57 protein-coding genes (1 of these 57 cut by a window edge) are annotated in these 56,104 nt (G+C 61.3%); 25 read left to right on the forward strand and 32 right to left on the reverse strand.

Features of this window, described 5'->3' with window-relative positions; all coding sequences use genetic code 11:
* A protein-coding gene (locus HZC36_02795; GenBank protein ID MBI5705899.1) for a PEP-CTERM sorting domain-containing protein crosses the window boundary here: on the forward strand, positions 1-444 show its 3' portion. 120 nt of this gene lie to the left of the window's left edge; only the last 444 of its 564 coding nucleotides appear in the window; the start codon falls outside the window, past its left edge; its stop codon occupies positions 442-444.
* Positions 445-706: 262 nt separating this feature from the next.
* On the opposite strand, the gene HZC36_02800 is transcribed toward HZC36_02795, so the two are convergent.
* The 3 genes from HZC36_02800 to ispG are packed head-to-tail and all read right to left on the reverse strand — an operon-like array spanning position 707 to position 3,240.
* Entirely contained in the window at positions 707-1,345 is a 639-nt protein-coding gene (locus HZC36_02800) for a haloacid dehalogenase (protein MBI5705900.1), read from the reverse strand.
* Positions 1,342-2,019: a DNA repair protein RadC gene (gene radC, locus HZC36_02805; protein ID MBI5705901.1), complete on the reverse strand. Its 678-nt coding sequence runs from the start codon at positions 2,017-2,019 to the stop codon at positions 1,342-1,344. Before radC ends, HZC36_02800 begins: the two co-directional genes overlap by 4 nt.
* 3 nt (positions 2,020-2,022) lie before the next feature.
* Positions 2,023-3,240, reverse strand: a complete 1,218-nt coding sequence (gene ispG / locus HZC36_02810; GenBank protein ID MBI5705902.1) for a (E)-4-hydroxy-3-methylbut-2-enyl-diphosphate synthase — start codon at positions 3,238-3,240, stop codon at positions 2,023-2,025.
* A 93-nt stretch (positions 3,241-3,333) separates the two neighbouring features.
* Between ispG and HZC36_02815 the strand changes: the two genes are divergently transcribed.
* Positions 3,334-4,137: a hypothetical protein gene (locus HZC36_02815; GenBank protein MBI5705903.1), complete on the forward strand. Its 804-nt coding sequence runs from the start codon at positions 3,334-3,336 to the stop codon at positions 4,135-4,137.
* Positions 4,106-6,181 carry an elongation factor G gene (locus tag HZC36_02820; protein ID MBI5705904.1) on the forward strand — a complete coding sequence of 692 codons (2,076 nt, stop codon included), beginning with the start codon at positions 4,106-4,108 and terminating at the stop codon, positions 6,179-6,181. The genes HZC36_02815 and HZC36_02820 overlap by 32 nt, the downstream gene beginning before the upstream one ends.
* A 165-nt stretch (positions 6,182-6,346) precedes the next feature.
* Here HZC36_02820 and HZC36_02825 read toward each other — a convergent pair whose 3' ends face one another.
* On the reverse strand, positions 6,347-6,574 hold the full coding sequence (locus tag HZC36_02825; protein MBI5705905.1) for a hypothetical protein: 228 nt from the start codon (positions 6,572-6,574) through the stop codon (positions 6,347-6,349).
* A gap of 9 nt (positions 6,575-6,583) precedes the next feature.
* The gene (locus HZC36_02830; GenBank protein MBI5705906.1) at positions 6,584-6,967 is read right to left on the reverse strand and encodes a hypothetical protein; all 384 of its coding nucleotides are present in this window, start codon (positions 6,965-6,967) and stop codon (positions 6,584-6,586) included.
* Positions 6,968-7,468: 501 nt separating this feature from the next.
* On the opposite strand from HZC36_02830, the gene HZC36_02835 reads away from it, so the two are divergent.
* The 3 genes from HZC36_02835 to HZC36_02845 are packed head-to-tail and all read left to right on the forward strand — an operon-like array spanning position 7,469 to position 10,325.
* Positions 7,469-8,587 carry a Re/Si-specific NAD(P)(+) transhydrogenase subunit alpha gene (locus tag HZC36_02835; protein ID MBI5705907.1) on the forward strand — a complete coding sequence of 373 codons (1,119 nt, stop codon included), beginning with the start codon at positions 7,469-7,471 and terminating at the stop codon, positions 8,585-8,587.
* Complete coding sequence (locus HZC36_02840; protein ID MBI5705908.1) at positions 8,584-8,922, forward strand: NAD(P) transhydrogenase subunit alpha; 339 nt, start codon at positions 8,584-8,586, stop codon at positions 8,920-8,922. The genes HZC36_02835 and HZC36_02840 overlap by 4 nt, the downstream gene beginning before the upstream one ends.
* Positions 8,919-10,325 carry an NAD(P)(+) transhydrogenase (Re/Si-specific) subunit beta gene (locus HZC36_02845; GenBank protein MBI5705909.1) on the forward strand — a complete coding sequence of 469 codons (1,407 nt, stop codon included), beginning with the start codon at positions 8,919-8,921 and terminating at the stop codon, positions 10,323-10,325. Before HZC36_02840 ends, HZC36_02845 begins: the two co-directional genes overlap by 4 nt.
* Before the next feature lie 77 nt (positions 10,326-10,402).
* Here HZC36_02845 and HZC36_02850 read toward each other — a convergent pair whose 3' ends face one another.
* Positions 10,403-10,804 carry a helix-turn-helix transcriptional regulator gene (locus HZC36_02850; protein MBI5705910.1) on the reverse strand — a complete coding sequence of 134 codons (402 nt, stop codon included), beginning with the start codon at positions 10,802-10,804 and terminating at the stop codon, positions 10,403-10,405.
* Positions 10,801-11,796 carry a J domain-containing protein gene (locus HZC36_02855; GenBank protein MBI5705911.1) on the reverse strand — a complete coding sequence of 332 codons (996 nt, stop codon included), beginning with the start codon at positions 11,794-11,796 and terminating at the stop codon, positions 10,801-10,803. Before HZC36_02855 ends, HZC36_02850 begins: the two co-directional genes overlap by 4 nt.
* Positions 11,797-11,943: 147 nt before the next feature.
* Here HZC36_02855 and HZC36_02860 point away from each other — a divergent pair, with 147 nt between their 5' ends.
* The 5 genes from HZC36_02860 (at position 11,944) to HZC36_02880 (ending at position 17,196) form a co-directional block, all read left to right on the forward strand.
* A complete protein-coding gene (locus tag HZC36_02860) occupies positions 11,944-12,804 on the forward strand; it encodes an HDOD domain-containing protein (protein ID MBI5705912.1) in 861 nt (286 codons plus the stop codon).
* A gap of 23 nt (positions 12,805-12,827) precedes the next feature.
* Positions 12,828-14,276 (forward strand): tryptophanase, encoded by a 1,449-nt coding sequence (locus tag HZC36_02865; GenBank protein ID MBI5705913.1) that lies wholly within the window; start codon positions 12,828-12,830, stop codon positions 14,274-14,276.
* 47 nt (positions 14,277-14,323) lie between these two features.
* Positions 14,324-14,746, forward strand: coding sequence for a hypothetical protein (locus HZC36_02870; protein ID MBI5705914.1), 423 nt, complete (start codon positions 14,324-14,326; stop codon positions 14,744-14,746).
* 21 nt (positions 14,747-14,767) lie between these two features.
* Positions 14,768-16,252, forward strand: a complete 1,485-nt coding sequence (gene trpE, locus HZC36_02875; protein MBI5705915.1) for an anthranilate synthase component I — start codon at positions 14,768-14,770, stop codon at positions 16,250-16,252.
* Positions 16,253-16,410: 158 nt separating this feature from the next.
* The gene (locus HZC36_02880) at positions 16,411-17,196 is read left to right on the forward strand and encodes a class I SAM-dependent methyltransferase (GenBank protein ID MBI5705916.1); all 786 of its coding nucleotides are present in this window, start codon (positions 16,411-16,413) and stop codon (positions 17,194-17,196) included.
* On the opposite strand, the gene HZC36_02885 is transcribed toward HZC36_02880, so the two are convergent.
* From HZC36_02885 to HZC36_02900, 4 genes are all read right to left on the reverse strand, one after another.
* Positions 17,165-18,256 carry an aminoglycoside phosphotransferase family protein gene (locus HZC36_02885; protein ID MBI5705917.1) on the reverse strand — a complete coding sequence of 364 codons (1,092 nt, stop codon included), beginning with the start codon at positions 18,254-18,256 and terminating at the stop codon, positions 17,165-17,167. The genes HZC36_02880 and HZC36_02885 overlap by 32 nt on opposite strands.
* Complete coding sequence (locus HZC36_02890; protein MBI5705918.1) at positions 18,247-19,152, reverse strand: NTP transferase domain-containing protein; 906 nt, start codon at positions 19,150-19,152, stop codon at positions 18,247-18,249. Before HZC36_02890 ends, HZC36_02885 begins: the two co-directional genes overlap by 10 nt.
* Positions 19,153-19,241: 89 nt before the next feature.
* Positions 19,242-20,072: a zinc metalloprotease gene (locus HZC36_02895; GenBank protein ID MBI5705919.1), complete on the reverse strand. Its 831-nt coding sequence runs from the start codon at positions 20,070-20,072 to the stop codon at positions 19,242-19,244.
* Positions 20,073-20,342: 270 nt separating this feature from the next.
* Positions 20,343-21,206: a zinc metalloprotease gene (locus HZC36_02900; GenBank protein ID MBI5705920.1), complete on the reverse strand. Its 864-nt coding sequence runs from the start codon at positions 21,204-21,206 to the stop codon at positions 20,343-20,345.
* Between the two features lie 172 nt (positions 21,207-21,378).
* Between HZC36_02900 and HZC36_02905 the strand changes: the two genes are divergently transcribed.
* Positions 21,379-22,614, forward strand: coding sequence for a hypothetical protein (locus tag HZC36_02905; GenBank protein MBI5705921.1), 1,236 nt, complete (start codon positions 21,379-21,381; stop codon positions 22,612-22,614).
* 42 nt (positions 22,615-22,656) lie between these two features.
* Here the strand turns inward: HZC36_02905 and HZC36_02910 are convergent, their stop codons facing one another.
* From HZC36_02910 to HZC36_02960, 11 genes are all read right to left on the reverse strand, one after another.
* The gene (locus HZC36_02910) at positions 22,657-23,862 is read right to left on the reverse strand and encodes a hypothetical protein (GenBank protein ID MBI5705922.1); all 1,206 of its coding nucleotides are present in this window, start codon (positions 23,860-23,862) and stop codon (positions 22,657-22,659) included.
* Between the two features lie 52 nt (positions 23,863-23,914).
* Positions 23,915-24,157, reverse strand: coding sequence for a hypothetical protein (locus HZC36_02915; protein MBI5705923.1), 243 nt, complete (start codon positions 24,155-24,157; stop codon positions 23,915-23,917).
* Between the two features lie 298 nt (positions 24,158-24,455).
* Positions 24,456-25,664, reverse strand: a complete 1,209-nt coding sequence (locus HZC36_02920) for a hypothetical protein (protein MBI5705924.1) — start codon at positions 25,662-25,664, stop codon at positions 24,456-24,458.
* Positions 25,665-25,880: 216 nt separating this feature from the next.
* Entirely contained in the window at positions 25,881-26,483 is a 603-nt protein-coding gene (locus tag HZC36_02925) for a redoxin domain-containing protein (protein MBI5705925.1), read from the reverse strand.
* Positions 26,484-26,517: 34 nt separating this feature from the next.
* Complete coding sequence (locus HZC36_02930; protein MBI5705926.1) at positions 26,518-27,372, reverse strand: hypothetical protein; 855 nt, start codon at positions 27,370-27,372, stop codon at positions 26,518-26,520.
* Complete coding sequence (locus HZC36_02935; protein ID MBI5705927.1) at positions 27,369-29,738, reverse strand: insulinase family protein; 2,370 nt, start codon at positions 29,736-29,738, stop codon at positions 27,369-27,371. The genes HZC36_02930 and HZC36_02935 overlap by 4 nt, the downstream gene beginning before the upstream one ends.
* A 32-nt stretch (positions 29,739-29,770) precedes the next feature.
* Entirely contained in the window at positions 29,771-30,094 is a 324-nt protein-coding gene (locus tag HZC36_02940) for an FKBP-type peptidyl-prolyl cis-trans isomerase (protein ID MBI5705928.1), read from the reverse strand.
* 35 nt (positions 30,095-30,129) lie between these two features.
* Positions 30,130-30,510 (reverse strand): hypothetical protein, encoded by a 381-nt coding sequence (locus tag HZC36_02945; protein MBI5705929.1) that lies wholly within the window; start codon positions 30,508-30,510, stop codon positions 30,130-30,132.
* Positions 30,511-30,619: 109 nt separating this feature from the next.
* Positions 30,620-31,372 carry a GNAT family N-acetyltransferase gene (locus HZC36_02950; protein ID MBI5705930.1) on the reverse strand — a complete coding sequence of 251 codons (753 nt, stop codon included), beginning with the start codon at positions 31,370-31,372 and terminating at the stop codon, positions 30,620-30,622.
* 17 nt (positions 31,373-31,389) lie between these two features.
* Positions 31,390-32,361: a hypothetical protein gene (locus HZC36_02955; GenBank protein MBI5705931.1), complete on the reverse strand. Its 972-nt coding sequence runs from the start codon at positions 32,359-32,361 to the stop codon at positions 31,390-31,392.
* Positions 32,342-33,190: a TIGR00159 family protein gene (locus HZC36_02960; GenBank protein MBI5705932.1), complete on the reverse strand. Its 849-nt coding sequence runs from the start codon at positions 33,188-33,190 to the stop codon at positions 32,342-32,344. The genes HZC36_02955 and HZC36_02960 overlap by 20 nt, the downstream gene beginning before the upstream one ends.
* A gap of 94 nt (positions 33,191-33,284) precedes the next feature.
* Between HZC36_02960 and pheA the strand changes: the two genes are divergently transcribed.
* Positions 33,285-34,391 carry a prephenate dehydratase gene (pheA, locus tag HZC36_02965; GenBank protein MBI5705933.1) on the forward strand — a complete coding sequence of 369 codons (1,107 nt, stop codon included), beginning with the start codon at positions 33,285-33,287 and terminating at the stop codon, positions 34,389-34,391.
* Between the two features lie 194 nt (positions 34,392-34,585).
* Positions 34,586-34,939, forward strand: a complete 354-nt coding sequence (locus HZC36_02970; protein ID MBI5705934.1) for a hypothetical protein — start codon at positions 34,586-34,588, stop codon at positions 34,937-34,939.
* 249 nt (positions 34,940-35,188) lie between these two features.
* Here HZC36_02970 and HZC36_02975 read toward each other — a convergent pair whose 3' ends face one another.
* Positions 35,189-36,601, reverse strand: coding sequence for an aminopeptidase P N-terminal domain-containing protein (locus tag HZC36_02975; protein ID MBI5705935.1), 1,413 nt, complete (start codon positions 36,599-36,601; stop codon positions 35,189-35,191).
* Between the two features lie 196 nt (positions 36,602-36,797).
* On the opposite strand from HZC36_02975, the gene HZC36_02980 reads away from it, so the two are divergent.
* From HZC36_02980 to HZC36_03010, 7 genes are all read left to right on the forward strand, one after another.
* Positions 36,798-37,352 carry a GNAT family N-acetyltransferase gene (locus HZC36_02980; protein ID MBI5705936.1) on the forward strand — a complete coding sequence of 185 codons (555 nt, stop codon included), beginning with the start codon at positions 36,798-36,800 and terminating at the stop codon, positions 37,350-37,352.
* A gap of 290 nt (positions 37,353-37,642) precedes the next feature.
* Entirely contained in the window at positions 37,643-38,707 is a 1,065-nt protein-coding gene (gene nusA, locus HZC36_02985) for a transcription termination/antitermination protein NusA (GenBank protein MBI5705937.1), read from the forward strand.
* On the forward strand, positions 38,649-38,966 hold the full coding sequence (locus HZC36_02990; GenBank protein ID MBI5705938.1) for a DUF448 domain-containing protein: 318 nt from the start codon (positions 38,649-38,651) through the stop codon (positions 38,964-38,966). The genes nusA and HZC36_02990 overlap by 59 nt, the downstream gene beginning before the upstream one ends.
* Positions 38,967-38,977: 11 nt before the next feature.
* Entirely contained in the window at positions 38,978-40,909 is a 1,932-nt protein-coding gene (gene infB, locus HZC36_02995; GenBank protein ID MBI5705939.1) for a translation initiation factor IF-2, read from the forward strand.
* A gap of 395 nt (positions 40,910-41,304) precedes the next feature.
* On the forward strand, positions 41,305-41,751 hold the full coding sequence (gene tnpA / locus HZC36_03000; protein MBI5705940.1) for an IS200/IS605 family transposase: 447 nt from the start codon (positions 41,305-41,307) through the stop codon (positions 41,749-41,751).
* Positions 41,752-42,060: 309 nt separating this feature from the next.
* Positions 42,061-43,566, forward strand: coding sequence for a carboxypeptidase M32 (locus HZC36_03005; GenBank protein MBI5705941.1), 1,506 nt, complete (start codon positions 42,061-42,063; stop codon positions 43,564-43,566).
* Positions 43,567-43,631: 65 nt separating this feature from the next.
* Positions 43,632-45,053 carry an L-fucose/L-arabinose isomerase family protein gene (locus tag HZC36_03010; protein ID MBI5705942.1) on the forward strand — a complete coding sequence of 474 codons (1,422 nt, stop codon included), beginning with the start codon at positions 43,632-43,634 and terminating at the stop codon, positions 45,051-45,053.
* A gap of 103 nt (positions 45,054-45,156) precedes the next feature.
* Here HZC36_03010 and HZC36_03015 read toward each other — a convergent pair whose 3' ends face one another.
* From HZC36_03015 to HZC36_03030, 4 genes are read right to left on the reverse strand one after another with little or no spacing between them, the layout of a single operon-like run.
* Complete coding sequence (locus HZC36_03015) at positions 45,157-45,987, reverse strand: carbohydrate ABC transporter permease (GenBank protein MBI5705943.1); 831 nt, start codon at positions 45,985-45,987, stop codon at positions 45,157-45,159.
* Positions 45,984-46,880, reverse strand: coding sequence for a sugar ABC transporter permease (locus tag HZC36_03020; protein ID MBI5705944.1), 897 nt, complete (start codon positions 46,878-46,880; stop codon positions 45,984-45,986). Before HZC36_03020 ends, HZC36_03015 begins: the two co-directional genes overlap by 4 nt.
* Entirely contained in the window at positions 46,877-47,020 is a 144-nt protein-coding gene (locus HZC36_03025; protein ID MBI5705945.1) for a hypothetical protein, read from the reverse strand. The genes HZC36_03020 and HZC36_03025 overlap by 4 nt, the downstream gene beginning before the upstream one ends.
* A 16-nt stretch (positions 47,021-47,036) precedes the next feature.
* On the reverse strand, positions 47,037-47,216 hold the full coding sequence (locus HZC36_03030) for a hypothetical protein (protein ID MBI5705946.1): 180 nt from the start codon (positions 47,214-47,216) through the stop codon (positions 47,037-47,039).
* A gap of 199 nt (positions 47,217-47,415) precedes the next feature.
* Between HZC36_03030 and HZC36_03035 the strand changes: the two genes are divergently transcribed.
* A complete protein-coding gene (locus HZC36_03035) occupies positions 47,416-47,835 on the forward strand; it encodes a transposase (protein MBI5705947.1) in 420 nt (139 codons plus the stop codon).
* 41 nt (positions 47,836-47,876) lie between these two features.
* Positions 47,877-48,095: a hypothetical protein gene (locus HZC36_03040; protein MBI5705948.1), complete on the forward strand. Its 219-nt coding sequence runs from the start codon at positions 47,877-47,879 to the stop codon at positions 48,093-48,095.
* Between the two features lie 5 nt (positions 48,096-48,100).
* Here HZC36_03040 and HZC36_03045 read toward each other — a convergent pair whose 3' ends face one another.
* The gene (locus HZC36_03045) at positions 48,101-48,382 is read right to left on the reverse strand and encodes a hypothetical protein (protein ID MBI5705949.1); all 282 of its coding nucleotides are present in this window, start codon (positions 48,380-48,382) and stop codon (positions 48,101-48,103) included.
* 318 nt (positions 48,383-48,700) lie between these two features.
* On the opposite strand from HZC36_03045, the gene HZC36_03050 reads away from it, so the two are divergent.
* Together HZC36_03050 and HZC36_03055 are read left to right on the forward strand one after the other, a co-directional pair.
* Entirely contained in the window at positions 48,701-50,314 is a 1,614-nt protein-coding gene (locus tag HZC36_03050; protein ID MBI5705950.1) for an aldehyde dehydrogenase family protein, read from the forward strand.
* Between the two features lie 130 nt (positions 50,315-50,444).
* Positions 50,445-51,482, forward strand: coding sequence for a hypothetical protein (locus HZC36_03055; protein MBI5705951.1), 1,038 nt, complete (start codon positions 50,445-50,447; stop codon positions 51,480-51,482).
* A gap of 7 nt (positions 51,483-51,489) precedes the next feature.
* Here HZC36_03055 and HZC36_03060 read toward each other — a convergent pair whose 3' ends face one another.
* Genes HZC36_03060 through HZC36_03075 form a run of 4 tightly spaced genes read right to left on the reverse strand, consistent with a single transcriptional unit; the run spans position 51,490 to position 55,967 of the window.
* Positions 51,490-52,731, reverse strand: coding sequence for an alpha-L-fucosidase (locus HZC36_03060; GenBank protein MBI5705952.1), 1,242 nt, complete (start codon positions 52,729-52,731; stop codon positions 51,490-51,492).
* Positions 52,732-52,745: 14 nt separating this feature from the next.
* Positions 52,746-53,234 carry a GNAT family N-acetyltransferase gene (locus HZC36_03065; GenBank protein MBI5705953.1) on the reverse strand — a complete coding sequence of 163 codons (489 nt, stop codon included), beginning with the start codon at positions 53,232-53,234 and terminating at the stop codon, positions 52,746-52,748.
* A gap of 5 nt (positions 53,235-53,239) precedes the next feature.
* Positions 53,240-54,940, reverse strand: a complete 1,701-nt coding sequence (locus HZC36_03070; GenBank protein MBI5705954.1) for a hypothetical protein — start codon at positions 54,938-54,940, stop codon at positions 53,240-53,242.
* A gap of 10 nt (positions 54,941-54,950) precedes the next feature.
* Positions 54,951-55,967, reverse strand: a complete 1,017-nt coding sequence (locus HZC36_03075) for a tyrosine recombinase XerC (protein ID MBI5705955.1) — start codon at positions 55,965-55,967, stop codon at positions 54,951-54,953.
* Positions 55,968-56,104: the final 137 nt, after the last annotated feature.

Consider the following 56,104-nt stretch of genomic DNA (forward strand, 5'->3'; position numbering starts at 1 on the left):
GGTTCTACCGCTGGATGGGAAACGACCGGATACGATGACTCAGCTTGGTTCACGGGAAACGCCGTGTTCTCAAACTCGACCGGCATCGATTCCAACCCCACGCAAACCGCCTGGGACGCGGACTACGATCCCAAGCTAAGGCACACGTTCACGATGGGAAGCTCGATGGGGCCGCTGTTCGCCCACGTGGCTATTGACAACGGCTTCGATATGTACATCGATGGCGTTTGGGTGTGGTCGGCAAACGCTGAAGGCTATACCAGCTATTGGGAATACACCAAGAACATAGGTTCTTTGGGCGCCGGGACGCACACGATTGCGTTCCAGCTTGAGGATCACGGCGGATTGACCGCGTTTGACTTCCAACTGGACACGGTGCCGGAACCCGCCAGCCTGGCCGTGCTTGGCCTAGGCGCCGTCGCCCTCATCCGCCGGCGTCGATAGGCACATTGCCCAGAGGCCAAGAAGCAAAGCCTCCTCACCTTATGCCTGCATTCCACCTCGCCCCCCACGGGGAGAGGTCGGTGAACGCAGTGAACCGGGTGAGGGGGCACATTCCACCTCGCCCCCCACGGGGAGAGGTCGGTGAACGCAGTGAACCGGGTGAGGGGGCACATTCCACCTCGCCCCCCACGGGGAGAGGTCGGTGAACGCAGAGAACCGGGTGAGGGGGTGCCCACACCCTCTCGCACGAACCCCGGAGCGCTTAGCGCTCCAGGCTCTCTCTCGTCGCCCGCAGCTCCCGGACCAGCTCCATCTGGCTGGCGGTCGTCGTCAAATCGCTACGCGTGCGCTCAAGGACCGCGCGAAGCGCGTCGCACGTTCGCCGAAGGCCGCAGGTCATCGCGTCGGAGTAATCGAACGTGATCAACTCCTCGTAGATCGCCTCCATGTGCCCCAGGATGCGCTCAGCCTCTTCGGGTCTTCCCTGCCGGATTTCGTCGAGAACGAATCGGCGGCACTCGCTGGAGGCCTCGCCCATGCCGTTCAGGTAGCTCATCGGGAATGCGCCCAAGTCCTCGGGTGTCGGATATGGCTCTTTCTGCACGATCGCCATCACTGCAGCTGCCTCGACCATCTCCTTCTCGGCGTCGTGCAGGAACCCGGCGTGCAGGATCTCGGGATAGGGCTCCAGCGCCACACGAGCCTGCTTCGAGAGCGCCTTGGCGTCTTCGAGCAGGGCCCTGGCTTGCGTCCATTGTCGCCGATGGATATGGCGGATGCACTTCGCGCTGGTCTGCGTCAGACTCCTGGAGAGCGAAAGCCCCGCCTCCCGCGCCGCGTGCATAGACTGCGCCGTGCTTCGCACGCCTTCGACGATGGTCTCCCACGTGTTCTCGCTCATGATAGGAACCCTGCCTCGCGAAGGCTCCTGTGCTGGCCCTCTCCGATGATGATGTGGTCCAGCACCGGGATGTCCAGCGCGCGCCCCAATTCTACAAGCTTCTTGGTGAGCTCGATGTCCTCCGGGCTGGGGGTAGGGTCGCCGCTGGGGTGGTTGTGCGCCACGATCAAGCTCGAGGCCCCTTCCCTAATAGCCTCCCGGAAGACCTCTCTGGGCCCCACGATCGAACTCGTCAGGGTTCCGATGTGGATCGTCGAAACCTTGAGGATGACATTCTGGGAGTCGAGCAGGACGGCGAGGAAATGCTCTCTCTTTTCAAAGCGCAGCCAGGAGAGCGCCTCCGCGACGACGTCCGCACAGCTCACCTGGGTCAATGGGCCTTTGAGCGCATAATTCAGTCTTCGGCCGAGCTCGATGAGCGCCATGCAGCGGGCTGCTGCAAAGTCGCTGACTCCAGTTGCGGCAAGCTGGTTGGCCGAAAGGTCGCCGACGCCGCGCAGCTTCTGGAGCGATGGCGCCAAGGTGCGGGCAACCTGTTCGGTCCGGTCTTGGTCGGATTCAGATTCGGCAAGGCCAAGGGCGAGCAGGTCAAGCAGCGACATCCCGGCTGGCCCCAGCGTCTTGAGCCTGGAATAGGGGGTCTCGGTTAGAAATCGCTCACGGTTGTCAGCCATGGGTCACACCGTCCTAAGCGCCTGCCGCTGAGCCGCCCCTTCCGGCGCCTCCACCCACACCCCGTCTTCCTTCAAAAGTGCGATCAGCTCAGAGACGCCCTGCTCCTGGGGGATGCCGTGCTTCACCGGCTCCTTCTTCCTGTACAGCGTGATCTTCCCTCCCGCCGCCCCCACGTACCCGTAATCCGCATCCGCCATCTCGCCAGGACCGTTTACGATGCACCCCATCACAGCGATATCGAGCCCAACCAGGTGTCTGGTGGCCTCGCGGACCTCGTGCAGCACCGTCGGCAGGTTGAACTTGGTCCTTCCGCAGCTCGGACAGGCGATGTATTCCACCTGCGTTTTCCTCAGTCCCACCGCCTGCAGAATTTCGTAGCAGACCGGAATCTCGTTCGCGGGGTCTTCAGCCAAAGAAACGCGAATCGTGTCGCCAATTCCCTCGTTCAGCAGGGTCGCGATGCCTGCCGTCGACTTCAGACGGGCGTAAGCCCCGTCCCCTGCCTCCGTGACGCCGAGGTGGATCGGATAGTCCATACCCTCGGTTTCCAGCCGCATCGCGAGGAGCCTGTTCGCCGCGAGCATGATCGGCACGCGGCTGGCCTTCATCGAGATCACGATGTTCTGGAAGCCGTGCTTCTCGCAGAGCCGCAGATATTCCAGCGCGCTCTCCACCATCCCTTCGGGCGAGTCGCCATAGGTGACCAGTAGCCGTTCGGCCAGAGAGCCATGGTTCACACCGATGCGCAGCGCGGTCTTATGGGCCGTGCAAGCCTCCAGCACCGGCACCAGCTGCTCCTCGATCTCGGCGCGCTGGTCGGCGTGGTCCTGCTCCGCAAACTCCGACCTCCCGGTGGGCTTCTTGAATACGAACAGCCCCGGGTTAATCCTCACCTTGTCGGCGTGCTTGGCGGCCTCTGCGGCGATCCCCGCGCCCTGGTGATGGACGTCGGCGACCATTGGCACAGGACCATAGTCCTTCCGAACACGTCCCGCAATTTCGCCAAATGCGTCGGCTTCGCGGAGTGTCGGCGTCGTGATTCGAACGATCTCTGCGCCTGCCTTGTGCAAAGCAATGACCTGCTCGACGCACGCCTGGACGTTGAACGTCTCTTCGGTGATCATCGTCTGCACCACGACGTGCTGCCCGCCACCGATGGTGACGTTCCCAACCCGCACGGCCCGGGTGTTTCGGCGAGGATAGGAGGTCTGGAGGTTCATAGGCGTCGGATCTTAGTCGATGAAGCCTCTCCATGATGCCACATGGCAAGAGCTTGTGCCGCGAGCGTTTTGCTTCTATACTGACTGCTGGGCATGGGGGCAAACGAACGAAATGAGCCGGGGTTGGAGCGAATTGGCGAGCCCCATAAATCGGAGTTTCTTTGGCTGGCGAAGGGCTGTTTCGTGGATTGCTATGCTTCGAACGACCACGTGCTCAAGGTCTTTGTCCCATCCCAAACGGTAGCGCGGCGCTACGCCGACATGGGGATCCACCTCGGAAGAGTGTCCTGGTCCTTGGCGCCAGGCAACCCGCTGAAAGCGGCGCACCTGCACCGAAAGAGGGCCCTCGGCAGCGCTGAACGGTGCTGCCGCGAGTTTCCTGAATTGGCGGCGATTGTGGATTGGAACACCGACGAGGCCGCGACAGTGCCCTTCGCGACCGGCCCTAAACGATCTGTGAAGACGGGCCCTTGGGTGCTCCAGAGGAGGGCGCGGACGTACCGGGAGATCCTCCGGGAGCGGCCAGAGAGCGAGGCACTGGCCTCGCTGAGGCGGGTCGTTGAGCTCGCCAAGGAGCTTGAGGCGCATAAGGCTTCGGCCCGCGTCTGTAATTTCCTCGATAATTGGGGCGAGGTGGGCGGAGAGCCGCGCTTCCTGGACATCGGCGACTTCGACTTCGATCTTGAAGCCGGGCTCGCCGGGGAGACCCTGGAACGGCTGCGAGGGCAAGATTCCTTTCGCGAGCTGAAGTGGTCGCACCCGGCCTTGGCCGCGCACCTGGAGTCCTTGATCGACGACGCCACCCACCACTCACCTCAAGGCCCAAACCCGTGCTATGCTCAAGCCCTCACTGCGGAGGAATTGAGTGAAAGCCTATTCGCCAGACAAGATTCGTAATATCGCCATCGTGGGTCACGGCGGCGCCGGCAAGACCATGCTCGTCGAGCATCTTCTCTACACCGCCGGCGCAACCGACCGCGTAGGCGCCGTCGATGCCGGCACCAGCGCAAGCGACTTTGACCCCCTTGAGGTCAAGCGCAAGATATCGATCAGCGCCAGCGTGCTGCCGCTCGAATGGCACGGCCACAAGATCAACATCATCGACGTTCCGGGCTACCCCGACTTCATCGGCGACCTTCATGCCGTTGCCCGAGTCGTCGAATCGATGGTCATCGTCTGCGAGGCCAAGGCCGATCTGGACGTTGGATTCGACAACGCCTGGGAGATCGCCGAGGAATATGGCCTCGCCAAATGCATTTTCGTCAACAAGCTGGAACGCGACAACGCCGACTTCGACGGCCTCATGACGACTTTGAGGGGCCGATTCAAGCAGCGGGTCGTTCAGGTTCAAATTCCCATGGGCAAGCAGGCCAACTTCAGCGGCGTGCTCGACCTGCTCTCCATGAAGGTCTACAAAGGCAAAGACCGCGGAGAGGAGATCGGCGAGGTCCCGGCCGAGTTTGCGGCCGAAGCCGAGAAGCTGCGCGAGATGATGATGGACGCAGCGGCTGAAGGCGACGACGACCTCGCCATGAAATACCTCGAGGGCGAGTCGTTGACTGAAGACGAGATCGAGCACGGTCTGCTCGTCGGCGTCGAGACCGGCAAGGTGGTTCCCGTCCTCTTGGGCTCTGCAGCCACCGGCGTCGGCACGGCAAACCTACTAGAACGCATCATTCACGAGCTTCCGTCACCCGTCGACGTGCCCAAGAAGATCGGCGACAAGGAGTTCAAGGGCGATCCCGCTGCCCCCTTAGCGGCCTACGTCTTCAAGTCTACGGCTGACCCCTATGTGGGCAAGATCAACTACGTTCGCGTGTTCAATGGCATGCTCAAAGCCGATGACCACGTCTACAATGTGACCCACGAGCGCGACGAGCGCCTTCACAACATTTACTTCCCGCACGGGAAGAACCAAGAAGCTGCGCCCCAGGTGCTCGCCGGCGACATCTGCGTCCTGGCGAAGCTCCAAGACACCCATACGGGCGACTCGCTGAGCACCCAGAAGGACAAAGTCAGCATTCCGCCGGTCGAGTTCCCTGAGCCAATCTACCGAATCGCCATCCATCCCGTGAGCAAGGCGGACGAGGACAAACTGGGCCCGGCTCTGACCAAGCTCTTGGAGGAAGACCCGACGCTCCGATATTCCCGCGATCCAAACCTGCACCAGGAGATCTTGGAGGGTATGGGCGACATCCACCTCGACACTGCGATCGAAAAGCTCAAGACGCGCTTTGGCGTGAACGTCACGACCGAAGACGCAAAGGTGCCCTACAAGGAGACCATCAAGGCCGCGAGCAAGGCACAGGGCAAGCACAAACGGCAGACCGGCGGCCGCGGCCAATATGGCGACTGTTGGGTGGAGCTTCAGCCCGTCTCACGCGGGGAGGGCTTCAGCTTCGAGAACAAGGTCGTGGGCGGTTCCGTCCCGAAGAACTACATTCCTGCCATCGAAAAGGGCTTGCGCGAAGCCCTCGAACAGGGCTTCCTCGCCGGCTACCAGGTGGTGGACGTGAAGGCGACCGTCTATGACGGAAGCTACCACGAGGTGGACTCCAGCGAAATGGCGTTCAAGATCGCCGGCGCGCTCGCGTTCCGCAACGCCGCCGAAAAGGCTCAGCCGACGATCTTGGAGCCTGTGCTGAACCTGGATGTGGACGTCCCCGACGAGTGCGTGGGCGACGTGGTCGGCGACCTGAATGGGCGCCGTGGGCGCCTGCAGGGCATGGACCCTATCGCTCCCGGAAAAACCAGGGTGCGCGCTCAGGTCCCGATGGCGACGATGATGCGCTACGCGCTCGATCTTCGCTCGATCACCAAGGGCCGCGGAAGGTTCAAGCAGACGGTCTCGCATTACGACGAGCTGCCGCATCTTGAGCAGCAAGCGCTGATCTCCGAGTACGCCAAGCTCAAAGCGGCGATGTCGGACGCGGACCACTAGCCATCAAACAGAAACGCCCTCCCTTTGCTTCAGCGAGGGAGGGCGTTCTTCTTTGAGGCCGGGGGTGGCACGGGCTACTCGTTTCCAACGTACTCATTAGCAACTCCCCGGGACCCCAGAAACCCAGTGCACGTGCAGCGCGTAGCTCGTGCCGGCGAAGGCCTCTCAGCCCTGTCGTCGACGCACAGTGGCCCTTAGGGTCGCAAGGAACCCAAGGAAGCATCCCACGGCAATGACGATGCCCCAGCCACGATTCCAGAGGTTGTCTGCTCGGACCACGCTAAATCTGCCGATGTAGGTGTCAGGCTTCCAGGCCATGAGGATTCCGATGACGCAACCCATGAGGGTCATGACGGCAAGATAGACGCCGTACCCAGGGGTTTCTTGATGCACGGGAGATGCCTAAGCCACAGCCATCGCCGGCATCGGCGCTCGCCTCGAAACCTCGATCGAGGGCCCATCCGGATCCACCCATCGCAGCTTCATCCGCCAAGGGTCGACTTCTTCGAGCCTGAGAACCCAAGGCTGATCGTCCTTGGCTTCCAGAACGATATAGGAGTGCCCTTCGATGGCCACGATCGTGTAGCGCCCTTCGAGGTTCATGCCCGAGTCCATGAAGCGGAAGTGAAAGCCACCGTCGGAGTCAAAGCGCATTTCGGAGTGCGACTGCTCGGGCAGCACGCCCCACTTCCCGGTCAGTGCACGGCGCAACGGCGCATAGGTCCTGTTCCATAGAGTCTTGTATCGATCGCGCTCATTCAAGATGACGGACATCAATTCGTTCATGGCCTTCTCCAGTTTGTTCAATGGTTGAAACGCTTCTGCGATCCAAAAACTCACAGGGGCGGGTCCTTGGTCCCAATCTTTGTTTCCGCTCCTAAGCAGGAACTCATGGCCTCCAAGGTCGAGTACGCGCTGGCCGTCCAGTCTGGCACGCCGCCTGGAACCAGACCTAAGAGAACTGCCGGCTTTCGCCAAGCCTTCTGGATCATCGGGCTTTCTGGCACGGGTCTTGAATCCCCTCATTTCCGTACCAGTTCCCTCCCCAAAAAGACAGAACGACACTTTCATGGATCCTGTCCATGAATTTAGGCTCCGAAGGCAACTTCGGGGCCACTTTTTTTGCCTTGTCCTTCTGAAGAGGCGTCGGAATCTGAAGGCGCTCAGCAGGCCAAGAATCCTGACATAAACTTCCACTATAGCCCCGGGCAAGTATCTCTTCTTTATTGAAAGGTATCTTCTACCCGTGAATCAAGGAGGCGGCGTGCTTTGATAGTAGGCGTGCCGATGGAGCTTTCAGCCGAAGAAGCCCGAGTCGCTCTGACTCCGGACAGCTGCAAGGCTCTCATCGATAAAGGCTTTAAGATCATCGTTCAATCTGGCGCCGGCGTAAGGGCCGGTTTCTTCGATCCCCTTTACGAAAGTGTAGGCGCCCAAGTCGTTCCCGACGCGAAGTCCGTTTTCGACGGCGCGGATCTGGTAGCGAAGGTTCTCCCACCCACCCCGGCTGAGGTCAAGGGACTGAAGCCCGGCTCGATGGTGCTGAGCTTTCTCTACGCGGGTTCAAACAAAGAAACGGTCCAAGCGTTGGCATCTGGGAAGGTCACCTGCTTCGCCATGGAGCTCATTCCTCGCATCACGCGCGCCCAAAGCATGGACGCGCTGAGTTCGATGAGCACCATCGCGGGCTACAAGGCGGTTCTCAAGGCCGCCGATGCCTTGCCCAAGTTCTTCCCCATGTTTATGACGGCGGCGGGCACCCTTCCCCCGGCCAAAGCCATCGTGCTTGGCGCGGGCGTTGCGGGCCTTCAGGCCATCGCTACCTGCAAGCGCCTGGGCGCCATCGTCGAAGCGTTCGACGTGCGACCGGCGGTCAAGGAGCAGGTCGAGAGTCTTGGCGCCCGCTTCGTTTCGATGCCTGAAGTCACGGCGGAGGGCGAGGGCGGTTACGCCAAGGAACTAAGCCAGGACCAACATGCCAAGGAACTCGAGGTCATTGGGCAGAGGCTCGCCAAAAACGACATCTGCATCACGACAGCCCTGATCCCAGGGCGGGCGGCCCCGGTGCTCATCACAAAGGACATGCTCAAGAACATGGCTCACGGGTCGGTCATCGTGGACCTTGCCGCGGTCGCAGGTGGCAACTGCGAGGCAACGGTTCCCGGCAAGACGGTGGTCGTGGACGGTGTGACCATCATGGGCCCGCTGGACCTGCTCTCGGAGATGGCGCCGGACGCCAGCAAGATGTACGGACGCAACATCCTCGAGTTTCTGGTCAATCTGGCCCCAGGAGGCGAGCTGAATCTGAACATGGAAGACGAAATCATTAGCGGCACGATCGCCATCCACGATGGAGCGATCACGCACGAATCCGTCAAGAAGGCGGTCGGGGAGGTGGCGGCATGAGCGCCTCCCTGCTCGCTTCCGTCAGCGAGGGCGCCGGTGTCTGGCCGCTGATCGCGGTGGTCACGGTCTTCATCCTCGCGATCTTCGTCGGCCTAGAGGTCATCTCCAAGGTGCCCCAGGTACTCCACACGCCGCTGATGTCCGCGACGAACGCCATCCACGGGGTCATCCTCGTTGGCGCGCTTCTCATCCTGGCAAAGGCGGAATCCACGCTGATGCTTGTCATCGGCACGGTCGCCGTGTTCTTCGGAACCATGAACGTCGTTGGAGGCTACGTGGTCACCGACCGCATGCTTGAGATGTTCAAGCCGCGCAAGAAGGAAGGTGGGAAATGAGCCCCGAGTGGATTGATGTTGGATACCTTCTCTGCGCGATGTGCTTCGTGTTTGCGCTCCGCCTGATGAACCACCCCCTCAGCGCCCGAAAAGGCGACTGGGTGTCGATGGTCGGCATGGTCTTCGCGCTCGGCGCCACGTTTCTGATGTTCCAGAACGTGGCCAGCATCAACATGATGCTGATCCTGGGTGCGGTCGCGCTTGGCGCGATCATCGGCGCGGGCTCGGGTCGGAAAGTCGCAATGACCGCCATGCCGCAGATGGTTGCTCTCCTGAACGGTCTGGGCGGCGGCGCGGTCGCATTGGTGGCGCTCTACGAGTTCCTCGAGGCAGGTGCAGCCTTTGCCGATAAGCCCCCTGTTCAGTCGATAACCACGCTCCTCAGCGTGATCATCGGTTCGATCAGCTTTTCGGGAAGCATGATAGCGTTTGCCAAGCTCCAAGAGCTGATGACGGGCCGCCCCATCTCCTTCCCGGGGATGAAGGCGTTCAACGGCCTGCTCGTGGCCGGCTCTTTGGCCTTGGTCGTCCTGATCTTCGCAGTGCCGGCTACCTTTGCGACGCCGATGTTCTTCCTGTTGCTGATGGCCGTCTCGCTGGTCCTTGGCATCACGGGAACGATGGGCATCGGCGGAGCGGACATGCCGGTCATCATCTCGCTGCTCAACTCGTTCACGGGCTGTGCGGCGGGTCTTGCGGGCTTCGTTCTAATGAACACGGCGCTGCTGATCGGTGGCGCATTGGTCGGCGCGAGCGGTCTCATCCTCACGCTTGAAATGTGCAAGGGCATGAACCGGTCGCTCGCGAACGTCATGTTCGCCGGGGTCGGGTCAGCCGTAGCGGGCAGCGGCCAGAGCGCTTTCGCGGGAAGGCAGCCGAAGAGCTACTCGCCGGATGATGCGGCAATCTCGTTGGCCAACGCTTCGAACGTGGTCATCGTGCCCGGATACGGTATGGCCGTGGCCCAGGCGCAACACCAGGTCAAGGAGATGTGCAGCAAGTTGCAGGCTCGCGGCATCGACGTGAAATACGCCGTTCACCCGGTGGCCGGACGCATGCCGGGCCACATGAACGTACTGCTCGCGGAAGCCGACGTGCCTTACGACCAGCTCTATGAGTTGGAGACGATCAACCCGCTGTTCTCGGAAACAGACGTGGTGCTCGTCATCGGCGCCAATGACGTCGTCAACCCGGCGGCGCGCTACGACAAGAGCAGCCCGATCTTTGGCATGCCGATTCTCGACGTGGACAAAGCCAGGCTCGTGCTTGTGAGCAAGCGCAGCATGGGCGCCGGCTTCGCCGGTGTCGACAACGAGCTCTTCGTCATGGACAACACCCGCATGGTGTTTGGCAATGCGAAGACCACGATCCAGGCTATCTCGTCGGCCTTAGAGAACTACTGAGGCCAACAGGCGTGGAAGCCAAATAGGACCTATACGACTTTTACGTCTTATAGGTCCTATTCTTCTGGAAGAGAAGACTACAGTTCGATCTTCCTTATCCGAATTTGCGGGACCGGCAAGATCGTCCCGTCCTTCTTCAGCGGCGTATTCGACTTCCCCACCATTTCCTGCAGGAACCGCTCGGTTTCCCGGACGTAGTCCTGCACCTGCTTCTCGAAGTCCGCTCGCTGGTCCTCGATCTGGTCCAACAGCTTGATGATGATCTCGACCCCGGCCAGATTCACGCCCATGCCCTGAGTCAGCCTTTGAATACGCCGGACGCGCTCGATGTCGCCCTCGCTATAGAGCCGATTTTTGGCAGCCACACGCGAGGGCACCACCAGTCCGAGCCGCTCATACTGCCTCAAGGTCTGGGGGTGGACGCCGCAGAGCTGGGCCGCGACACCAATCATGTAAACGGGATGGTCCTGCGCTCTCATCGCTCTGCCTTTGCCTCCGTGAGCCTGGCGATCTGCTCAAGCAGCCGCTTCTCTTCGGCACCAAGCGACTTGGGCACCGTGATCTTCACCCGAGCCATCAGGTCGCTTCGGCCTCCAGCCATTCGCGCGATTCCCTGGCCCGCCAAGCGAAAGCTCTGGCCCGACTGAGTGCCCGCCGGGATCCTCATTTTGAGCGGCTTTCGGAGCGTGGGAACCTTGATCTCTCCGCCAAGCGCAGCTACGGGATAGGGCACATTGACGTCGACCTCCAAGTGGTCGCCGACGACCTGAAACTCGGGGTGCTTGGCCCATTGAATGACAACGTAAAGATCGCCGGCCCGCCCGCGCAGACCGCTCGAGCCCATGCCCGCAATCCTTAGCTTCTTGCCCTCCTGAATGCCCGCGGGCACCGTGACAACCACTTCGCGCTGCTTCGGAAGCGTGGTCACACGGCCATCCGGAGTCTGGACCGCGTCCATCGTCTGGTAGACCAGCTTCCGCTTCGTGCCCGAATCGATTTCCTCGAGGCTGACCTCTATGGTCTTCTCAAGATCGCGGGGCTGAGCGGTCTTCATCTCCTCGCGGTGACGCGCCGCCGCCTGAGGGTCCTCGACCCCATAAGTGTAGGTCCTGGCCCCTCGAGCGCCACCCATCCCACCAAAGATCTGTTGGAAGATGGACTCGAAGTCGCCCCCTCCGCCGCCGACGAACTCGAAGTCTTGGAACCCTCCGGCGGTCCCGGCGCCTGGAATGCCGCCGAACTTCTGCGCGGTCTCCCAGTGATCGCCATACTGGTCGTAAAGCTTGCGCTTGTCCGCGTCGCCCACTACGTCGTAGGCCTCTTGCACCTCCTTGAACCGGTTTTCTGCGGCCTTGTCGTTGGGGTTCACGTCCGGGTGGTACTTGCGAGCGAGCTTGCGATAGGCGCTCTTGATGGTCTTTTCGTCCGCCTTTCGGTCCACCCCGAGCACGTGATAATAGTCCTTGGCCATCTTAAGTCCCTAACGCTAAAGTACCTAACTCTATAACGCTCAAGTAGGCCCTTTGGTTTCGGGGCCCCAAGACATCCTGGGCCGGGCAATGCCGAGACTCAAGCGCACACGGTCAAGAACAGGTACTGGAATACCGAAAATCCTGGTGTGGAATTGGATGTCATTGCGCTTAAGATCGCGAGAAACGAGAACCTGCCCGCCCTAAAAACCATCTTGACGCAGGTGCTTGCCCTAACCGACAACCCGGACGCCTCGTGGCGCGACCTCGAAAAGCTGATCCAACAGGACCCCGCTATCTCGGCCAAACTCCTGAGAGCCGCCAATTCACCCTATTACGGTGGCCACAGCGTCGCGTCGGTGGCCCGAGCCGTGACCGTGCTTGGGTTCGACGTGGTCCGCAACCTCATCATTGCCCTTTCCTACCAGCAGATGGTGGGAACATCCAGCCGATCGGCGTCTTTCGACAAGATGGCCTATTGGCGCCACTGCGTGGCGACGGCGACGGCAGCCAGGATCGTCGGCAAGCTGAAGATGCCCTCCAATGCCGAGGAGCTTTACGGCTGGGGCCTCATGCACGATATCGGTCTGCTCGTCCTTGAAAGGCATGCGCTCGTCGAGCTTGAATCGGCCTGCAAGGCAGCCAAGGCCAACGCATCCTCGATCGATGTGGAACTCAAGGCGGTTCTCGGCTATGACCATTCCAGCGTGGGTGCGATGTTGGCCGAAAAGTGGAATCTGCCGTCGGGGATGAGGTCGGCGATCGAGTTCCATCTCGAACCCGAGAGAGATACCAAGCACATGGAGACCACCATCGTTGTGTCTATCGCCGATCAGATCGCCCGGCGCATTGGCTACAACATGCTCGGGGTCAAGGAGGACATCGAGATTAGCACGCAGTATCTTGCGGCCCTCGACCTTGCCGAGGACCAGCTCGATGTGATCGAGCAGGTCGTGCTCTCAGAGGTTCAGAAAGCTGAGGCGGGTTTCGAGCAACGAGCGGCTGCATGAACCGAGTACGCTGACGAGCGGCCATGCACGAGATCATTGAGCCGTTTCGCATCAAGGTCGTCGAGCCCATCCGTTTCACGCGGCGGGAAGAGCGCGAGGAGATCCTTCGAAGCGCCCGCTTCAACCCGTTTCTGATCGACGCGGAGGACGTGCTGATCGACCTCCTTACGGACAGCGGCACGAGCGCGATGAGCAGCCAGCAATGGGCGGCGATTATGGTCGGCGATGAGAGCTACGCGGGTTCAAAGAGCTTCCTCAGGTTTCGCGACAAGGTTCAAGAGATCTTTGGGTTCAAGCACGTCATCCCGGTCCACCAGGGCAGGGCGGCCGAAAAGATCCTGATGAACCTGGTCGGGGGCAAGGGCAATCGCATCCCAAGCAACAACCACTTTGACACGACGCGCGCCAACGTCGAGTATTCAGGGGCCGAAGCCGTGGACTTGGTCACAGACGAGGCAAAGGACATCGACTCGCAATACCCCTTCAAGGGAAACCTCGATCCCGGAAAGCTGAAGGCGTTTCTTGAGTCCAATAGCGGCCATGTCCCCCTGGGGATGCTGACCGTGACCAACAACACGGGCGGCGGCCAGCCCGTGTCAATGGCCAACATTCGAGAGGTCTCGGCGCTCTACAGAAAACACGGCGTCCCCTTCTTCATCGATGCCTGCCGGTTCGCGGAGAACGCTTGGTTCATCAAAAAGCGCGAACCCGGATACGAGAACAAGTCGGCCCGTGAGATCGCCCAGGAGATGTTCTCCTATGCCGATGGCGCGACGATGAGCCTCAAGAAGGATGGGTTCGGCAACATCGGCGGCTTCCTGGCCCTCAACGACGACACGCTCGCCGACGAGGCGCGCAACCTGCTCATCCTTGTCGAGGGCTTTCCCACCTACGGAGGAATGGCGGGGCGCGACATGGAGGCGCTCGCCGTGGGACTCGACGAGACCCTCGAAGAGCGGTATCTGGAGTACCGCGTCCGGACCGTTCAGTATATGGCCGACCACCTCCTGGAAAACGGCATCAGCGTCATCCAGCCGCCTGGGGGCCACGCGGTCTATGTGGATGCCAAGCGCTTTTATCCTCAGATTCCGGCCGAGCACTTCCCCGCCTGGGCCTTCACCTGCCAGCTCTACTTGACGGGAGGAGTGCGCGCGGTCGAGATCGGCTCAGTCATGTTTGGCCGACACCTACCAGAAGGGACTCCCCTTCCTTGCATGGCCTCTGGGATGGATGAGGGAGGGGCAGACGGAGAGAGATCGGGGATCGCTCCGCCCGGCGGCCTGGAAGTCCCTGCCGAAAAGGAGCTGGTGCGACTTGCGCTGCCGCGGCGTGTCTACACGCAAGCCCACGTGAATTACGTCTGCGAGGTCATCGCCGAAATGCACCGGAACCGGGACACGGTTAAGGGCTACCGCTTCCTGAAGCAAGCGCCATTTCTCCGGCACTTCACGGCTGAGATGGCACCGCTCTAGTCCCGGTATCCAGATGGGCAGCACCTAAGCTGGCTATACTGGAGCCTATGAAGCTTCAATGGCTGTTGGCGATCGTCTTGGCTCTGGCCGTCTCGGTGGGCTGCAAGGGCAAACCTTCTTTGGTGGGAGACTGGACGGGGAGCATCACCGTTCAAACGATGCAAGTCGGAATGGACTTCCATTTCGACAAAGACGGAACCGTCAAGCTCACCCAGGACGTGATGGGCAGAAAGTCCGCGCAGATGGGCAACTACAAGGAGTCGGAGAAGTCCTTCACCTTCACGGCGACCTCCATGGAGGCCCCTGATCTGCCCAAGGCGATGGTGGACAAGGTCAACGAAGGCCTCAAGAAAGACCCGAAGACGGTCACGTTCGACATCGTCTGGAAGGACGAGAACAGCGTCGAGATCAGCCAGCGTGAGGCCACACCGCCACTGGACCAGAAGATCGCCCTCAAGAGAAAGAGCTGAGAGCGACGCCGGATTCTGACCATGCAGCAGCCTTCGAAAGAGGACTTCTTAAGGGCGACGTCTGGTGGCATGCGGATGCCGGTTTGGCGTGACGTCCTTGCGGACGTCGAAACCCCGCTCAGCGCCTATTGGAAGCTGGCCAGCGACGAGACATACAGCTTTCTGCTCGAATCGGTGACGGGCGGCGAGAACCTGGCCCGCTACAGCATCCTTGGCGCACGGCCACGGGTCGTCCTGCGAACCAAGGACCGCAAATACAGGCGTATCTCGCGCTCCGAAGAACAGCACGGCGATCTACCAGAGGGCAAAGATCCTCTTTCCTTGCTCGAACAAGAGCTTTGCCCGGGCACTTCAGACGGCGCCGGTGTGGTGTCGGTCCCCGGCATGCCCAAGTTTGTCGGCGGCGCCGTGGGGCTCATCGGCTACGACCTGGTCCGCTTCCTGGAGCGTCTGCCTGATCTGCAGACCGACGACCTGAACCTGGATGACATGGCGATGATGCTAACCGAGTCCATCGTCGTCTTCGACCACGCCAAGAACGTTATCCGGGTGATCGTGCTCGCCGAAGGGACGGCAGAAGGCTACGAGGCGGCCTGCGCCGAGATCGAGAGGGTCCTGGCTCGGCTCAGGCGGCCCATGCCCGACCTTCCCGGCAAGATCAGCGCTCAGCACCCCCCAACAAGCAATCAGACCCGCGAGGAGTTCGAGGAGAAGGTCCGAACCGCGATAGGCTTCATGCAGCGCGGCGACGGGATCCAGGTCGTGCTCTCGCAACGCTTCCAGACCCCCTGCGCCAGCCATCCGGTTTCCGTGTATCGCGCGCTTCGCAGCCTCAACCCCTCGCCCTACATGTTCGTCTTGAGGATGGGTGATTTCGATCTCGTGGGAGCTTCGCCCGAACTGCTGTTCGGGCTTTCAGGCGACACCGCGCGCGTGAGGCCGATTGCGGGCACCCGCTGGAGGGGAGCAACGCCCGATGAAGACCTCGCTCTTGAGAAGGAGCTTTTGGCCGATGAAAAGGAGCGAGCAGAACATATCATGCTTGTCGACCTTTCGCGAAACGACCTCGGCAGGGTCTCCGAATTTGGCTCCGTTAGGGTCAACGACCTCATGGTGGTCGAGCGCTATAGCCACGTGATGCACATCGTCAGCGACGTGACGGGAACGCTCACGAGGAACCGCAGCGCCTTCGATCTGATCCGGTCGGCGTTCCCCCACGGGACCGTTTCCGGTGCCCCTAAGGTGATGGCGATGCAGATCATCGAGGAACTCGAACCCACCCGTCGTGGGTGCTATGCGGGGGGCGTCGGCTACATCGGCGCGAACGGCGACATGGATATGGCGATCGCCATCAGGACGATCCTGATGAAGGGCGGCAACGCCTACGTGCAATCCGGAGCGGGTGTCGTATTCGATTCGGTGCCTGAACGCGAGTACGACGAAACGGTAAACAAAGCCAAAGCCGCCCTGAAGGCCCTCGAAATCGCGGGCAGCGGCGATGTGTGAGGGAGGGAGCCACAGGCATCATGACGGGCCATAGGCTGATCGAAGGATGCAGGGTGTGTGGTTCCAGAAACGTCCGATTTCTTTGCGAGACGCTCACACCGAGGGTTCTCGAAGGGAGGATCAGACACTATCGCTGCGGCGTTTGCGGAAGCACCTATGTGGGTACAGCAGCTAGCCCGCAGGAACTCGCCTCCGCCTACGCCGCACGAGACCGTGGCGCGTATTACGATGAGACTTGCGCCCAGGCCGAGAGGAAGATGGCCAGGGTCGTCCAAGACCTGGCGGCTCGACAACTCACTGAGAGGGCCCTCATCGATGTCGGCACAGGAAACGCCCTGCTCCCTCGGCGGCTCATTGAGGCAGGGTTCACCAGTGTCAGCGCGCACGAGGTCGTTGGTCCTGAAGTTGCCATGCCTCCTGGGCTGGCAAAGCTGTATCGCGATTTCGACGGATCCTCCGTCGAAGACGCCTGTATGGAGGTTGTCACGCTAATCGATGTTCTTGAGCACAGTGCCGCACCGAGAGAAATGCTCTCAATGGCCCACCGTATCTTGAAGCCCGGCGGAATTCTCTACATCCACGCACCTGTCGCGACTCGATTGGACCGAATCGCCTTCCCTCTGCATCGAATTCCCGGCCTCAAGCGCCTCGCCCGAGCATGGCAGCGGAGCAGGACTTCAGTGTTTCACCTGTCGAACTTCTCGGTGGCAGCGCTACGGCAGTTGCTGGCCGAAACGGGATTCGCCATTCTGGAGTGCAAAACGATCAACGAGCTATCGTGGCCCATCGAGCGCTACGTTAGGGTCTATCTTGCTGACCCCACGGGCTCTTCACCAAAGGTCACCAAGCTCATAGCAACGATTCTCGCTCCGGTGTTCACAAGCTCACTGCTCAACAGCAACAAGGCCGTGATCACCGCAGAACGCGTTCCTGGGCCTCCATAGACGCAACCAACTTGAACTGCACCCGTGCCCGGTCCAGGTTCTGGCCCTCGCGATGGATCCGGAAATATTGGTCTCCGTTCAGATGGTCCGTGAGAAACCGGCACCCGATCATCAGCGTGATCATCTTGCCAAAGTCGAATAGCGTCTCGCGCTCAAAAGCCTTCAAATGAGAGGCTCCCTCTAAGAACCCTTCAGCGAGCGCCCGGTAAAGCGCCGCATCCACCTCGACCTTCTCAAGGTCCGTCTCGTCTTCGTCGGTTGGGCTTGTCGCCGTCCGCGCCAGGTCCCCAAAATCATAGCCCGCCAGACCAGGCATCACCGTGTCGAGGTCGAGCACGCAGACCGCCCGATCCGAGGCCACATCGAAGAGCAGGTTGTTGATCTTGGTGTCGTTGTGGGTAATCCGCTCAGGCAATCTGCCTTCGTGGAGCCACTGCAACGGCTGTCGCAACACGCCCTCCCTCGCTGAAAGGAACGCGATCTCGGGGCCGCAAGCCGGAACTCGGCCTGCTGGGTCGGCTGCAAGCACCTTCTCAAACGCTTCGAACCGCATGCCCCCATCGTGGAACCGGGGAATGGTGTCAAAGAGCCTTGGGCCAGGAAGGTCCGACAAGAGAAGCTGGAAGTGCCCAAAGGCCCTGCCCGCTTCGCGGGCCTGGGCGGGAGATTGGACCCGGTCGAAAGAACGCGCACCCACCACAAAGGTGAGGCTGCGCCAAAAACCGCCCTCAAGATCGTATGCGAACGGCCTTCCGTCCGTCGCCGGAACCACCCTTGGCACACCCAGTTCGGGGATTGATGTCCCTGAGTCTGGGCCCCCGCCCCTACCAATGTGCTCGGTGACCCGCACGATGTTGTCCATCATTTCCTCTGGCCGAACAAACACCAGGGTGTTGATGCGCTGGTGGATGACTCGTGTGATGCCGCCAGGCGAGACGTACGTGGCCAGGAACGTGTCGTTGATGTGGCCGCTACCATAGCGCTCGAACGTAATCGGCGCTTCCGAAAGCCCAAATAGGCGGGCGATCTCCCCAGGATCGGGATGAAACTCTATTCCCACAGCCTCTCCGGATAGGCGCCTCCAGCGATCAGTAACTGGACTCCTTGAACGACAGAGGGTTTGTCCTCCCGATAGGTCACCCCAAACCACTGGCTCTCGGCGCGAAGCACCCTAACTCGGGCGGAGCCCTCATCGATGGCTGACTTGATGGCGCTCGGAATATAGAACTCCGACTTCTCAGAGCCGATGCTGGCGCTCAGGAAATCGGAAAAGTACTTGCGGAACCTCTCAAAACACGTCGGGTCAAAGCCCCAGAAATTCATCGAAACGGCCTCGTCCCCGGTCAAGTGATGGGCCTTGCCGGCATCATCCATGTAACGGCCCCCCAAGCCCTCTCGTTCGATCTTGGTGACCTCCTCGATGTGGGTCAGATAGCCACTTTCGTCCACCCTGCAGAGGCCCCGAGCGACGGAGCCATGCTCGGAGAGCGTGTTCCGGAGGGTAAATCCCACCATCGCATAGTCCGGTGAGCCGGAGGCAAAGTGCCCGGCAAGAGCTTGAAACGCCCCTCGCCCATAGAAGTCATCCGCGTTGATCGCCGCAAATTGCCCGTGAATCTGATTTTCGGCAGCGAGGATGGCGTGCGTCGTGCCCCAGGGCTTGGTGCGGCCCTCCGGCAGCACGAATCCGGGAGGAAGCTGATTCAGCTCCTGAAAAGCGTAGTCGACGTCCAGTTTGGACTCAAACCGACTCCCGACCGCCTCCCGAAAATCGGCCTCGATCGAATGCCGGATCACGAAGACGACCCGCCCAAAACCCGAACGCAGGGCATCGTAGACGGAGTAATCCAGGAGCGTCTCGCCGGAAGGTCCAACCGGGTCGATCTGCTTAAGGCCGCCGTATCGGCTGCCCATTCCGGCGGCAAGGACGAGGAGCGTGGGTTTGGGTTGGGCCATGGACCCGTCCATTTTGGCTCATGCCGGCCCCAAGACACCAAGAAGCCCCCGCCTCCCACCAAGGAAACGGGGGCCACTTCAATTGGACCTTACTTGCCCATTCGGTAGGTCGTCCATTGGGCATCCATCCGGGTGTCCTGGCCGGCCGAAAACTCGAACATACAAGCGTCATCGGAGTAATCCATGAAGTTATGGATCGGGTCCAGACCTGGCCACTTCCGCCCTGTACAAGAGTCTCGTCCCTCCGGGCAACCGTACGCGGGCGACCTCTCAGCCGGCGTATCGGACACAAAGTCGTTGTTCCTAGAGCAGCCGCCCTGGAACGTGTGGTAGAGCCCCATCCAGTGGCCCACTTCATGGGTCCCCGTGTCGCCGAGGTTGTACGGCGCCGCGGTTCCTCCCGGAACCGAGGAATAGAGGATTACCACTCCGTCATTGGTCGGGTTCCCAGCATACGAAGACGGGAACGTCGCCCAGCCGAGCAGACCTCCCCCCATGTTGTTCGAATAGATGTTCAGGTCGTCTGCAGAGCCCTGGCGAAGCGCGGACTTCATCTGGGTCTCACACGTGCCGCCGCTGCAGGTGTACCAAGAGCTGTTGTTGGTGTCGCTCACACCGGCAAGCTGGAACTGGAAGTTCGGCCCATAGGCGGCGTTGAGCACCGCAATTTGGTCGTTAACCTGCTGCGAAGTGACAACTCCGCCATTGCCGCTGGAGTCGTGAATGCGATGCCAATAGACGTTGATGGTCGTCACGGCTTGCGGGTTGATTGGAGCGCTGTAGAGTTCGGCCTCGACGCGCACCATCTCCCGGAAGCTGAGGTCCTTGGTGGAACAGCGAATCTTTTGCGATCCCGCGGCGTTGGCGACATAGCCCAAGACGCTCCATGCGCCAAGGGTGCAAAGCAACGTCGCTTTCATCAAGTTCGATACATACATAGCGTTCAAATCCCTCCGTAGGGCGCCGAAACATCGGCGGTCCGGCGCATCAAGTCATTATAGTGACGATTCTCGCGAACCCAAAGACTTTTTTGTATGGAATGAAACCGGTTCTCAATCTGGCCCGGCTACATGGCTGAATCAATCACTACCGGACTGGACGCCCACCACCATGGGTTTGGCCACAGCCCAGAATGCCCACTCACTCTTGGCGCTTGATAGCGCCAAGAGTGAGTGGATAGATGCGAATGGCTACTTGCCCTCGCGGTAGGTCGTGTACATGGAGTCCATCCGCGAATCCTGCCCGGCCGAGAACTCATTCTTACACGAGTCGTCGGTATAGTCCATGAAGTTGTAGATGGGGTCAAGCCCCGGAAACCTGGTCCCGGCACAAGAATCGCGACCCGTCGGGCATCCGAAGGCAGGGGATTTCTCTGCTGGGGTATCGGCGACCGAATCATTGTTCTTTGTGCAGCCACCCTGAAACGTGTGATAGAGGCCCATCCAATGCCCGATCTCGTGGGTCGCAGTGTCACCCAGGTTGTACGGGGCTGCAGTCCCACCAGGCAGTGACGAAAAGAGGACGACCACGCCGTCGAGTTTTGGCTTTCTCCTGTAATCCGACGGGAAGGTCGCCCAGCCGAGAAGGCCTTGACCCATGTTATTCGTGTAGATGTTAAGGTCGTCCGCAGTTCCTTGTCGCAAAGCGTTCTTCATTTGGGTCTCGGCGCTGGTGCCTGGGCCGGCCGTATACCATTCGGGATTGGTGGTTCGATCCACCGAAACCAGCTGGAAATCCCATCCCCAAGGCGCGTAAGCGGCGTCGAGGACGCTGATCTGTGCAGCAATCTGGCTGTCGGGGATGTCCCCGTTCGCAATGCCCGATCCGTTGTTGATCACGTGCCAATAGACAGGGATTGTGCCGCCGGTAGCTTGGATCCCTTCGTGAGAGATGAGCTGGGCTTCGATGAACACATGCTCTTGAACCGAGAGTTCCCGGGTTCCGCAGTGCTTGGGGCTGAACTTGGGTCCCGAGGCAAATGCCACGTAGCCCAAGGTGGCCAACGCGGCCGAAGATACGAAGAACATTCCTTTGGTCATCAAGGAAAACTGCATGAGAATAGCGCCTCCTAACGTCCGCTTCGTACTACTAGTCTGAGCACGAAGCAACTCCTGTAATTATAGAGTCAGTTCATCCCAATTCCAAGACGAGAATTGCTGGATTCACCAATGACACCGCAGGTTCGCGACGTTTGCAGGAAACCGATTGGAAGGATAGACTGCAACCATGGTAGCTCTCCTCTTTGCCGGGGCTCTAGTCACTCAGGGCCTGTCTGTTCTGGACTTTGGTGCGAAAGGGGACGGCCTCGTCGATTGCACCCCTTCTTTCCAGAGGGCTCTCGATGCAGCCGCAAAGGCGGGCCAAGTTGTCTTCGCACCCCGGGGGAAGTACCTTTTTAGGGGCCACCTCAACGTGCCCGCCGGCGTGACCCTGAAAGGAGTATGGGAGTCGGTGCCAGCGCACAACGGCGTTCGCGACAAGGGACTTCCCCTCCCTACCGATGACGGAACGACCTTCCTCATCACTGAGGGAGCAGGCAGTGAAGACGGACCGGCTTTCCTTACCTTGAACACCAACAGCACCCTGAAAGGAGTGGTCCTCTACTATCCCAGTCAGGACCCAGCCGCTGAGCCCAGACCGTATCCCTATGCCGTCGCCATGCGCGGCAAGAACCCTGCGGTGCTCGACGTCGAGCTCCTAAACCCCTACAACGGAATCGACGCCAGCCAGAACGAGCGGCATCTGATCCGGAATGTCCAGGGCCAGCCTCTCAGGCGCGGCGTATACGTCGATTCGATCTATGACATCGGGCGCATCGAAAACGTGCATTTCAACCCCTGGTGGAGCATGCAGCCGAAGCTGTTCCAATGGCAGATGGCCAATGGCGAGGCGTTCGTGTTCGGACGGACCGACTGGCAGTACGTCCTAAACACGTTCTGCTTCGGCTACAAGGTCGGCTACCGATTCATCGAGAGCAAGAACGGCGTCTGCAACGGCAATTTCCTGGGGATCGGCGCGGACGATTGCTGGACCGCCATCCAGATTGATCAGAGCGCGCCGATGGGGCTCTTGATCACCAACGGCGAGTTCGTGAGCTTCCACGGACCGGACCCCACAATGGTCTCTGTGGGCCCCAATCACTCCGGGAGCGTCCGCTTCAGCAATTGTGCGTTTTGGGGTCCCTGCAACCAGATCGCTCGGATCGAAGGCGCCGGGACCGTGGGCTTTGGCGACTGCACCTTCGTGCAGTGGGACGTCAAGAACGCGGGACTGCCCGCGATCCGGGCGGACTCCGGGACACTTCTGGTCCGCGGCTGCGAATTTCGCGAATCCAAGAAGCAGATTGTGCTTGGGCCCGGCGTCACACGCGCGGTGGTCACCGACAACGTCGTGAAGGGCCCCCTTCGCCTGCAGAACAATGCCAAGGGCACGGTGGTCTTGAGTGGGAATGTCGGGGGCTGATCGGGGCGATGGATCTCTGAACTGCGATCGCATTCGGCGGCGTCACACCTTGCTCAAGGCTCTCTTTTCCGCGACACGTCGGAACCCCTCGATGGCCTTCTCCAGTTTGGGATCGTCAATGTCGGCATGGAACACGAGCCTCAGGCGGTCTGGCGCCGGCGGGAGCGCCAACACTCCGACATCCTTTAGGTCGCTCATCCAAGCAGGGCCGTCGTCGACATAAACCAGCACCATGTTGGTCTGCACCCGCTCCCAATCGACTTTGACTCCGGGCAACTCGCTCAGGGCCTGGGCCATCGCACGCGCGCGGCGGTGATCGTCGGCCAGGCGGTCGATCATCTTGGTGAGGCTGACAATCCCACAGGCCGCCAGAATGCCGGCCTGCCGCATCGCACCGCCCACCCTCTTGCGCCACTGTCGCGCTCGGGCAATGAACTCCGATGGGCCGCAAAGCACCGAGCCAACTGGCGAACTCAACCCCTTTGACAGGCAGATGCTGACGGAATCGACATAGGAGCAGATCTCGCGGGCCATGGCGCAGGGACCGAGGTCGCAGGTCCGAGGTCCGGGGTCGGAAGGAACAAGACCGGAATCCCTTCGCCTCTCGCCTCTCGCCTCTCGCCCGATGGCTTCTCCATTGTGTCCTTCGCCCTTCGCCCCTCGCCCTTCGCTGATCCCCACCGCCGCATTGAAGAGCCTCGCGCCATCCAAGTGCACTGGAATCCCGTGCCGATCCGCAACCGCGCGATAGGCTCTCATCGCCGAAAGCGGAAGGATCGTGCCCCCGGCCCTGTTGTGTGTGTTCTCAAGGCAAATGAGCTTTACGCCAGGCGTGTGGATCGAGCGCTTGGTGATGTGCCGCTCGACGTCCTCCGGGTCCATGACCCCAAGCTTGGAAGGGAGGGTCCATGTGAGGACCTGCCCAAGTACCGCCGGGCCGCCGCACTCATAGTAGAGCATGTGCGCTTCCTCTTCAAAGAGCACCGCGTCTCCGCGCTCGGTCCAGCTTGGGACGGCGATTTGGTTGCTCATCGTGCCGCTGGGCACATAGACGGCGGCTTCCTTGCCGGTTCGCTCACAGGCGATCCTCTCGAGTTCGAGCACCGTCGGCTCATCGCCAAGAACATCGTCGCCGAGGGCGGCTTTCATGATCGCCTCGTACATCTCGGGCGTCGGCCGCGTGACGGTGTCGGACCGCAGGTCGACGATGTCTTTCTGGGCTTCGGGTACGTTGAACTCGGTAGCCATGGTTTGGATTATTATGGGCTACACGCAGGTCGGGCAAAGCCCGGGCTGCCGATCAACGGTCCGGTGTGCGCGCAAACGACTCAAAGCTAACCCAATCTTCGATTTGATTCCTCCGACCGCCTCCAAAGGCAATGGCACGTTCCAGTGCGCCGGCCGGCACCAAATAGAGTTCCCTTCCATTTCGCCTCAAGTAGAGGCCCTGGTAGGGATCGCCGCAATACTCTTCGATGGGTTTGTTCAGCAAGAGCATCTTCCCAACAATCGTTGCCGTTCGGTTCAGGCGCCAGCGATCCATACATCCTCTCGTTTCAAGGGAAACGCGAATGTGATGGTCAGGCTCGACCGTGATCGTCAGGCTGCTTGACGTTAGTCCTCCGTGGGAACGCCAGCGGCCGACCACGTCCTTAGGCCGAAAGGCCACGGCTCCCTCGGGAGCCATATAACTGGATGGAGGCTTCCAAGAGCTCAATCGCTCTTCGCACATCATGGACGAAAACTGGATTTGTTCCACCAAGGGAGCGAAAATGACCAGCCGAAATCCAAATGCGATGGCGTTTGTGATCATGTTAAGCCTCGTCGTCCATTGCGGGCCGTTATCGGTTGAACTCTACCTTGAACAGCCCCCCATCTCCCGCTTCCAAGTGAACCTTGGCGTTGAACTTCTCGCCTGTCTTCACTGCCGGAATCGCGTCTCCTCCCGCAGCAGGCACCAGCGTAAAGCCATTCCTCAAGAACTCCGGGAACACGCTGACATTCAGAGTCCTGACCTTGAAGACGTCGGGGTTGACCAGATACACGTAAAGCCCGCCCTCGCCGAAGAACACCGAGTCCAGCCCGTCCGAGCAGGTGTTCCGGGCCCCCTCGGCTTCAAGCTCCTCGAGCACCGGCGCGATCTTGCGTATCTGTGCCGTGAGCCTGCCCACCTCATCCCAGAGCGCGCGGGGTTGATACTTCCCGTCCACCAGGCCGCCCATTTCGATTCCCTTCTTGGGGTCGAGCCATTCGGTCTGATACAAGAACCAAAAGATCCCTTTGCAGCCTGCGGCGAGCGCAGTATGCGTCATCCGCCGTAGCTCCGCAGGCGTCGGATACCGCAGGCTTCCGGTAATCGCGTGGCATTGAATAACCGCCCAAGCGTCCGCCGTGTAGAAGCCGGCGCCGGCTGCCGCTTTGAACGCCACGTCCTCGAAGCGCTTGAGAGCCTTCTCATCGCCGACGGGAGTGTTGACACCCAACGGGTAGCAATCAAAAGCGACCACATCGCTGTGGGTCTCGCTGAGGAACTTCGTAACGTGGTCGGCTTCGATAATGCAAGTGAACGGAGGCATCTTCGGGTTGAAGCGCTTTAGTTCACGGGCTACGGCGGCGTAGGTCGGCATCACCTCCTTCCATGGCTCATCGAGGAGTTGAACCCGCGCTAGAGCGGGGTGGTTTTGAATCGGCTTGAGGCGCTCTTCAAAGGCGGCTCGCAGGGCGTCAGTTTTTGGCGTGCCTCCCTTGCGAACTGCCTCACCGATCGGCCCCCCTTCATGTCCAAGCTCCAAGATGAGCTTGATGCCGGCCTTCTGCGCCGAATCCAGGAGTGAGCTGAAATGGTCAGGGGTCGTGTTCGGCGCCACGGCGATGTTGCACCCGTGGGCTGCTATGTCCTTGAAGTTCGCCAGATAGAGCGGCTCGGCCTGCTTAGGGTCGATCGGGATTAAATTGTGCCTGAACTCCCCGGCGCCGCCCTCGTACCAAACGCCCAGGGGAAAGTCATCGGACGCGGTCAACGAGGCCGCAAGCAGGAGCAATGAACTCAACAACATACCGCCCTTAGGTTTCTCTGCTGAGTGCGCCGGGTCCTTCAGGCCGGCACTTCGCAGCACCCCCGCGCGGTTGGCAACTCCACAACTCGATAGCCGCCCTTCGAGATCCAAGGGGATGTTAGGTGAAAGCGAATTGCAATGCTCTGGATTTTGGCGTCACCAAAGACCCCAAGGCCTGAAAGGCCGCCCTATCGCCTTTCCCAGCCTCCCTCAGTACTTGACGTTGCAGCCGTACGCCTGCGTCCTAGGAGTCGAAACCGCCTTGCCTGCCTTCACTTCGGCCCACGCCCTGCGAAGGTAGTTCTCCGACTTCAAAATCGCCTCACCGGACGCCGACGGATCGTTGTCGATCGCGCCGTTATAGAGCATCTCACCTTTGGGCGAGATCAGCACGATCTGCGGTGTCGCGGTGGCTTTGTAGGCCCTGCCCACTGTTCCGGCCGAGTCCAACAGGATGTTGCTCGGAGCCCCACCAAACCGCTTCATCGTGTCGAAAGCATTGTCGGCCGTCACGTGGCCCTGCTTTCCGGGCGCCGAGGAGCAAATGGAGAGCCAAACGACGCCCTGATCGATGAACTCTTTCTGGAGCTTGGGGATGTTGCCGCTTCGGTAATGCTTCCCCACTACCGGACAGCCGTAATTCCACCACTCCAGCACCACATACTTCCCCTTGAAGTCCCCCAAGGAGACCGGTTTGCTGGCGGCTGAATCGAGTTTGAAGTCGGGAGCAGCCGTAGGCCCAGCTTGCCCCGCGATGGCGAAAGCGCTCACCAGCGCGGCGCCTGCAAACAGTGCGATCAAGATTCGTTTCATCCTAGGTCACCCCAATGGTCTGGGATCTCAATCCCTACTTGCTTGCATCAACGATGTACGAAGTCTCTTTGTTCTGAGAATCCCACACAACAAGAACGCCGCCAACTTGGCCGCTTCTTTTGTTGCGGTCGACCGGCGTCATCCGAATCTCGACGATCGAGCCGCTCTTGCTGTTGCGGAATCCGATGTCTTGCTTGCTCTCAAGCTCAAATTGGTCCGAGACCCGTGGAAAGAAGTACGCGCTTGAAGGCGGATAAGGGACCGGGACCTCTCCGACTACTGTGGCCCGCCCGCTCACCCACCAACACTTGAACGCATTCACTTTAATGCTTGCCGGATACCGGGTCCAGTCGATCCTTACCTTTGGACCCTTGCCCTTGCCGCGGAGAGCCGCTTGCACCGGTAGGGTGGCCTTCGAGGAGCCCAGAACACACGCCTCCTTACAGGCCATCCAATCCACCTTCACCCCGAAGACTCCTTTGGCTGCAGAGCGCTGACCTGGGGGGAACGCCACCTTGGCGAGGAAGGCGACCCTTCCCTCGTACCCGAAGTTGACGATGCCTCCGTCCTCAAAGACCTTGGGTGTGGGCCACCAAGTCGATACGATCTCGTAGCCATTTGGCGTTGACCACTCCAGCTTGGTGGCGATCCCCGATGCGCCCGGGTTCTCCCAGTAAACGTGCCATCCGGGGTCAACGTCAAGCTGCGCCGCAAGCCAGAGTGACCTGGCGTTTGCGGGTCCCTCCACGGCCGAGAGCGATAGCTTGGCGTGTCCCTGAACCGGTGAACTCGCGCCGTTGGCCCGGAGACAAGCAAGCAGAATCAAACCGGCAGAGCAAAGCCCCATAACCCTAATGACGTCTGAGGCGCCGTTGCGGACACCGGTCACCTTTTGCCGGCTGGCACGTAGAGCCAGGACGCCCGGTCCACAAACTGCAGTGCCGCATCCTTCAGGTCCTCAAGGCGGACCATCTTGGCGCGGGCAGCCAGCTTGCTCCAGTCGAACGACTGGCCGGCCATCGCCCTCCAAAACAGACTCGAAAAGTCTCGGTCCGTGGGCTCCTCTCCAAGCGGCCCAGTTCCCGTCAAGTAAACGGGCTCGGGCCAGGATCCCTGGTCGTAAGTCGCAGAAAGGAGGGCGAGCGCCGTCTTGAGCGTGGCGTCACTCCAGCGGCCGATGTCTGCTCTCAGTGCATCGCGAATCGCCTTCTCGTCCTCGCGACGGATCTGGGAAGACGTTGCGCACAGCCTGGGCCGAAACCCAAACGCCGTGGGCGTGAGAAAAGCTTCCTGTCGATAGCTCCAGCCGTTGGCCTCCCGAAGGACCCTATAGACCGCGCCTGATTTCCCGATCCCAAGCGCCGAAATCATCAGGAGCCGAGTTGCGAGCGCGCCGTCCCAGTAGGGAAATTCGGGTCCGCGAAGCTCGAATGATGCCGCACCAAATCCCGTATCCATGGGCAAGAACCGGTTGACTGCCGGGCCGGGCAGACGTGTGCCAGGTAGCTCCGGTGCCCAGCTGGCCAGCTTCTGATCCCAGCGCCTGCGAGCTTCGGGGCCGTCCACCTGGCCCGAAAACACCACGCGCACCCTCTCCGGTCGAAATGCCGCTCGATAGAGTGCCTCGACCTGGCGCTGCTCCACCCCGCCCAGGTCCAGGACCTCGGGGTTCAGCGACGCCAGCCAGGGTGCCTGAAGTGCCTCTTGGATTGCGCGCGCTTTCGCCAAGTTGGCCTCACCGAAGCCGGGGCTCTGGACCATCGACCCCAGAAGCGCGATGGCCGTGGCGAGGTTTCCGGGGGGAAAGACAAGCCTAACCCGAATGTGGCTCGACAGGACCTCCACAAGGGGCGGCTCTCCGGTCTGACTCGCGAAGCTGCGCAGCTTCGCCTCGGAATATGCCCCGTTTTCGAGCAAGAGACACCGTCCGAGGAGGGTGGCGACGGCAGGGTCCGTCTGCCCGAGCCCCGCCAGCGGGATCAAAGCCTGCACCACGAGGTGCTCGGCATTGGGGTCCTGGCGAATCTCGATCGGCAGGCCAATCGGCATGGCTTGCGTCGAACCCCTGTCGACATCGATCAGCGGCAATCCCTTTGCCCGCGTCCTTGGCGAAGCTGCGCCCTGGATCGTGCAAGCAGTCTCGACCCCCAATGAGGCGACCCCTTTGTCGAAATCGGCTTGGGTCATATCCTCCAGGTTCTCGAGCATCGTTTCGAGCCGCGCGCCAGGGGCTTGAGTGAGGCAATAGGCGCGCCAGAAGAGACCCTGCTCCGAGTCTGCCAGCCTGGTCTTCAGCCACCGCCTCGCCAGGTTCTTCCCCTCGCCGAACGTGGGCCGCTCCGCGTCATTCCAGTGCACCGCCGTGCTTCGATTCTTGCCGACGAGCACGACGCCATTACGAATGGTGGGTGTGTAGGTCACATAGGCGCCCTCGTTCTTCGCCGCAAGCGCGAGCGCAGCCGCGAGGACCCAAACCGTTCGGGGCTCGGACATCGAGGGCACCCCAACCGCCAACCCGGAGCCGGTCAGTTCCGAGCTTTCAACCCGCGCACCTTTCATGGGCGAGGAACGAAGCTGCCAGGGAGTCGGCCCCATTTCAGGAATCTCCGAGAACGCCTTTGCCACTTGGTTGGAGGTCGTTTCAGGGTCGACCGGACCCGAGACGGCCACAACCATGTGGCGGGATCGCAGAAGGCTCCTCTGCAGAGTTGAAAGAGATTGGGGAGTTGCCGCCACAAGAGCTGAGGCCGTGCCGTTAGGGTCGCACCCGTTTGCCCCATACACGGCCTGCCAAGCTAATCTGCTCATCGTGCGGCTGTCGGGCTCCAGCAGCACCTCCTCGCCCACGATCCGCGCCTCACGCTTCACTTCCTGCAAGTCAAAGCTTCGTGGCTTCAGGAGGCTCTTTAGAGCCTGAATCTGTTTGGAAAAGGATTCTCTCGGACCCGTGATCGAGAATTCGGTCGCGTCGCGCAAGGTTTGGGCGGACAGGATCATGCCTTCGGCTTCCAACGCCGCATCGAGCTTTCCGTCGGCGCCTTTCGCCCAAAGATGCTCGAGCAAGTGCCGGTGCCCCTGGGTGGCCAAGGTCTCCTCAGCGCCACGGCTGGCAATCATCAGCCGTGAGGTGACCCGCCTGGCCTCCGGTAGTCGCTGGACCATCACAAAGATGCCGTTCGGCAGCTCGGACGTCAGTCGAGACGACGACTGGCCGAGCGCACAACCGAGAAGAAGAAGGCACGTAAGAGCGGGCATGGTCCTAACGCCTTGCGGCGAAGGTCAGACGATCAGCCAACCTTCAGGAGTTCGACCTCGAAGACGAGCGTCGTGTCCGGCGGGATAACATTGCCCGCGCCGCGAGAGCCATATCCCAGCTCGCTGGGAATCACCAGCTTGCGCTTTCCGCCGACCTTCATGCCCGCAACCCCCTGGTCCCAGCCCTTGATCACTCGGCCAGCTCCGAGCGGAAAGCTGAAAGGACCCCTGCCGACGCTGGAGTCAAACGTGCGTCCATCCTCAAACGTGCCGGTGTAATGAACGGTGACGGTCTTGCCGGTCTCGGCGAGGTCGCCATCGCCCACGGCGAGGTCTTCGATCACAAGGTCAGCCATGGCGCGGATTATGGCAGGTGGAGGCTTGGGCGGGCCTATTGCTTGACGAAGGTCGCCCCACGGATGAGGAAGGACTTCCCATCCTCCGAAAGCTCGGCAGTTTCGGGCTTCATCTGCTGTTCGGTGATGGCTGTGCCGTCCAGTTTCTCGAAATTCAGGGTCACCTTCTTTCCGTTCACCGAGTAACTCCCCTCCATTTGCCCCGACTTTCCCGCGCCGAAGCCGCTCAACTTGAACTTGCCGTCGTCGCCAAAGACGATGTTGGCGTCGAGGCTTTCTCCCTTCCCCATGGTCTTCGCGGCCGTCGCCAGCGCCTCGGGAACCTGAAGCTTCCAGGTGCCCGCCACCGGGTTGGAAGAGCAGCCGGCGAGAGCGAGGGCAAGGAGCAGCAAAACGAGAGGAGCGACTCGGGCCATGCGCAGAATTGTACTGGCTTCTAAAGCCAGTGAGAGTCTCCCTAGCGCGAACAAGGCTCCCTCATTGTGCGTGAAGCGCCTCCGCCTCTTCGCTCTTCGCCCTAACCACCTAAAACTGATCCGTCATAAACATTGCAGGCGGCGACTCGCGCCCGATTCCCATCAGGCAAGTTCCAGTCGGGCTCACATCGGCCGGCACCCCAAGGCGCTCCGTCATCGAGCCCAAGCCGCACCACGACTCCCCGGGCCTACAAGGCCATTCAGGCAGACCGGCGTCGCACACCGCCTCCCGGACCACATGGCCGTCCACACAGAAATAGCCGCCCGGCGCGCGCTGGCACACCCTCAGGTTCCAGCGCCAGTACTCCCAGCGCTTGTCGTCGCGCCGCAGACGGTTCGGATCCTGGAGCGACCAGGCGTCGTAGAGGCCTCGCACGTCATCATAGCCGAGCAGCGATTCCGAGCCGTCGCTGTGCGTCGCGGGCAAGGGCCCCCGCACGACCTCATCCAGGACTCCAAAACCGACCCTCTCGTAGAGTTCGATCTGGTTCGCAAAGAGAAAAAGGGCGCGCTCACCGGCAGCGCGTGAAGCCCGGACCACCTCACGAAGCAGCCGCTCCGCGTGCCCCTGCCTTCTAGCCTCCGGCCGAGTCGCCACTCCGGCGATGCCCACCGCTCCGCCCCAACCGAAGCTGAGCGGAACCGTCGTCAGGATCGTCTCCAGCTTCCCGGAATCAAAGAGCCCCCACTTGCGCCTCAAATCAAAGAGCGGCTCGGCGAAAAACACGCCGCGCGCTCGGTCGATATCGAGTTCGAAAACCCCGCAAAGAAGCGAAAGGAACTTTTCCGCTTCACTGGGCAAGATGGGCCTCGTCTCAATCACGGCGGTCCCGAGGGATTCATTGATGGAGGCTCGGCGACGGGCTCCACGGTGACGCGAACCGTGATCTTGGCCACACCGGATGTTTTGATTCCAGGTGGAAGCTGGAGTTCCACCGGCAGAACGGTGCTCGCCTGAATGGACGAAAGGTTGATCGCAGCGGTACTGACCAGGAACAGGCCCGACAGGAGCTTCCGCTCACCGCGCACGGCAACCTGATTTGGGGTGACCTCAACCTTTGAGAGGCGCAGACCCGCGGGGAGGGTCCCAATAAACTTGGGGCTCACCATGACGCTCTTGGTCGGCACGCTTGCGCTGAAGGCCGGAATGACCGAGACCACTCCCGGCGACGGCAAGACCGTTGACAGCACTTTTCCGTTCTTGTCGATGACCGACACGGGGAGCCGCTGTGTGTTGCCGATCTCCGCCTTTGAAAGGTCGAGGAGCACCCGCACCCTGCTCACGCGGGCCAGGTCCTCGGGCGTGCCTTCTAGGTCTACGGAGCTTGGCATAACCGCCGAGGCGTCATACCGCAGCCCATTGGGTGATTCGCCAAACTCGGCAACCTCGACTTGCTTGGCTACCACGACGGTCCGCGCAAGGGTGACGTCCACGGCTCTTAGCGAGGTTCGCTCCAGGCGCTCCAGGTTTCCTAGGAGCTCAAACCGAACCGGATAGGAGTGGGTCCCCTCTTCTGCCCCGCGCATGTCGATCCAGGCAAAGCTATTCTTGAGGTCTCGGTCCGTGATTCCGTCCAACTCCTCCTTGGTGCCCCGAAACGCCACGCGCAAAGACGACGGAAACTTCGTGGCGACGAATCCCTCAGGCGGCTCCGGTGCGTCGATGCGAAGGTCCTTCTCCATGGGCAATTTCTTGTGCTGGATGTTGACGGCATAGAGCCACGTCGCGACGCCCAGGATGAGCGAGACGATGGCGAGGGGGACGTCCACCTTACCCTGCCTTTTCTGCATGGCTTTCCCTCCTTGACCTCAACTTTAGGCCTGGCTTGCGCGCCGACTTCACGGTGCCGAGCAGGATCGAACGCAGCTGCTCCGCAGAAACCACGCGGATGCTTCCGCCTTCGGCGTAGCTGATGGTGCCCCGCTCCTCGCTCACGACCACCGCTGAGCAATCCACGACTTCCGAAATCCCAACTGCCGCTCGGTGCCGCATGTGCATCGACTTCGAAAGGCTCTGATTCTCGCTGAAAGGGAGCCTGCAGGCCGCCGCAACGACCCGGTCTCCGCGGATGATGGCCGCGCCGTCGTGCAGAGGGCTTCCATCAAAGAAGATGGACTCCAGCAGCGGCGCGGTCACCTTGGCGTCGAGGGTCAGGCCGTTGTCGATGGTGTCCGCCAGCGGCGCCCCTCGCTCGATGACGATCAGGGCGCCGGTGCGCTGCTCGGAAAGGGAGGTTGCGGCCTCGACGATCGAGTCCACAATGCTGGCGAAGCCGGCGTTCTCGTAGGCGGCCAACCGGGGTCCCCATAGCCCCACTTTGCCGAACACTTCAAGAGCCTTGCGAAGCTCCGGCAGCAGCAAAATGACGATCGCCACGGGCGCAAGCAGCAGGGCTCGATCCAGGACCACTTCGAGGGCATACAGCTTGAACACCTTGCTGAGAAGCAGAATGGACAGAACGAAGAACGCTCCCACTACCATCTGCCAGGCTCTCGGCCCCCGGACCAGCACCAAGATCCGGTAGTTCAGGAACGAAACCAATAGAATATCGACGATGCTCGCGAAGGTCTCGGAGTTCATCGCTCGAAGGTCAAGTAATGGGCGAAGGATTTCGTTCAAAGGGACCTGATTCGATTCTAACTCAAGGCAGCCTCTTGGCGTTGGGCGAAAGACCTTGCCACAATGCAGGAAGCCGTATGCTCGGGCGAAAACTATGGACGACTCAACACCCAGGCCGTTGGAGGAGATCCGACATGATATCGACGCAATCGACGACCGACTCGTTGCGCTGCTGAACGAGCGCGCCTCTTTAGCCCAGGAGGTCGGCCGCTGGAAGCAGAAGGGACAGAAGCCGTTCTTCACTCCCGAACGCGAGCGGCAGATCTTCCAGAGCCTGAAGGAGCGCAACCTCGGCCCGCTGCGCCACACGCAGCTCGAAAGCATCTTTCGCGAGATCGTCAGCGCCGCCCGAGCCGCAGAGAAGGTGCCTTCCGTTGCCTATTGGGGCCCAGCCGGCACGTTTACCCACATGGCGGGCCTGCAGACCTTTGGCAGCTCCAGCGAGCTCGTGCCCATCGAATCGATCGAGGACGTCTTCTACGCAGTTGATCAAGACAAGGCGGACTATGGCGTTCTTCCTATCGAGAACTCCATCGCCGGCGTCGTACCCCAGACCCTCGACATGTTCCCGCAGACTAACGTGAAAATCTGCGCAGAGACCTACGTCCCGATCCACCACCATCTGGTGTCGCTGGCCGAGAGGTTCGAGGATATCAAGGTCGTCTATGCGGGGCCCCAGCCGGCGGGACAGTGCAAACGATGGCTCAGATCCAACCTTCCCGCAGCGCAGGTGATCGAAGTCGTGCCGACCGCCGCCGCGGCCGCCAAAGCGCTGGAAGACCCCACAAGCGCGGCCATCGCGAACAAACTCGGCGCCGAAACCGTCGGAATTCCGGTGTTGGCTGAGCACATCGAGGACAATCCTTCAAATCGGACCCGCTTCATCGTGATCGGCTTCAACGAACCCACAAAGACCGGCGCCGACAAAACGAGCTTGATGTTCAGCCTAAGGAACCGTCCTGGCGAACTCTACACCGCCCTCGGCGCGTTCGTAAAGCATGGTGTCAACCTGATGATGATCGAGTCCCGCCCAGCCCAGCGCGCCGCGTTCGAATACATCTTCTATGCCGACTGCGTGGGCCACCGGACCGACGTGAACCTACAAGACGCCATCGCACTGCTCAAGGGCCACGCCCTGGAAACCGTCGTATTGGGCAGCTACCCTGCCGCGGAGGGCACCGTCTTTGGTTCGGTATCCTAAGAAGATGCAAGGTCGCCGCCGCCTCGGGGTTGAGCCATCTCAGAGGCGCTGCCCGGAAGCAGTCTTGCCAGGCCCAACGGGCCGAGCTGTTGCAGCGAAGGGTGGAGCCCTGGAACCTTGCGCCGGTTTGGATCCGAGCCAAGACGAGGCAACACGACGATCTTTGAAAAGCGCAAAAGTGAGGCCGCACAACCTTGGCTAAGCGGGAGCTGCGTTCCGACTGGCTTGGGTCCCTGATCGGGCTCTTGGTGTTCTTTGCCGGCATCGGGCTGCTTGCAGTGACCTTCGAGCTGGCCTATTCCCTGTTCTCAGTGCCTCCCGCTGTGGCGCTTGCCGACCACAAGGCCAAGGCCGTAGACCTCTACCGCGCCGGCGAATCGCTGGCAACGATCGCCACCAAGGTGCTGCTGCTCCTGGTTATGTGCATGGTCGGCTCAGTGGTGGCCAACCGGGGGATTCGCCTCTACGTCAGTTGCCGAGTTCCTGCGCCGCCCAAAGAAACTCCACCCGACAAGGCAGAGGATGCGCCCACAGTCCGCGTGGCGTAGCGCACTATTCTCGAGATAGTCGTGCAGCCACCTTCCCCCAAGAGGGGGAGGTCGGTGAGCTCTGGCGAACCGGGAGAGGGGGCAGAATTCGCGAAGACGATTGGCTGATGAAATGATGAGCGGACCCTCATCGAATTGGATGTGCCAGCCCATAATGACCCTGCAGAGCGGGTTTTGATCCCATTATCGCATCATCTCTTCATCCCTTCACTGCCAGAGCGAGACCGAAAGAAGCGCCTACACGCCTCGCTATCCCTTCCAGGGCGCGGACACCGCGTTCCCGATTCCCTTCTCGGCCATCAGCTTTTCGATGTCCGCGACCTTCCTCGGGCAGCCCGCCGACATATTTAGAGGTCCGGCCTCGGTGACCAGAATGTCGTCCTCGATGCGCACACCGATGTTCCACCACTTCTTGTCGCATGGGCTCCCGGCCTTGATGTAGATGCCGGGTTCCACGGTGAGCGCCGCGCCTGCTGCCAGGGTCTGCGGCGCCGGGTCGTGTACGTCCAGCCCAATCCCGTGTCCAAACCCGTGCATGTAGTAGCGTCCCAGCTCACTCGCATTCTTGATGACCCCTATCTTGATCAAGCCGTCTGCCAACACAGCGCTGATCGCTTGGCCGATCTGGCCCATCGTTGCGCCCACCTTGCACATCCCAATGCCCTTGTCTTGCGCCGCGAGCACGATCTCATAGATCGCCCTCTGTTCGGGCGAGAACTTGCCGTTCACCGGGTAGGTTCGCGTGACGTCGGCTGAGTAGTTGTAGTATTCGCCTGCCGAATCGGTGAGGAACAGTTCCCCGGCCTTCATCTGGCGGCGGTTCGCCTCGTAATGCAGGATCGTTGCGTTGGCCTCGGAACCGCAGATTGAGGGATACCCCGTGTAGTCGCAGCCCTGTGACTTGAAGATGAACTCCTGGACCGCGGCGATCTGGTACTCCCACATGCCCGGGCTCATGCTCCGCATGGCCTCCGTGTGGGCTTGCGCCGAGATGGCGCTGGCCTTCTTGAGCAGTTCGATCTCCCAAGCCGATTTGACCTGCCGGTAGCGTCGCAATGTGGAGGTTCCGTTTAGGCCTGCCGAAAAACCTGCACCCGACCGCCAGGTTTGGTAGGACTGGACCATTTGGCCCAGCGGATCGCGTGGGCTGGCGTCGGCAGGTACCTGCCCGTTCGTCAGTTTCTTCGAAGTGGCCGCGGCGGCCGCTTTCGCGAGAACCGTAGCGAAGTCCGTGTTAGGCGCGGCCGCTTCAATACCGAGGATAGCCGTTGAACCCGAGACCCCCATGCGGTAGCCCAGCCAGGTCTCAGACATCGCGTCTGCAAGGTTGACGAAGATCACTTCCCTGACCCGCCGCCCGTTGAAATCAAACCCATCCGGCACCAGGATGAGCGCGGCATCGGGCTCCTCGAACCCCGTCAAATAGAGGAAGTTGGAGTCTCCCCTAAACAGAAAGTCCACGTCGTTGTTGCGGTTTCGTGTGGGGTTCGTGAAGAACACCCCGATCGATCCCGGGCCCATTTCCGCCATCAGCCGGTCGCGTCGCGCCTTCGTTTCGGCAGGACGGTATCGGGAAGGCTCAAAGACCGGGTATTTGCCCCCCTGCGGCATTGCCGAGGAGAACAAGGCGAGAATGAGAAGAAAGGTCAGTCTGGCGCGCATGGTTTGGCTATTCTGCTCCAAAGTGTGAATGCAGAAACCGTAGGGCCATGCCGCGCGTCGAAACACCTTACACTTTCGGGCAAAGGCGCATTGAAGCATCGACGCGGGCGATGGCTGGTTCCTCCAACTTGGGAGGATACGATGCCATGGCCCGTTCTCGTTCCTGAAAGTGGCAACGACGAACAAGGAGAAAACCATGGGATACGGATGGGAAGGCAAGCTAACAAAGCTTGTGCCGCTGGACAAAGAGAAGCACTTCGACAACTGCGTGGCCTGGATGAACAACCCGGAGGTCACCGCATGGCTGCTCGTCGGCGACTTCCCTTTGACCAAATTGGCGGAGGCTGAGTGGTTCGACGCGCGCTCCAGGTTCAGCGATACCGAGATTATCTTCGCCATCGAGACCCTCGACGGGGAGCACATCGGCACTTCCGGCGTGCATGGCATCGACTATCGCAACGGGGTCGCGGTCACAGGTTCCCTCATCGGGCGCACGGACCTCTGGGGAAAGGGCTACGGCACCGATGCGGCGATCGTCCGGGCGCGTTGGGCCTTTGAAGTGGCCGGCCTTCGAAGGCTGTTCTCCGCGGTCATCGACGGCAACGAACGCTCTCTCGGTATGCAGAGAAAGGCCGGATACGAAGTTTGCGGGCGCCTGCCGCAGAAGCTCTGGAAGCGCGGCGCATTTCGGGATGAAATAATGACGACCCTGTCTCGCGAGAGATTCTGGGAGCTCCACGGGACAGGGTAGGGACATAGGGACTGGTGGGCCCATAGCCGTAGCACTGATGCTAATTGGGCTCTACCGCCAGCCGTGACTTTCGGCCTTGCATCCTGCCACCCGATTGGCCACGCTCTATGTCCCTCGGCCCCTCCTCGGGCTTCGCGTCCCTTCCGGTCCCAGACCCCGCTATGCTATAATCCCATTAACAACGTGGTGAGCCCAAAGAGGTCCCCGAACGGGCCTCTTTTTTTTCACCGACAGCTAGCAAACGGCGCGCTGTTGAAAGGTGAACACGTAGACAGGAGTGGAGAACAGCGATGGACATCATGGAGCAGCTGAAGCAAATCGCACAGGAGCGCGAAATCCCCTATCAGGAGCTGCTCCACGAAATCGAGGAGGCCCTTGCCGTCGCCTACAAGAAGTATGTGGGCGCGGTCGGCGAGGTGGCCGTGCACATCGATCCTGAAAAAGGGTGGAAGTGCGTCCTTGAGAAAGAGGTCGTGGGCATCGTAGCCGACCCCTCTATCCAGATGACCGTGACCGACGCCCGCAAGAAGAAGGAGGACGCCGAGGTCGGCGACTTCATCCCCGTCGAGGTCGACCCGAACCGGTTTGGCCGTATCGCCGCCTCCACCTTCAAGCAGGTACTGAGCCAGAAGCTCCGGGAAGCAGAGATCCGGCAGGTCAACGACGTCTTTCAGGAGAAGATCGGCGACCTGGTTGCCGGGACCGTGGTTCGCAAGGACGACCATGCGGTTTACGTGCAGGTCAACAAGATCGAGACCGAGCTTCCGCGCCGCGAGATGGTGCCCACCGAGCCGTACCGCATCAACGACCGCATCCGGGTGTATGTGCTTCGCGTGGATGATAGCCAGAGAAGGCTTCGAGTCATCGTCAGCCGCACTCACCCCAACCTTCTTCGCAAGCTGTTCGAACTGGAAGTGCCCGAGATCGCCACGGGCGTGGTGCAGATCAAGGCCGTCGCCCGTGAACCCGGCCAGCGCAGCAAAATCGCCGTGATCAGCACGGACGAGCGCGTGGACGCCCAGGGTTCCTGCATCGGGCCACGCGGCGCCAGGGTTCAGGCGATCGCCGAGGAACTTTACGATGAGAAGATCGACATCGTGCTCCACAGCGACGACGCAAAGACCTACATCACGAACGCGCTCAGCCCCGCGAAGGTAAACGCGCTCAAGCTCGATGAAGACGAGCGCAGCGCCTATGCCGTCGTGCCCGACAACCAGCTTTCGCTGGCCATCGGCAAGGGAGGCCAAAACGTGCGGCTAGCCGCCAGGCTCACGGAGTGGAAGATCGACATCCGAAGTGAGGCGCAGGCCGCCTCAGAATCCAAGGAGCGGCCGCAAGGAGCGACAAGCGCATAGCGCCCGCCCTATCCGATCCTGCATCGTCTGTAGGCGTCGCGCACCCCAAGCGGAACTACTCCGGGTGGGCACGAAGAAGGACGGCACGATCGGGATTTGGGAGCCAGGAACGGCAGGCAGAAGCGGTTACGTCTGCGCTGCCGAGGCGTGTATCGGCGGCATTTCAGAGCGTGGAAGGCTCCCCCGCGCGCTCAGACGAACCCTCGAACCAACCGAGATTGAAGCTATCAAACGGGAATTACGATGCCAACTGAGGTAAGACAGCAAGGAATGACACTCGCGATCGGAGAACTGGCAAAGGAATATGGCCTCAAAACGGGCCAAGCGGCCGGCGTTCTCGCCGACCTTGGCATTGCGCTCGATGGCGCCAACTTCGAGGCGGACAACGATGAGGTCGCCCTGATTCGGGAGAGCCTGAAGGACCTGGACAAGGCTTCGCCGATCGTGCTGCACCCCAACATCACGCCCCGCGACGTCGCCACCGCCCTGGACCTTCCGCAGCCCGAAATCCAGAAGACCCTCATGATGAAGATGAAGGTCATGGCCACCTTGACGACGACCCTCAAGCCTGAGGTCGCCGAGCAGCTCGTGCAGAACTTCGGCCTGACGGTCCGCTGGGCCGACGCTGCGAAACCCAAACCCAAGCCCGCTCCCGCGGCTGTGACCCAGGTTCGCAAGGCCACCGAGGGCGCGCAGCCGAGGCCGCCCGTGGTCACCATCATGGGCCACGTCGACCACGGCAAGACAAGCCTTCTCGACTACATCCGCAAGGCAAACGTCGCAGGCAAAGAGCACGGCGGGATCACCCAGCATATCGGCGCTTACCAGGTCCAGCTTCCCGAGGGCAAAATCACATTCCTCGACACGCCCGGCCACGCGGCCTTCACCGAAATGCGCGCCCGAGGAGCCCAGGTCACCGATATCGCGATCCTCGTCGTGGCGGCAGACGACGGCATCATGCCTCAGACCAAAGAGGCCATCAACCACATCCAAAACGCCAACGTGCCGATGATCGTGGCGATCAACAAGATTGACATGCCGGCGGCGAACGTGGACAAGGTCAAGCTGCAGCTCACCGAGCACAACGTGATCCTCGAGGACTTTGGCGGCCAGGTCATCGGCTGCCCGGTCTCCGCCATTACGGGCGAGGGCGTTCCGCAACTGCTTGAGATGATCGTCCTTCAGGCAGGCGTGATGAACCTCAAAGCCGACCCCAGAGGAGAGCTCTCAGGCACCGTCGTCGAGGCCAAGCTCGACAAGGGCCGCGGCCCCGTAGCCACCATTCTCGTTCAGAACGGGACGTTGAGAGTGGGAGACGCCGTGGTTGTCGGGTCCACCTTCGGCAAGATCAAGGCCATGCTGGATTATCAGCTCTCTGCGATCGCTGAGGCCGGTCCTTCGGTTCCAGTCGAGATCCTCGGCCTCTCTGACGTGCCGCAAGCGGGAGACAAGCTCGAATTCGCCGAGGAGGAAAGGCTCGCGCGGGAGATCGCGGAATCGCGGGCCGCCCAGAACCGGCTCGACTCGCTGGCAGGGCCAAACCGAGGCATGTCGCTCGCAGACCTCAAGAAGAAGCTCGAAGGCGAGGAAGAGCAAAAGGTCCTGAACCTTATCGTCAAGGCAGACGTCCAGGGCTCCGTCGAAGCGGTGCGCGGCCTGGTCGCCAAGCTCGAGCATCCAGAGATCGAAGTGCGCCTGATCCATTACGGCGTGGGAACCATCACTGAGAGCGACATCTTGCTGGCCCATGCAGCGAACGCCATCGTCGTCGGCTTCAACATCAAGCCCGAACCGGGCGCAAAGATCGAGGCCGAGCGGCGAAAGGTCGAGATTCGAACGTACCGCATCATCTACGAGCTCATCGAGGACATCGAAGCCGCGATCCTCGGGCGCCTGGAGCCCAAATTCGAGGAGCAGTATCAAGGCAGGGTGGAAGTCCGCGCCGTGTTCAACCTATCCCGCTTTGGAAAGGTCGCCGGCTGCCATGTGGTGGACGGCAAGGTCATGCGCAACAGCAAGTGCCGCGTCACGCGCGGGACTGAAGTCGTCTACGAGGGCAAGATCGCGAGCCTGAAGCACGTGAAAGAGGACGTTCGGGAAGCCACGGTCGGGTTCGACTGCGGCATCAAGTTCGACGGCTGGGAAGACTTCAAGGAAGGCGACGGCATCGAGGCCTTCGAAGTGGTTCAAGTGAACTGGTAGGGCGTTGCCTCCAAGGGCTGTCTTTTTCGAGTTGTTCCTCTGTTTGGACTCCAATTGCCGACTGTAACGGCCAAAAAGAATCTGCGTCGTGGACCCTCCTGGCGCATCGTGCGCTTGCTTCGGTCAGGCCCAACGGGCCGGCCGAACTTAGCGAAGGGCACCGCCCTGGTAGGCGGCGCCCAAATGATCCGAGCCCTGAAGGGGCGGCCTATGACTTCGCCGAATTCGCTTGCTATCGGCTATTCGCTTGCGCCCGGCAATTCGGGTTGCCTGCGCCAAGGACCATCTGGATCAGGCCCAACGGGCCGGCCGAACTTAGCGAAGGGCACCGCCCTGGTAGGCAGCGCCCAAATGATCCGAGCCCTGAAGGGGCGGCCTAGATGGGATAATTGGCCGTGCCCCAATCGCTCTCCAGGGTTCTGGTCCACATGGTCTTCAGTACGAAAGACCGAGCCCCAGTCCTTTCAACCGTGATTCGGTCCGAACTCCACTCCTATCTCGGTGGCGTCCTCAAAAATCACGGATGCATCCCCATCCAGGTTGGAGGTGTCGAGGACCACGTTCACCTGTTGTTCGGCCTCTCACGAACCATCAGTCTGGCAGCTGCCGCCGAACTCCTGAAAACAAGTTCTTCACGATGGATCAAGTCAAAAGGACTATCCGGTTTCGCTTGGCAAGCAGGCTATGCCGTGTTCTCGGTAGGGATGAGTGAGACGGACCGAGTTCAAGCATACGTTCTTAACCAAGAGGAGCACCATCTTAGGCGCTCCTTTCAGGATGAACTCCGGGCTCTGCTGCGCGAGTCAGGGGTGGAACCCGATGAGCGGTATCTGTGGGATTAGCCGATCTAGGTCGCCCCTTCAGGGCTCGTTCGTCCCGCACCATTCCCCAGGGCGCTGCCCTTAGCTCAGTTAGGTCGGCCCTTCGAGCCTAACCCGGGCGCTCGGTCGTGAGACCACCCTCGTTCGGCTCGTTGAAAGATGGGGCCCGGCCACCTGCTCAGGTTGTCCGGTTGACCAATTGAACTCCCAGAACACTATCGTGTGAAACACCGTAGGCCTCGGCGTGCAATGCTGTCAAGTACATACGTCCTCATTTTCCAGAAGTGGCTAGAGATTCCGAGGAATCCGAGGACAGGTAATCTCCGCCGTATGAGCACCCAGACCTCTTCGCCGGCCATCGAGAAGCTGAAAGCCCGGCTTTACGACGTCAACGCCCTGCGTGAAGCCTGCAACATCATGGAGTGGGATCAGCAGGTGAACATGCCGCGCGGCGGCGCGTTGGCCCGCGCGGAGCACCTCGGCATCCTCTCTCGCATGACGCACGAGACCTTCACCAGCGACGAGACCATCCGCTTGGCCGAGGCCGCAGCCAAGGACGCCGAACCCGGTTCTGACGACGCGGCGGTGGTCCGCGTCGTCAAGCGCGACCTCGATCTCGCCACAAAAATCCCGGCCTCGCTGGTCGAGGAAAAGTCCAAAGCCGCCGCCGAGGGCCACGAGAAATGGGTCGTAGCCCGCCAGAACAACGACTTCAAGGCGTTCCTTCCCTGCCTCGAGCACATGTTCTCCATCGCGCGACAAGAAGCAGAGTTCCTTGGCTACAAGGACCACATCTACGACGCCCTGCTCGACCAATACGAAGAGGGCGCCACCGCCGCTGACGTGCGCGCGATGTTCGGCGCAGTCAAAGACCGTCAGGTGGACCTCGTCCGGCGTATCCAAGCCTCGGGCAATCAGCCGGACGACTCACGGCTTTACGGCGATTGGCCAGAAGACAAGCAGAAGGCCTTCACCGAAAACCTCGTGCAGAAGATCGGCTTCAGCTTCGAGCGCGGCCGCCAGGACACCGCGCCGCACCCGTTCTGCACCAGCTTCTCGGTCGGCGACGTGCGCCTGACCACGCGCTGGAAGCCCTACGTGGGCTCGGCGATCTTTGGCTCGCTCCACGAGGCGGGCCACGGGATGTATGAACAGGGCCAGAACCCCGCATGGGACCGCTCCCCCCTTTGTGGCGGCGTGTCATTGGGGCTGCACGAGAGCCAATCCCGAACCTGGGAGAACATCGTGGGCCGGAGCAAGGCGTTCTGGAAGCGGTTTCTGCCCGACCTGCAGACCACCTTCCCTCAGCTTTCGGATATCGGCGTAGACGACTGGTACCGGATGATCAACAAGGTCAGCCCGAGCTTCATCCGCGTTGAGGCCGACGAGGTCACCTACAACCTGCACATCCTGGCGCGCTTTGAGATCGAGTGCGACGTGCTGACGGGCGCGCTGCCGATCAGGGACCTGCCCGAAGCCTGGAACGCCAAGTACAAGCAGTATCTGGGGGTGACCCCGGAGACCGACACCGTCGGCTGCCTGCAGGACGTCCATTGGTCGGGCGGCATGATCGGGTACTTCCCGACCTACTCGATGGGCAACCTGCTGAGCTATCAGATCTGGAACGTGCTCGAAAAGGACCTTGGCGACACTTCCGCTCTGATGGAGAAGGGCGAATTCGCTCCGATCCTGGGTTGGCTGCAGGAGAAGATCTATCGGCAGGGCAAATACTACTCGCCAAAGGAACTGGTCATGCGCGTGACCGGCAAACCGATGGGCGCCGAGGATTACGTAACGGGCCTAACCAAGAAGTATGAGGAGATTTACGGCCTGTAACGTAGGCGTGCGGAACTGAAGGGCCGCGCCCTTGCGCGGCCAATCAGCGAGGGGGCGAAGCGGGTATGGGCAAGGTCAAGGTCGGGCTGTTCGGCATCGGACTGAACACCTATTGGGACCAGTTCGCGGGCCTGCACAAGAGGCTCCAGGGCTACCAACAAGAGGTCCGAACCAAGCTGGAAGCCTGTGGGGCTCAGGTGGTGGACGCCGGCCTCGTGGATTCCCCCTCAAAGGCCTCGCCGGCAGCCGATCTCTTTCGACGGGAGGGCGTGGAGGCGTTGTTCCTCTTCGTCTCGACCTATGCCCTTTCCTCGACGGTTTTGCCGGTGGTTCAAAGGGCCAAGGTGCCGGTCATTGTGCTCAACCTCCAGCCTGTTGCGGCGATCGACTACGAAGCCTTCAACGCGCTGGGTGACCGGGGCCTCATGACCGGCGAGTGGCTGGCGCACTGCCAGGCTTGCTGCGTGCCTGAGATTGCTTCAGTGTTCAACCGGACTGGCATCCCGTATCACCTGGTCACCGGCTATCTCCATGAGGAGAGCGCCTGGAGGGAAATCGGCGAGTGGATTGCAGCGATTCGGGCCGCGAAGGCACTTCAGGACACCCGGGTTGGGGTCCTGGGGCACTACTATTGCGGCATGCTGGACGTCTACAGCGACCTGACGGCCCTCTCGGGGACCTTTGGCTGCCATTTCGAACTGCTGGAGATGTGCGAGCTGAAGGCGCTTCGCGATCTGGCCACGGAAGCGCATGTGCTCAGCAAGGTCGAGGAGTTACGCAGGACGTTCGAGGTCTCGCCGGACTGTTCCGCGATGGAGCTGGAGCGGGCAGCCAAGACTTCGTGCGCTTTGGACGCGCTCGTCGAACGCCATGAGCTCCGGGCGATGGCCTACTACTATGAGGGCCAGCCGGGGAACGAATACGAGGACATCGTTACGTCGTCGATCCCCGGATACACGCTCTTGACCGGACGGCGCGTGCCCTCTGCAGGAGAATGTGAGGTCAAGAACGCCTTGGCCATGAAGGTCCTGGACAGCTTGGGCTGCGGTGGCTCGTTCTCCGAGTTCTACTTGATGGACTTCGAGGACGACGTGGTGCTGCTCGGGCACGACGGCCCTGCGCACTTCGCCATCGCCGAGGGCAAGGTTCGGCTCGTTCCCCTGCCCGTCTACCACGGCAAACCGGGCACGGGGCTGTCGATCCAGATGAGCGTAAAGAACGGTCCCGTGACGTTGCTTTCGGTGGTCCAGGGACCGGGCGGCGAGACTTCCCTGCTTGTGGCTGAAGGGGAATCGGTTCCCGGCCCGGTCCTCCAGATCGGCAACACCAATAGCCGTTATCGCTTCTCGATCGGAGCAAAGGAGTTCGTCAACCGCTGGGCAATCGCCGGCCCGGCGCACCATTGCGCAATCGGGGTCGGCCACATGGCTGGAACCCTCGAAAAGCTCGCGAAGCTTCTTGGAATCGGGTTCAGTCGGGTCTGTTAGGCGTCCCGTCGCGCATCGCCCTTCGCTCATCGCTGCCATCTTCCCCCTCACCCGTTTCGCTGCGCTCAACGACCTCTCCCCAAAGGGGCGAGGTGGGAATAGCTCAGGCCTTGAAGGCGCCGCTGGTGACGCCCGCCATGAACGGCTTGGTGGCATACAGGAACAGCACGAGCAACGGCAGGCTCGCGAGCACATACGCCGCGAACATCGTCGCGTGGTTGGCGGCGACCGTGCTCTGGCCCATCAGGAACAAGCCAGAAGACACGACGTGGTACTTGGCGTCCGAGTTCGTGATGAACGGCCAGAGGAAGTTGTTCCAGGTGCCAAGCACGTTCACAATGGCGACAACCGAGAGGATCGGCTTGGAGAGGGGCAGCACCAGGTTCCAATAAAGCTTCCAGTGCCCCGCGCCGTCCATCCGCGCCGATTCGAACAGTTCACCGGGAAGGCCATCGAAAAACCCCTTGAACAGGAAGATCGCGAAGATCTGGCCCCCTGCCATATAAGGGAGGATGAGCACCCAATGGGAGTTGAGCAGGCCCAGCTTTTTGACCCAAAGGAAGCTGGGAACCAGAGTCAGCACGCCGGGGATCATCATGAAGCTGAGAATCGCAAGGAAAAGGATCGCCTTCCCCTTGAACTGGCACTTGGAGAAGGCGTAGGCCGAGACGGTGCTCACGGCAAGCACGCCGAAAACCGTCGCCAGGCACACCAGAATCGTATTGAGCGTGTAGGGCCGGAGCACCTCCCAGGCATAGGCGTAACCATCGAAGAGTTGGCCAAGTGCCCGCCGCGGCAACCCGAAGTAGGCGTGGTTCATCTCGGAGTTCGAGCGAAGGGAGTTGTTGAGCACGAACACGAACGGCAGAAGCGTCATCGTGAGGATCGCGATGAGACCCAGGTGAAGGCCGACTTCGGTTCTCCTTCGTCTCACCTTGCTTCCCTCCTCAGGTCCTCTGAACTGCGGAAATACCGCAGGTTGACCACCGTAAGGCCCAAGATCAGCAAAAAGAGAAAGACCCCGATCGCGCAGGCGTAGCCCATTCGCTGGAAGCTAAAGGCGTTCATATACATCCAGAGCCCGGGCACCATCGTTTTGAAGCCCGGGCCGCCCTTGGTCAGGATGAACATCCCTTCAAAGCCCTGGACCGCGCCGATGACCGTAAGGATCGTGAGCAGCTTGATCTGCGAAAGCACAAGCGGAACGTCGATGCGCAGGAACTTCCCGATCCCCTTTGCACCGTCGAGCTCCGCGGCCTCGTGGACGCTGTCCGGGATCCCCGCCAGGCCCGCGTAATAGATGAGGATGTTGATTCCACCGGCAAAGGGAAACCCGATAAACGCTGCGGCCCAGAGGGCGATATTCGGTTCGCTCAGCCATCCACGGGTGAGCGATTCCGCGCCGAAAAGGCGAAGAAACTCGTTGATCAGGCCCGTATCGCCATAGATCATGTCCTTCCAGATCATGATTCCCGCCACTCCGGGCACCACCACCGGCAGAAGAAAAAGAACGCGGTAGAGGTGCCTCGCCCGCTCGGAGCGCAGGGAGAAGATGAGCTTGGCGACGATCAGCGGCGCCGTGGAGACCGTCACCAGCCCGAAGAGCATGAGAAACAGCAGGTTGGCGAAGCTCTGCCAGAGGGTGGGGTCGTGAAGGTACTCGATGTAGTTGGCGATACCGATGAACTTGGCCTCGCCGCCGACCTCGTAGTCGTAGAACGAGGTCGAGAACGCCCAAAGGAATGGCACGAGGCTGAACACCGCCAGCAGGCCAAAGGTCGGCAGCAGCATGGCGTAGGGCGCGACGCTTGCCTTCCCGGTCCTCATGGCGAGGAGTGTACATCGCCGCGCACCGTCGGCACGGCGTCAACCTGAAACTTGTCGTCCTCTTGCCCAGGGGGCAGAAGCGAATGGGCTTTGAGATTCCGGCGGGCCACCCAGGGTGAGTCGCTCAGAGTGCAGTTCATTGGGTGACTCCACGCTTCAGCGTGGTGTGCCCGCATGTTGCCGCTCCAGGGGAAGTCGAGACAGTCCCAACAGCCTCTGCCAGTACCGTTCTTCCGCCTGGAAATGCGGCGTTTCCATCTGCCAAACCCCCATTCCCATCTGGATGAACCGCTCCGGCAGATCCAGGAGCCGCGTTTCCGCGTGGCGAATCGTCATTTCCGGAGGGAACTGGGCCATTTCCAGGCTGGAAAGGCGATTTCCCGAAGGAGAAACAAGCAGATGCCCACTTGGCTACCCGATCGCGAAGCTGAACGACTGACCTGGCTGCCACAATTCGCCCTCAAGATCAACGTGTATGTCGGCACGGCGGGCATCGTCGCCGGCGACGTGGCCAAGGTGAACGGCGCCTAAGGGGGTGCCCAGAAAGCCCCGTAGGGGCGGCTTCCCCGACCGCAAAGAAGAGCTGCATAAGTACATCTCAGGGATCGTGAGAAACCAGGGTCAGAAGCTCATCGCGATCCACTGCATGCCCGACCATGCCCACATTCTCATCGGTCTCAAGCCCAGCAAGTGCCTATCCGACCTTGTTCGGGAGATCAAGACGGGATCGTCCAACCACATCAACGAGAATCGGTGGGTCCGGGAGCACTTTTCTTGGCAGGAGGGGTTTGGAGCGTTTTCCTATGCCCATGCAGACCTGGGAAACGTCGTGCGGTATATCGAGAATCAGGAGGAGCATCACAAGAAACGGAGCTTCCGTGATGAGTTTCTGGCGTGCCTGAAGGAGTTTGAGATGACGTATGAAGAGCGGTATCTCTTTGAGGAGCCGATTTGAACATGCCGCCCCTACGGGGCAGCGGGAGTAGAATGGCGGCTATGGAGGTTTCGTCCGATCAGGTGATCATCTCGAGCCATAGGGCCGCAGAAGTCACTTGGACCCTGCTTGCGACGGACCGCTTCTCGCCCTATCCAGATGCTCGTGCGCCGCTGGTCGCGGGCCAGCCGGAAGTTCGGCGGTACCGGATTAGGTATCTGGATGGCGACGACCCGGTGGGCAATTACTCGGCCGTGGCGAGCGTGACGACGGTGCCGTAGGGGGGCTAGAAGAGATCTGCTTTGCCAGTCCAACTACGAACGACAGCCATCGGGTCTGACCACCAAGCATCTTGGTCCAAGTCGGATACCGCTATTGGTCCGCCGCCTGTTGACTTGCCCTCCTCGTTGAGAACGACGCCGCAGACGATCCTGTCGCCAAAGAAGTCTTGCAGGAAATCCACAATCGCGCTAGCCTGTCCCTCATCAGTGCCGTGCAAGAATGCGGGAAAGTCGCACATGTAGCCGTTGTACCAATAGAGGCTCGGCTCACCATTGCACTTAAGCACAAGATCTTATTCGACGCGCGGATTAGCTGAGGGCCAAGTGACCCAGAGTTCGCCTTCCACAACCGAAAAGCGCTTCTCTATGCCGGGGAAGGCCAACGAGAGCCGATTTGCGATCGTCGCACTCAGGCTTGAGAGATGCGAAATGTTGGTGCCCATCCTGCGGTCAATCTACCACTTGGGCGAATCGACTCACCTTCTGTCCTAGCTCACATACCCATCCACTCCCGGCCCGGGGCGACGGAATCAGCGACCTCACCCGGCCGCCGGCGCGCCATGCGCGGCGAGCAACTCCACCTGCCCGGCGGGTACACCTAGCCCATGTCTTTGGCCGATGGCGTCCTCTCACAACTGATACCCAACCTCCCCGCTCACCTGGGCAACGACCTGAAGGTCTATTCCCCGATTGATGGCTCGCTGCTCGCCACGCTGAGGCTGGACACCGCCGAAGAGATCGAAACCAAGATCCAGCGGGCTACCCAGGCCTTTGAAACCTGGCGAGACGTCCCTGCCCCGGTCCGAGGCGAACTGGTTAGGATCTTCGGCCAAAAGCTCCGCGACAAGAAGGAGCTTCTGGGGCGGCTGGTGACCCTCGAGAACGGCAAAGTCCTTAGCGAAGGGCTCGGCGAAGTGCAGGAGATGATCGACATCTGCGATTTCGCTGTGGGGCTCTCGCGCCAGCTTCATGGGCTCACCATCGCCAGCGAGCGCCCGAGCCACGTGATGCAGGAGAATTGGCTCCCGCTCGGTCCCGTGGGCGTGATCAGTGCGTTCAATTTCCCCGTCGCGGTGTGGGCCTGGAACGCGGCGCTCGCGTGGGTCTGTGGCGACCCGGTCCTCTGGAAGCCCAGCGACAAGACCCCGCTCTGCGCGCTGGCCTGCCAGGCAATCTTCGAGGAGGCGCTAAGTGAATTTACGATTGACGATTTACGATTGACGAACGTTGCGGGCGGCCTGAGCCAGATCCTGATGGGGGGCCGCGCGACTGCGGGGAAGGCCCTTGTGGAAGACCCGAGGATCCCCCTCGTGAGCGCGACCGGCAGCACCGCCATGGGCCGCGCAATCGCGGGAACGATCGCTCAGCGGTTCGGCCGGACGATCCTGGAGCTCGGTGGCAACAACGCCATCATCGTCACCCCGACCGCCGACCTTGGCGTGGCGCTCCCGAGCATCGCCTTTGGAGCGGTGGGAACCTGTGGGCAGCGGTGTACCAGCACCCGCAGGCTGATCGTCCACGAGAGTATCGTGGACGAGGTCTGGGCCAAGCTGAAGTCGGCTTACGCCAGCATCACGGCAGGCAAGATCGGCGATCCCCTCGACCCGAACACCTTGGTTGGTCCGCTCATCGACGGCAAGTCGTTTGACGATATGCAGTACGCGCTCGAAGAGGCGAGGAAGGATGCGCTGGAGGTGTTTGGTGGGGAGCGAGTTTCGCTGAATGGTGCTCGGGTGGCCAGGTATTCAGGCGATCTGGCGCAAACTCCGACTGAACCTGAACACCCATCACCTGAACACCTGAACACCAGCTCTGACGCCTACTACGTCGCACCGGCGCTTGCCCGCATGCCCAGGCAAACCGCCATCGTCGAGCACGAGACTTTTGCGCCAATCCTCTTTGTCCTGAGCTACCGCACCTTCGACGAGGCCTGCGAGATGCAGAACGCGGTGCCCCAGGGCCTGAGTTCGGCGATCATGACCGGCGACGTGCGCGAGGCGGAGCTTTTCAAGCGGCGCTCAGATTGTGGCATCGCCAACGTGAACATCGGCACGAGCGGCGCTGAGATCGGCGGGGCCTTCGGAGGCGAAAAGGAGACGGGAGGCGGAAGAGAATCCGGTTCCGACTCTTGGAAGCAGTACATGCGCCGCCAAACGAGCACGACGTATTACGGCTATGAGCGCCCGGCCCTGGCGCAAGGCGTTCAGTTCGACCTATAGAAGGGGCCTCACCGCACCCCGCTGCGCAGGCGCCGCGCCTGTGGTGCTCGGCAAAGGGAGCCCAGGCATCCATGCCTGGACCCCGGCCCGCGGACATCCTTGTCCGCGGATTCAGCGGTAGCATGACGGTATGGATCTTTCGCTTGGCCCACCAGCGAATTCCCCACGAGCCAAGGTCCACTCTATCCTGAGCCGAACCAACAAGGGCGCCTGCGGCTACTGGACCGGCAACCCCCATCCCGACACCGTCCCGATCTACCTGAAGCAACTCGGTCTCAAAGACACCGAGGCGCTCTACAGCCACTTCGGCGACGACGCCCGCTGGATCCCTGCCGATTCCGGTTACCGCCATCCCGAAGGCAAGCCCCCCTTCGACTTCTATGGCGGCGGCGAGCGGGTCACGCTCAACCACCCCGGCATCTTCGCCGATTGCGAGGATGTCAGCCTCGTACACGCCCACTCATGGCCCGATCCGGCCCACTTCGACTTCTCCGAGGTCCTTGCAAGAATTCGGCAGCACCAAAACAAGGGCGTCTGGACGGGAATGTGGGCGCCCTTTTTCCACGACGTCGCCGAGTTCTTCGGCATGGACAACTACTTCCTCGGCATGTACTCGAACGCCGCTGTCGTAGATGCGGTCACCGAGCACGTCGTGGACCACTACGTCGCCGCCAACGAGATCTTCTTCGAGCAACTTGGCGATGCCGCCGACACCTACTTCTTCGGCAACGACTTCGGCACGCAGCGCGGGCTCATCCTTTCACCCGAACTGTTCGAGCGCTTCGTCCTGCCCAGCATGAATCGGCTGATCGGCGTGGCGAAGAAACACGGCAAGAAAGTGCTCCTTCACTCCTGCGGCTCGATTCGGGGCGTCATTCCCAAACTCATCGAGGCGGGGGTAGACGGCCTTCACCCGCTGCAGGCCCTCGCCGAAGGCATGAGCGCACAGGATTTGGCCCGCGAATACGGAAGTGACCTGGCGTTTGTGGGTGGCGTCGACACCCAAGACCTCTTGGTCAACGGCACGCCGGCACAGGTGCGCGATGAGGTCCTTCGTCTGCGCGAGGTGTTTGGTCCCAATTACGTGGTCAGCCCCAGCCACGAGGCCCTGCTCCCGAACGTACCCATCGAGAACGTCGAGGCAATGGCGGTAGCCGCACGCGAGTGAGGCCGGCCTACCCCAACTTCGCCACCCGAACCACCGTATTCGTCCCGTACGGGTACCCGGTCGCATGGAGCGTCAACCTATCCCCGCTCTGGTCGAACTGCAATGCCTCCCCGCTGTCCATCCACTTGGCATCTTTCACTGTCCCTTCGACTCCTGTAAACACCCGCGGCCCAGGACCGCGATGAGGAACGCCCTCAACCTGCGTGTTTCCGGTAGGCGTTAGGTCCGTCACGAATAGGTAGCGGACGCCCTCATGGTCCAGCCCAAAGTCGTTCCCCTCACCTTCAATCCCGCAGGGCCGCCCACCGTACATCACGCCCTCGCGCCCGCCGTGAAGCTCCAGCCAATCGCCCACTTTTTCAAGGGCCGCGCGCTCATAGGTCGGCAACGCCCCTTCCGCCGTCGGCCCGATGTTCATGAGCAGATTCGCCCCCGCGCGCCGGGAGAAACACAGCTCCTCGATCACGTGCGCGGGAGAAAGCAGGTTGTAATCGTGCCCGGCGATGCCCCAATGAAAATCGAACGTGTGGCACATCTCGCCTGCGATCCACTTCGGCGCGCCCGAGCGGTCCAGGGGCCTTGGCCGTCCGCGCTCGAAAGTCACGCTGTCGATCTCCGGATGCCCGGTCTGGCCCATCGCGCCGGTGCCCGTGTTGTTGATGATGATCGCCTCGGGCTGGTGCTTGCGAATCACGGCATAGAGCTGCTCCTCCTGCCAATCGGCTTCCGGTTTCGACCAGTTCCCGTCGAACCATAGCCCCCCGATCGGGCCGTACTGCGTGCAGAGCACCTCAACACTGTCGCGCAAGTACTGGAGATAGCCGCCCCAGTCCGACTCGAAACGGGGCTCATTCCAGTCGAGCGTGGTGTGATAGAGCATCGGAACAATCCCCTCAGCACGGCAACCCTGGATGTAGTCTTGGATCAGATCGCGCCCGCAGGGGGTCCGCGTCACATCCAACTTGGAGAGCCCCTTAGTGTCATAGAGGCTGAATCCCTCGTGGTGCCGTGAGGTCAGGGTGATGTAGTTCATCCCAAAGCGTTTAGCCGCCCTCGCCAGTTCGCGCCCGCTGAAGTCCTTCGCCGTGAAGGTGTCCATCCGCTTGAGGTATTCGGCGCTCGGGATCTTCTCCATGTGCTGCACCCACTCGCCCCGACCCAGCTGGGAATAGAGCCCGAAGTGGAGAAAGAGGCCAAAGCCAAGCTGCTCGAAGGCCGCTACGCGGGAGAGGGGAGTCGGTGCGCTCATGGGCTGATTGAACCTCAACGCCGGCGAAGCATGATCAGGGAGGAGCCATCCCCTCCCACCGTCTCAAATTCAAAGCGCTCATAGAGCCGCACAGCGGGATTGTTCTTGGAGACGCTCAGTGAGATCCCGCCAAACCGCATGTCAGCTATGCCGAGGAGCTCCGCAAGCAGCTTGGAACCGATACCCCGGCCCCGAAATGCGGGCAAAAGCGAGAGCGACAGCTCGGGAATCTCATCCGACACCCAGCCGTATCCGCGAGCGTCCCCCTGCAGGGTGCGGAGCCACGCCGCCCCGATTGCACGGCCATTCCGAACCGCGAAAACCCCCAGGTCCCCGTCCGCACCCCAACCCATCCAGTATCTGGCGATCTCGGGCATATCGACGAACTCGGGCGGAAAGGGCGCCGCGCCGGGCTCCACATACAGCGCCAAATAGCAGAACTCTCGCAAGAGGCCCTCGTCCTTGGCATCGATGGCCCGGAACTCGGTGAGAACGCTCCTCATGGCCCTTATCTAAGCATCGAAAGCCCAAGCTGCAAGATGGCCTGGGCCGCCGCTTCATCAGGACCGTCGCCGACGACCCGCAGGAGCCCCGCCTCGGTCTTTGATCCCCGTATCCAAAGAAAGCCCTCTCGCTCGATGCCCTTGCCCTCATCCGTGGCGGCGGTCTCAAGCTGATATTCGCCGAGCCTGCGCCGTTCGCCACCATCGGCGGACTCCTTGACCAGCCTGACCTTCCAGCCGCACAGCTTGCCCTCGGGCCGCTCGGGGCCGACGTGCCGGGTGTACGAATAGAGGAACTCGAAACCGGTCCAGTCCTTCGAGAGTTCTGAGGCAAAAGCGGATGGAAACTCCTGCTCAAGGCGGTCAATCATCGGCCACCACTCTTCTTGAACCTGCCCCTTCGCCGCCACGGTCCGCTGACGAGGGAGGTCGGCGATGAACCCCGATAGCCCAGGGCCCATGGATTCGTCGTGGGTCAGCGCCGACGAGATAATGCGTCGGAGCTCGGCGTCCGCGGAGGCCAGGATGGCGCCGGCGCCAACCAGCGACCCGTCGCGGCAGGTGGTGCCCGCGAAGATCGTGCCCCCGTTAGGACCCTCGACCCCAACCACAGCCCTGAGGCCCTGCCGCTCAAGGTCGCGCATTCGGGTGACCACATTGATCTCGCCGGTCTCCACCTCGTGCACCGAAGCCCCGAACGCCCGCGCGATCTGGTGCACCCGGTACGACGTCGCATCGCTCGCCACAACCGCCGCCGGCCGCGCATCCCCCGACCGTCGATGCACCGCAAGCGCGATCGCCGTGTTGATCGCGGCGGCCGCCTGGGGCGACGGAATCTGCGCCTTTCCTTCCCCATCCACAAAGGTCAGGTTGCCGCGATCCGCATCGAAGTCGTAGGCGAGCCCAAATAGCGCTTCTTCGGCCTGCACCCGCTCGGCCAGGTCGTGCAATACGTGCTTGCCGTCGGCTCGCACCTGCTCCACGTCCACGTCGTGAGCGGGCTTCCCCACTTCCTCATTCAAGACGATCGGTTCGACGCCCAGCGCCTCGAAGACGCGCCGGCAGACCACGGTCGCGGCCCCGCCGTTCGGGTCCAGCACCACCTTCGCGCCCTCCGTATTGGCGAAATAGGAATCCTGGACGAAGTCCACGTATTTCTGCACCGCGCTCTCGCGCTCGGCTTCGTTGACGCTTGGCGAGAACGAGGTCACCGCCGCCTGTGGCCTGAAAGCATTGGCCGCTCGGATCAGGCTGCCCATCTCACTCGCAGAGAGCAAGGCCCCCGGGGGCGCGGGGTCGAGCGCATGGGTCTCCACACCCGTGGCGTACTTCCAACCGTTGTCGTCCACTGGGTTGTGGCTGGCGGTCACCATCACCCCTCCGTGCGCCTCGAACACGCGCACCGAGTGCTGCCAGATGGGCGTCGTCACCACGCCCAGGTTGATCAGGTCCAGTTCGACGCCGAGGTCGCGAAAGGCGCTGGCCATTCCTGCCGCCTGCTCTCTTAGGAGCGCTTCGCCGGTAGGTCGAGGGTCGCGCGCCAACACCATGCGGGCGCGCTCGCTGGGGTTCGCCTGGAGCCTTGAAATGGCGTAGCAGTAGGCATGGCGAAAGGCGAAGACCGCGTCCTCGCGCTTGACGTTCGGTCCGGGACCGACCGTGGCGCGCACGCCGGAATAGGACTGGAGCCAGCGGTCGGAAGACATGCATCGGAGTTTACTTGTGCTCGCTCGTTTTCGACCTCGGATGGGCCTTGGCCACGGCGTCCTTCAGCCTCTCGATGCTGATGTGCGTGTAGATCTGCGTCGTCGCGAGGTTCTCGTGGCCGAGGAGTTGCTGCACGGTCTTGAGGTCCGCGCCTCCGTCCAGCAGGTGCGTCGCGAAGCTGTGGCGCAGGGCGTGGGGCGACACGTCGGGGGGCAGACCGGCTGCTCGGGCAAGGCGATGGACGACGTTCTGGACGGTGCGCGTGGTCAGTCGGCGTCCCTGTGGGTTGGTGAAGAGGGGGCCACCTCGCCCCTTTGGGGAGAGGTCGGTGAGCTCCGGCGAACCGGGTGAGGGGCCACCGTTAGGACCTGCAACCACCCGCTCCTCCGCGAGGTACGCCTCGATCGCGCGTGTGCACGAGACCCCAAAGAGAGCTATCCGCTCCTTGCTTCCCTTGCCTCGCACGCGAACGCAGCCCTCCCGAAGGTCGAGGTCAATGATGTTGACGCCGACCACCTCGCTCGCCCGAAGCCCCGCGCCATACATCAGCTCCAGCAGGGCCTGATCGCGCAAGGGAGTCTTGCGAAGGTTGGGCTGGTCCAGCAAAGCCGCAGCCTGCTGCTTGGAAAGCACCTTGGGTAGAGATCTTCGCCTGATCGGCGCGTCGAGCACTTCGGTGGGGTCGCTGGCCAGGTACCCCTGTGACCGGCAGAACCTCACAAACGAACGGAGGGAGGACAGCTTGCGCGCCCGGGTCACCGGCGTCGTGCCGTATTTCCGCAAGTAGGTGCTCAGGGATTGAGGTTGAAGGTCGAACCTGCCGTCCAGAACGCTGCTGAGTTGTGCGAGGTCCGCGCCGTAGGCACGGACCGTTTGCGCCGATCGCTTCGCGGCGATTGAATCGAGAAACTCCTGAATGACGGTGTCGAGCGAGGTGGGCATGGTTTGTTGAGCGAATCGCTCACGGATGTAGAGACGAATGTACCGGACGTGGATTTGCCGTGGACGCGAGCTTTCCTCAGCCATGGGCCCGTGAGGGAGCGCAGAGACGCTCCGTTCACCCTCTGGAACCCCTCCGGAGACTGCTCAAGACGTTATAGCCCTGGCGTCTCGCCTGGGTTGCTTAGGCTCACCGATTGGAGCCTCAGAGCACCAATCCGGCA

This window comes from Armatimonadota bacterium (assembly GCA_016223145.1).
GTDB lineage: Bacteria > Armatimonadota > Fimbriimonadia > Fimbriimonadales > Fimbriimonadaceae > Nitrosymbiomonas.

What these genes read in the sequence shown, in the direction of transcription:
- HZC36_02830 (MBI5705906.1), bottom strand. Translation starts at nt 6,967, where the DNA reads ATGAACGAATTGATGTCCGTCATCTTGAATGAGCGCGATCGATACAAG.
- HZC36_02840 (MBI5705908.1), top strand. Translation starts at nt 8,584, where the DNA reads ATGAGCGCCTCCCTGCTCGCTTCCGTCAGCGAGGGCGCCGGTGTCTGG.
- HZC36_03075 (MBI5705955.1), bottom strand. Translation starts at nt 55,967, where the DNA reads ATGGCTGAGGAAAGCTCGCGTCCACGGCAAATCCACGTCCGGTACATT.
- HZC36_02865 (MBI5705913.1), top strand. Translation starts at nt 12,828, where the DNA reads ATGCACGAGATCATTGAGCCGTTTCGCATCAAGGTCGTCGAGCCCATC.
- HZC36_02835 (MBI5705907.1), top strand. Translation starts at nt 7,469, where the DNA reads ATGGAGCTTTCAGCCGAAGAAGCCCGAGTCGCTCTGACTCCGGACAGC.
- HZC36_02900 (MBI5705920.1), bottom strand. Translation starts at nt 21,206, where the DNA reads ATGCAGTTTTCCTTGATGACCAAAGGAATGTTCTTCGTATCTTCGGCC.
- HZC36_03055 (MBI5705951.1), top strand. Translation starts at nt 50,445, where the DNA reads ATGGATCTTTCGCTTGGCCCACCAGCGAATTCCCCACGAGCCAAGGTC.
- HZC36_02910 (MBI5705922.1), bottom strand. Translation starts at nt 23,862, where the DNA reads ATGGCTACCGAGTTCAACGTACCCGAAGCCCAGAAAGACATCGTCGAC.
- HZC36_02975 (MBI5705935.1), bottom strand. Translation starts at nt 36,601, where the DNA reads ATGCGCGCCAGACTGACCTTTCTTCTCATTCTCGCCTTGTTCTCCTCG.
- HZC36_03010 (MBI5705942.1), top strand. Translation starts at nt 43,632, where the DNA reads ATGGGCAAGGTCAAGGTCGGGCTGTTCGGCATCGGACTGAACACCTAT.
- radC (MBI5705901.1), bottom strand. Translation starts at nt 2,019, where the DNA reads ATGGCTGACAACCGTGAGCGATTTCTAACCGAGACCCCCTATTCCAGG.
- ispG (MBI5705902.1), bottom strand. Translation starts at nt 3,240, where the DNA reads ATGAACCTCCAGACCTCCTATCCTCGCCGAAACACCCGGGCCGTGCGG.
- HZC36_02845 (MBI5705909.1), top strand. Translation starts at nt 8,919, where the DNA reads ATGAGCCCCGAGTGGATTGATGTTGGATACCTTCTCTGCGCGATGTGC.
- HZC36_03040 (MBI5705948.1), top strand. Translation starts at nt 47,877, where the DNA reads ATGGAGGTTTCGTCCGATCAGGTGATCATCTCGAGCCATAGGGCCGCA.
- HZC36_03005 (MBI5705941.1), top strand. Translation starts at nt 42,061, where the DNA reads ATGAGCACCCAGACCTCTTCGCCGGCCATCGAGAAGCTGAAAGCCCGG.
- HZC36_02925 (MBI5705925.1), bottom strand. Translation starts at nt 26,483, where the DNA reads ATGAAACGAATCTTGATCGCACTGTTTGCAGGCGCCGCGCTGGTGAGC.
- HZC36_03050 (MBI5705950.1), top strand. Translation starts at nt 48,701, where the DNA reads ATGTCTTTGGCCGATGGCGTCCTCTCACAACTGATACCCAACCTCCCC.
- HZC36_02855 (MBI5705911.1), bottom strand. Translation starts at nt 11,796, where the DNA reads ATGGCCAAGGACTATTATCACGTGCTCGGGGTGGACCGAAAGGCGGAC.
- HZC36_03070 (MBI5705954.1), bottom strand. Translation starts at nt 54,940, where the DNA reads ATGTCTTCCGACCGCTGGCTCCAGTCCTATTCCGGCGTGCGCGCCACG.
- pheA (MBI5705933.1), top strand. Translation starts at nt 33,285, where the DNA reads ATGGACGACTCAACACCCAGGCCGTTGGAGGAGATCCGACATGATATC.
- HZC36_02905 (MBI5705921.1), top strand. Translation starts at nt 21,379, where the DNA reads ATGGTAGCTCTCCTCTTTGCCGGGGCTCTAGTCACTCAGGGCCTGTCT.
- infB (MBI5705939.1), top strand. Translation starts at nt 38,978, where the DNA reads ATGACACTCGCGATCGGAGAACTGGCAAAGGAATATGGCCTCAAAACG.
- HZC36_02890 (MBI5705918.1), bottom strand. Translation starts at nt 19,152, where the DNA reads ATGGCCCAACCCAAACCCACGCTCCTCGTCCTTGCCGCCGGAATGGGC.
- HZC36_02815 (MBI5705903.1), top strand. Translation starts at nt 3,334, where the DNA reads ATGGGGGCAAACGAACGAAATGAGCCGGGGTTGGAGCGAATTGGCGAG.
- HZC36_02945 (MBI5705929.1), bottom strand. Translation starts at nt 30,510, where the DNA reads ATGGCCCGAGTCGCTCCTCTCGTTTTGCTGCTCCTTGCCCTCGCTCTC.
- HZC36_02850 (MBI5705910.1), bottom strand. Translation starts at nt 10,804, where the DNA reads ATGAGAGCGCAGGACCATCCCGTTTACATGATTGGTGTCGCGGCCCAG.
- HZC36_02940 (MBI5705928.1), bottom strand. Translation starts at nt 30,094, where the DNA reads ATGGCTGACCTTGTGATCGAAGACCTCGCCGTGGGCGATGGCGACCTC.
- HZC36_03065 (MBI5705953.1), bottom strand. Translation starts at nt 53,234, where the DNA reads ATGAGGAGCGTTCTCACCGAGTTCCGGGCCATCGATGCCAAGGACGAG.
- HZC36_03025 (MBI5705945.1), bottom strand. Translation starts at nt 47,020, where the DNA reads ATGAACTGCACTCTGAGCGACTCACCCTGGGTGGCCCGCCGGAATCTC.
- HZC36_02915 (MBI5705923.1), bottom strand. Translation starts at nt 24,157, where the DNA reads ATGGATCGCTGGCGCCTGAACCGAACGGCAACGATTGTTGGGAAGATG.
- HZC36_02870 (MBI5705914.1), top strand. Translation starts at nt 14,324, where the DNA reads ATGAAGCTTCAATGGCTGTTGGCGATCGTCTTGGCTCTGGCCGTCTCG.
- nusA (MBI5705937.1), top strand. Translation starts at nt 37,643, where the DNA reads ATGGACATCATGGAGCAGCTGAAGCAAATCGCACAGGAGCGCGAAATC.
- HZC36_02935 (MBI5705927.1), bottom strand. Translation starts at nt 29,738, where the DNA reads ATGCCCGCTCTTACGTGCCTTCTTCTTCTCGGTTGTGCGCTCGGCCAG.
- trpE (MBI5705915.1), top strand. Translation starts at nt 14,768, where the DNA reads ATGCAGCAGCCTTCGAAAGAGGACTTCTTAAGGGCGACGTCTGGTGGC.
- HZC36_02800 (MBI5705900.1), bottom strand. Translation starts at nt 1,345, where the DNA reads ATGAGCGAGAACACGTGGGAGACCATCGTCGAAGGCGTGCGAAGCACG.
- HZC36_03060 (MBI5705952.1), bottom strand. Translation starts at nt 52,731, where the DNA reads ATGAGCGCACCGACTCCCCTCTCCCGCGTAGCGGCCTTCGAGCAGCTT.
- HZC36_03030 (MBI5705946.1), bottom strand. Translation starts at nt 47,216, where the DNA reads ATGACGATTCGCCACGCGGAAACGCGGCTCCTGGATCTGCCGGAGCGG.
- HZC36_02955 (MBI5705931.1), bottom strand. Translation starts at nt 32,361, where the DNA reads ATGCAGAAAAGGCAGGGTAAGGTGGACGTCCCCCTCGCCATCGTCTCG.
- HZC36_02980 (MBI5705936.1), top strand. Translation starts at nt 36,798, where the DNA reads ATGGGATACGGATGGGAAGGCAAGCTAACAAAGCTTGTGCCGCTGGAC.
- HZC36_03020 (MBI5705944.1), bottom strand. Translation starts at nt 46,880, where the DNA reads ATGAGGACCGGGAAGGCAAGCGTCGCGCCCTACGCCATGCTGCTGCCG.
- HZC36_02895 (MBI5705919.1), bottom strand. Translation starts at nt 20,072, where the DNA reads ATGAAAGCGACGTTGCTTTGCACCCTTGGCGCATGGAGCGTCTTGGGC.